Genomic DNA, 57,671 nt, shown 5'->3' on the forward strand with positions numbered 1-57,671 from the left:
GGGTTGAGGGCGCGGCGGAGGCGAGCTCGGAGGACGCCGCGGCTGCTGCCGCGGCGACCTCGTCGACGGTCGGAACGGCGGCGCGGCCCGTGTCGGAGGCGGCGTCGCCAGCGTGACCTGCGGGCGTGACGGTGTCGCCGCCGGGGCCCACGCTGCTGCTGCCGTTGCCGCTGCCGTCGGTACCGTTGCCGTCGGTGTCGTCGATACGGCCGCCGACGCCGTCCGAGTCGTCGGTGCGCGCCCTGGCGGGGATGGTGCGGTCGATCGTGCCAGTGCTGTGGTCGGTGTCGTGCATGGTGATGACTCCTCGGGGATGCGGATGCGGCTGGTGGAGATCGGGCGAGTGGCGGACCGGGCGGCGGACGGGCTCAGCGCGCGACGGCAGTGGTCTCCGCGGCCCGGTCGCGGATGACGAAGCCGAGGCCGGGTCGCTGCTCGACCTGCACCGGGCCCCCGGCGATGGTGACCGGCCCGGGCGGGTCGATGGCGCCGATCGCCACGAAGCCCGCGTCCTCGACGTCCTCGACCTCGGTGACCTGCGGGAGGGTGAGGGCGAGCTGACCGGAGAGGTCGGGGAGCAGGTGCGGGGCGAGCGTCAGCCCGGCGTCGTCGATGAGCGCGGCGATCGCGAGGAAGGGGGTGATGCCGCCGACGCGCACCACGTTCGGCTGCAGGACGTCGGCGACGCCACGGTCGACGAGGTCGCGGAACCGGTGGATCGTGTGCACGTTCTCGCCCAGAGCGATTGGGATGTCGGTCGCCTGACGCAGCCGTTCGTACCCCGCGGTGTCGTCGGAGCGCAGCGGCTCCTCGATCCACGCCGGGTCGACGACGCCGAGCCGTTCCAGGGACGAGACCGCTTGGTCGACGTCCCAGCGCTGGTTCGCATCGATCATGAGCCGGCGGTCCGGTCCGAGCAGTTCGCGCACCATCGTCACCCGGTCGACGTCCTCGGCGAGGTCGGGCTTGCCGACCTTGATCTTGACGGCGTCGTAGCCCGCCGCGATCCACCGTTCGACCTGCGCGGCGAGCGAGGCGGCGTCGAGGTGGAGGTTCACGCCGCTGCCGTACGCCCGGACCGTGTCGCGTCGACGGCCGAGGAGGTCGGGGAGACCGAGACCGGCCCGTCGCCCACGGAGGTCCCAGAGCGCGGTGTCGAGCCCGGCGAGCGCGATCGTGGTGATCCCGCCACCCCCGGCCTCGTGCAGATGCGCCCACAGCCGCGGCCACAGCGCTTCGGGGTCGGTCGTCGCTCCGAGGGCGGCGGCCGTGATGTCGTCGTCGAGCAGCGCCCGGACGGCCGTGGCCCCGATCGTCGGCGTCCACGTGAAGCCCGAGCCGGTCGCCCCCTCGTCATCGACGACGTCCACGCGGATGAGATGCAGCCACGGCGCCTCGGGCACCCAGGGGCGTGGCATGGCGAACCGGCCGAGCGAGGTGGTGATGGAGGCGATCCGGGTCATCGTCAGCGCCCTGCGGCCAGCGTCGCGTGCTCGGCGACGAGGTCGGCGCCGGTCGCGAGGAGTGCCTCCAGGCGGTCGGTCTGCTCGGGCGTCGGGTCGACGAAGGGCGACCGCACGGAACCGACCGGCAGACCGCCGAGCCGGACGCCGGCCTTGATGAGCGACACGGCGAAGCCGGGCGTCTCGTCGCGGAGAGCGACCAGCGGCCGGTAGAACTCGCGCAGCAGGCGCTCGCGCAGCGGCTCGTCGTGCTCGGTGTACGCGCGGTAGAACAGCGTCGCGAGCTCCGGCAGCATGGCGAAGACGGCCGAGGAGTAGAGCGGGATGCCGATGCCGCGGTAGGCGGCCTGCGTGAGCTCGGCGGTGAGGAGGCCGTTGAAGAAGGCGAAGTCACCGCGGCCCTCCTCGTGCACCGCCAGCACGATGTCCTGGGCCGCCGCGACGTCACCGACGCCGTCCTTGAAGCCGACGACCTGCGGGTTGCGGGCGAGATGGCGCATCGTCGCCGTCGTGTACCGGGCGTTGTTCCGGTGGTAGACGATCGCCGGGAGGCTCGTCGCCGAGAGGACGTCCTCGACGTACGCCTGCAGACCGGCCGCCGGCCCGGAGACGAGGTACGGCGGCATGAGGAGGATCGCGTCGGCTCCCGCCTCCTCGGCGGCCAGGGCGAGCTCCTTGGCGGTCGCCACGCCTCCTCCGGCGCCACCGATGACCGGGACGGCGCCGTCGACGACCTCGACGGTCCGCCGGACGACGCGGGCGGCCTCCGACGGCGACATCGCGTGCAGCTCGCCGGTGCCGCAGGCGGGGAACACCCCACCGGGCCGGTGTTCGAGTCGCGACTCGAGGTGGGTGCCGAGGAGCCCCAGGTCGACTTCGCCCGCGGCGTCGAAGGGGGTGATCGGGAAGTACAGGACGCCGTCGAAGGCGAGTGGTGCTGGCATGGTGGAGGTCCTCGTCATCGTGGGGCTGGGGCTGGAACAGGAGTGGTGGCCGGCCTGCCGGTGTCGGCGGCGAGCAGGTCGGTGAGCCGGGCCGCCTCGGCGGGGCTGAGTGCCGATCGCCAGTCGTGCTCCGGCCGCCACCCGAGGTGGGCGGTGGCCTTCGCGCTGCTGAAGGCGGCGGCTCGGTCGACGAGTCCGTCGGCGAATCCGGCGGTGCTCGGGACCTGTGCGGGCAGCAGGGTGGACAGGGGCGCGAGGGCCAGGGTGTCGTCGGCGCCGACGAAGTACACCTCGCCGGAGTGTCGGCCTTCGGCACGATCGATCCAGGCGGCGACGAACCGGCCGGCGTCACGCGCATCCACGTAGTTGTAGAGGGAGACGGCCGCGAGTGCGGGATCGGCGAGCCGGTCGACGATGGTGTGCCCCTGCTGCGTCGGCGCGCCCTCCCATTCCTCCGGGGAGACGACGAAGCACGGCCGGAACGCACCGGTCACGACGGCGTCGCCGTGGGCTCGGGCGAGCATCGCGACGGTCGACTCGATCGCGACCTTCGACAGTGCGTAGGCGTTCCACGGGGCGACCCGGTGCTCCTCGGTGATGGGGAGCGCCTCGGGCGTCCAACCGTGCGGGGCGCCGTAGCCGATGACGGTCGGGCTGCTCGCGGCCAGCAGCCTGGTCGCCCCGGCGGCGATCCCGGCGGTGAGGGCGGTGAAGGCGAGCGTCTGGTTGGTCGACAGGATGACGTGCTCCGGCGCGCTGAAGGGCACGGCGATCGCCGCCAGGTGCACGACGGCGTCGGGCCGCAGGGTGGCGAAGAGCTCATGGGTGGCGTCGTGGTCGAGGAGGTCGGCGGTCCGGCCCTCGACGCCGGGGAGTCCGGGGTCGGTCCGATCGACGGAGACGACCTCGTGGCCTGCTTCGGCGAGGGCGCTCGCGACGCTCCGCCCGAGTCGTCCTGCGCCGCCGGTGACGATGATGCGCATCGGTGTCCTCTCTGACCACGTCCGGGTCGACCAGGCCGACCGCACCAACCGGGAAACCGGTTTCTCGAAGTGAGCCTATAGGATGATTGAGGACGGCACCACCCGTGACGAGTTGAACGAGGACGTATGAGCAACCGGTTCCCCAGTGCTGGACCGACACCGACGATCTCCGACGTCGCCGAGCAAGCGGGCGTCTCGAAGGCCACCGTGTCGCGTGTGCTCAACGGCAAGGCGACCGTCGACGCGACGATCGCCGACCGCGTCCTCGCCGCGGTCGACGCCCTCGGCTACCGGCCGAGCATGCTGGCCCGAAGCCTGTCGCTCGGCCGCACGAACACCATCGGGGTCGTCGTGCCCGACCTCGAGAACCCGATGTTCCAGGAGATCCTGCGCGGGGTCACCCGGGCCGCGGCGACCGACGGCTACCGCGTCCTCGTGACCGACACCGAGGAGGACCCGGCCGACGAGGCTGCGGCGGCCCGCGAAGCCCGTCGTCGCTGCGACGCGATCGTCCTCTGCTCACCCCGCCTGGCCGAACCGGAGCTTCGAGCGCTGCTCGCCGAACTGCACCCGGTCGTGCTCGTCAACCGTGAGCTCGCCGACTCGCCCGTGCCGTCGGTGTCCATCGACTACGCCAGCGGCATGGAGCAGGTGCTCGCCGAGCTGCACGCACTCGGGCACCGGCGCATCCTGTACCTCGCCGGGCCCGCCGCGAGTCAGGGCGATCGCCTCCGACGGGTCGGCATCGCCCGCGCACGCTCGGACCACGACGACCTCTCGGTCGACATCGTGCCGGCCGGTTCCGCGCTGGTGGACGGCGCGGCGGTCGTCGACAGCGTGCTGCAGCACGACGCGACCGCCGTCGTCGCCTTCAACGACCTCGTCGCCCTCGGGCTCGTCTCGGCGCTCCGCGGTGCCGGTGTGTCCGTCCCCTCGGCGCTCAGTGTGGTCGGCTTCGACGACATCCCGTTCGCGGCGTTCGCGGTGCCGGCGCTCAGTACGGTGTCCGTCCCGCGACGCGAGCTCGGCGCCGAGGCGTGGACCAGACTGCGCGACACCATCGGCGGCGCGGAGGGTGGACACCCGCTCGTCTTCCGACCGCGGTTCGTCGCCCGGGAGAGCACCGCCGCCCGCCCGGCCGCGAGTCCACCGGTCTGGCACGGAACCGAGCAGCACCCCATCTCACCGGAGCTGACCGCCCGGCTCGGCGACCGCGAGGTCCTCGTCCTCCACGACGGCAGCGGCCTCGAACCGACCGACGCCCCGCGACCGTTCGCACACCCCGTCACCTCGCTCGACGGGACCGTCGTCACGGAATCCGCTCCCGACGACCACCCCCACCATGTCGGTCTCTCGATGGCCGTCGCCGACGTCGACGGCGTCTCCTACTGGGGCGGTCGCACCTACGTCGCCGGGCAGGGGTCGACGATGCTCGACAACCACGGTGTCCAGCGCGTCACCGAGACCGAGGTGGGCGCCGGTGTGCTGCGTCAGTCCCTCGACTGGGTCGGGCGCGACGGGACGACGCAGCTGCGGGAGTCGCGCACCACGGTCGTCGAGGAGTTCGCTGTGCCCGTACCCGGCGTCGGGAGCGGGAGGTCGGCGCTCCGCGTCGCGGTCTCCAGCGTCCTCCGTGCGACGGGATCGACGGTGACGATCGGGTCGCCGGCCACGAACGGCCGTGAGGGCGCCGGATACGGCGGATGGTTCTGGCGGTTGCCCGCAGACGCCCCCCGGTCCGTCCTCAGCGCGGACGGACCGGGGGAATCGACCGCGCACGGCTCGCGTGCGGCCTGGGTCGCCTTCGTCCTCGACGCCGACGGGAGCGCTGACACACAGACGGGCGACACCACCGAGCCCGCCCCGACGCCGCCTCGACGCCCCACCACGGTCCTGTTCCGACAGCCCGCAGCGAACGCCTTCCCCTGGTTCGTCCGTGCGGCCGAGTACCCGGGTATCGGCGTCTCGCTCGCCGCCACCAGCCGCACCACCATCACCGCCGACACCCCGCTCGTCACCGGTCTGGAGGCGGTCGTTGTCGACGGCGCTCTGGACGCGCAGCAGGCGGACGCCATCCACCGCGCGCTCCTCACCGCCGAGGAACGCAGCACCGAACCGCGCAGTATTGAACCGCGCAGCACAGGGAGTGACGCATGACCAGCACCGACCACGCCACCGCCACCACCGCCCCGACCGTCGTGGTCGTCGGGATCCACGGCCATGGCGCCAGTCACGTGGCGGCAGCCAGGGCGCTCGCCGCGACCGGCGCGATCCGCCTCGTCGGACTCGTCGATCGGACCTTCACCGAGGAGGACCGCGCTGCCGGGGACGCGCCGCTCCGCGACTCGCTCGAGGAGTGCTTCGCCGCCGGGCGGGTGGACCTGGTCATCCTCTCGACCCCGATCCACACGCACCTGGACCTCGCCGTCGCCGCCCTCGAGCACGGCGCCGACGTCCTGCTCGAGAAGCCCCCGGTGACCTCGAACGACGAACTCGACCGGCTGCAGGCCACCGCCGCCCGGACCGGCGGACTCGTGCAGGTCGGGTTCCAGAGTCTCGGATCGCACGCGATCGGCGAGGTCGCGGACGTCGTCGCCGGCGGGGAGATCGGGGCCGTGACAGCACTCGAGGCGAGAGGTACCTGGGTCCGCACCGTCGGCTACTGGACGCGTGCCGCGTGGTCGGGCAGGCGCACGCTCGACGGCACACCCGTCGTGGACGGCGTCGTCACCAACCCCTTCGCGCACGCGGTCCAGACCATGCTCCGACTCGGCGGCACGACCGACCGCGCGGCGATCGCCACCATCGACCTCGATCAGTACCGGGCGAACGACATCGAGGCCGATGACACCTCGGTCGTCCGCATCACCCCACAGCGCGGCCCGATCATGACCGCGGCGCTCACCCTGTGCGCACAGGAGACGACCGACCCGGTGGTCACGGTCCACGGAGAGCTCGGCTCGATCCGGTTCCACTACACACGCGACGAGGTCGAGCTGGTCGTCGACGGCGTCACCCTGCGACGCTGGACGACGGGCCGGACCGACCTGCTCCCCGACCTCCTCCGCGCGCGCGAGGCGGTCCGGGCTGGTGAGGATGCCGCACTCGTCAGCTCCCTGGCCGACGCGTCCGCCTTCACGGCCGTCCTCGACGCGGTCCGGTCGGCCCCAGCGCCACACCGCATCCCCGCTGATCTCGTCGAGTGGCTCGGGGCGGGCGACGAGCGCCGCCCCGTCATTCCGAGGATCGAGGAGTTCGTCGCGGAAGCGGCCGCCACCGGCAGCACTTTCGCCGAGCTCGGGACCGATTGGGCCCGGCGATGAACCACGAGCGGCCCGGTCCGGACGAGGACGACCGCCGTCGCAAACACGCCCGACTCGCGTCGCTCCTGGAGGCCCGCGGAGCAGGCACGATCGTGCTGCGGTCCGCCGCAGCGGTCTGCTGGTACCTCGACGGCTCGCGCGTCCACGTGAGCCTCGCGGCCGACCCGATCGTCGCGGTCGTTGTCTCGCCGGGCGACGCGTGGCTCGTCGCGACCTCCAACGAGGTGGACCGGCTGCAGGCCGAGGAGCTGCCCGACATCCGCGTTCGGACGGTGCCGTGGCACACGCCGATTGACGCGGTGCTGCCGAGTGGGGACGGGGTGCTGCAGGAGGCGGACGTCGCCGCCGAGCTGCGCGCCGCACGTGCGTCGCTCCTCCCGGCCGAACTCGCGCGCTTCCGTTCGCTCGGGCGGGAGACGACGTCGGCGCTCGAGACGCTCGTCGACGAGCTCGACCCCGCCCGGACGGAACGCGCGGTCGCTGCGGACCTCGCCGGGCGCCTCGTCGCAGCCGGGATCGACCCGCTCGTCCTCCTCGTCGCCGGGGAGGGCAGACTCGCCCACCGGCACCCGCTGCCGACCGAGGGGCGACTCGGTTCCCGGGCGATGCTCGTCGCCTGCGGCCGCCGCGACGGGCTCATCGTGAACCTCACGCGGTGGTTCGACGAGGGCGGCACCCCGGCGGAGCCGTTCGCCACGGACATGCAGCGCATCCGCGCCGTCGAACGCGCCTATCTCGACGCCACCGTGTCAGGTGCTTCGCTCGCCGACATCCTCCGCACGGGGAGTGCGGCGTACGCCGAGCAGGGCTTCGACGCCGACGAGTGGACGAGGCACCATCAGGGCGGTGCGGCCGGCTACGCGGGACGCGATCCGCGCGCCACGCCTGAGGCGACCGACGTCGTCCAGCTCTGGCAAGCCTTCGCCTGGAACCCGACCGCCCCCGGCGTGAAGGTCGAGGACACCGTCGTGGTCACGCCGGACGGTGTCGAGGTGCTGACGACGAGCACGGCCTCGACCCACCCGACCCCGTCCACCGTGGGAGGCTGAAGACATGACCCGGCACATCGTGATCGCACCGGACTCGTTCAAGGGCACGGCGACCGCCGCGGAGGTCGCCGAGGCGATCGCCGACGGGTGGCGGACCATTCGGCCCGACGATCTCCTGCACTCGCTCCCCATGGCCGACGGCGGCGAGGGCACGCTCGACGCCTTCGCGGCCGCCGTGCCCGGGGCGCGTCGGCACCCGATCACGGTCACCGGCCCGGTCGGCGACCCGGTGGACGCCGAGTGGCTCGAGCTGCCCGACGGTTCGGCGGTCGTGGAGCTCGCCCAGACGAGCGGGCTGACCCTGCTCGACCCCCTGCAGCCGTTCGCGGCGCACACCGTCGGCTTCGGTGAGGCCATCGCGGCCGCCCTGGACCACGGTGCGCGACGCCTCCTGCTCGCGATCGGCGGAAGCTCCAGCACGGACGGTGGAGCCGGGCTGCTCACCGCGCTCGGAGCGCGGCTGGTGGACGCCGACGGTGGACCGGTGGCGCCCGGCAACGCCGGACTCGCGACGCTCCGCGACATCGACACCGCCGGACTCCGCGCGCTGCCGCCGGACGGCGCGGTCATCCTCAGCGACGTCACCAACCCGCTGCTCGGCGACCGCGGTGCCGCTGCGGTCTTCGGCCCGCAGAAGGGCGCGACCACCGCGGACGTCGCGGTCCTCGACACCAACCTGGCCCGGTTCGTGAGCCGCGCTGCGGAGGTTTTCGGGACGGACCGTGCGGAACGCGCCGCGGCCGAACCCGGTGCCGGTGCCGCGGGCGGTGCGGGCTACGGCCTCCTGCTGTGGGGCGCCACCGCCACTTCGGGCGCGCGCGGTGTCGGCGAGGCGATCGCCCTCCCGGAAGCGGCCGCGACGGCGTCGATCGTGATCACGGGCGAGGGCCGCTTCGACGACCAGACGGCCGACGGCAAGGTCGCCTCCTGGGTCGCCGGGCTCGCGGCGGACCGGACCATGCTCGTCGCCGGGGCGATCCAGGCGCCCACTGAGGGGATCTTCCTCGCGGCGGCATCGCTCACGGCGCTGGCCGGCGGTGTCGAGGCGGCGATGGCCGAACCGCTCGTCCACCTGCGTGCGGCAGGGGCGGCACTGGCCACCCAGTACCGCCCCTGATCACCTCACCTGGCGGTGACGTACGTCATGCGGTGACGTCGATGAGGACCTTCCCGACCGTGTCGTCCTCGACGGCGGCGTGGGCCGCAGCCGTCTCAGCGAGCGGGAACACCGTCAGCGCCAGACCGTGGTCTTCGCCGACGGCGAGCGCGCCGTCCTCGATCGCGGCGGTGATGTCCTCAGCGGCGGCGTGGAGCGCGGCGTCGCCGACCGTGTAGAGCAGCATGAACTGGAGCCGCGTGTTGAGCCCCATGTGCGGACGGATGTCGAGCGTGACCTGGTCACCGCCGTTGTTGGCGTAGCTGACGACCGTGCCGCGCGGGGCGAGGACCGCCTGGTCGAGGGGGAGGTTCTGCGCGATCGCGACCTCCACGACGAGGTCGACGCCGTCGGGTGCCACCTCGCGGATCGCCGCGGCGGTGTCGCCCTCGCGGTAGTTCACGACGTGGTGTGCTCCCGCGGCGGTCGCGAGGCGGGCCTTCTCGTCGCTGCTGATGGTGGTGATGACCGTCGCGCCGGCCCAGCGGGCGAGCTGGATCGCGGCGTTGCCGACGGCGCCTGCACCACCCTGGACGAGGACCGTCCGGCCGTCGAGGGCACCGGGGGAGAGCCGGGCCGGGCCGTCCTGCGCGACGGTGAGGGCGCGATGCGCGGTCATCGCGGGGACACCGAGACTGGCGCCGAGTTCGAATGACGCGGCGTCGGGCAGGGGGACCACACGAGAGACGGGCTGCACCGTGAACTCCTGGGCCGTGCCCAGCGGGCTCTCGTGCGCGGCGAGGTACACCCAGACGCGGTCGCCGACGGCGAAGGTGGTCGTGGTCGCCGCGTCGCCGGCGGCCGGGCCGACCGCGTCGATCACGCCGGCGCCGTCGAGGTTCGGGACGACCTCGGGGAAGGGCATGCCACCCGAGGGGCCGCCGCCGCGCCTGGTCTTCCAGTCGGTCGGGTTGACGCCCGAGAACGCGAGCTTGACGCGGACCTCGCCGGGGCCGGGCTCGGGGAGCTCGCGCTCGACGAGGTGGAGGACGGACGGGTCACCGTTGGTGGAGTAGACGATCGATCGCATACCGGGGCCAACGTCTCCGCCGCGCGGAAGATTCCGCGGTGGCACTTCGACAGGCTCAGTGACCGGGAGGGGTTCGCTCAGTGACCGGGAGGGTTCGGCCCACCGACCGGGCAGGAGATACCCGTTCCCTGAGCTTGTCGAAGGGCCCCCGGGGTGACGTTGCGTCTCGGGAGGCTTCTGCGTGTGGCACTTCGACAGGCTCAGTGACCGGGAGGGTTCGGCTCACTGACCGGGAGGGGTCGGCTCAGAGACCGGGTGGGGTTCGCTCAGTGACCGAGGGAAGGGATGCCCGTTCCCTGAGCTTGTCGAAGGGCCACCGGGTGGCGTTGTATGTCGGGAGGCTCCGGTGTGTGGCACTTCGACAGGCTCAGTGACCGGCGCCCGAGACCGCCTCAGGCTCGGGCGGCGTACTGCTCCCGGGCGATCCCGGACGCGTCGGCAGCGACCGCGTTCGCCTGGTCGGCGCCGTCGCCGGCCCCCACCGCAGCCCACGCCGGGCGAGTGCCACTGAGTGCCCAAGCCGCCTGCACCGCGGCGCCGTCGGCGACGTACTCCCCGGGTGCCGGCACGACGACCGGCACGCCGAAGACCTCGCGAGCGATCGCCTGCACCGCCGGGTTCTGCGCCGCACCACCGATGAGGAGCACGCGCTCCGCCGTGACGCCCTGCGCGAGCACCGCGTCGAGGCCGTCGGCGAGTCCGCAGAGCAGCCCCTCGATCGCCGCTCGGGCGAGGCCCTCGCGCGTCGTCGACTCCAGGGTCATGCCGAAGAGGGTCGCCGTCGCGTCCGGCCGGTTCGGGGTGCGCTCGCCCTCGAAGTACGGCTGGAGCACGAGTCCACGTGCCCCGGCCGGGGCCTCGAGCGCGAGTCGACCGAGTTCCGTGTGGTCGACGCCGAGCAGCGCGGCCACCGCGTCGAGGATCCGGGCGGCGTTGAGTGTCGCGATGAGCGGCAGGAACGCGCCGTCGGCCGAGGCGAACCCGGCGACGGTGCCCGAGCTGTCGCGGACCACGGCCGGCGTCACGGCGAACACCGTCCCGCTCGTGCCGATCGACACGACGACGTCACCGGCCGTCGCGCCGAGCCCGAGGGCGGCTCCCGCGTTGTCGCCGGCGCCCGCCCCGATGACCGTGTCCGGCCCGATGAGGCCGCCGTCGACACCGGTCCCTGTGGACTCCTCCGGCGCGAGCACGCGCGGCAGGATCGCATCGTGGCCGAGCGCTGTGACGAGCAGCTCGCGGTCGTACTCGCCGTCGGTGGGGGACCAGTACCCGGTGCCGGAGGCGTCGGAGCGGTCGGTCGTCAGCTCGGCGAGGTCCGCGCCGAGCGGGCTCTCGTCGGCCGGACCGAAGCCGCGCAGACGCCACGTCAGCCAGTCGTGGGGGAGTGCGACGGCGGCGACCTCGGCGGCGTTCCCGGGTTCGGCGTCGCGCAGCCAGCGCAGCTTCGTGATCGTGAAGGAGGCGACGGGGACGCACCCGGTCCGCTGGGCGAGTTCCGCAGCGCCGAACTCGGCGATGAGGTCCGTCGCGGCCTGCGCGCTCCGGGTGTCGTTCCAGAGGAGTGCCGGACGGATGACGCGTCCATCGACGTCGAGCGCGACCATGCCGTGCTGCTGGGCCGCGACCGACACCGCGGCGACATCGGCCAACCCGCCGGCGGCGGCGGCCGCCTCCTGCAGCGCCTGCCACCACGCGGCCGGGTCGACCTCGGTGCCGGCGGGGTGCGCCGCGCGTCCTTCGCGGACGAGCGCTCCGGTCTCGGCGTCGCGGATGACGACCTTGCAGCTCTGGGTGGACGAATCGATGCCGGCGACGAGCGTCATCGCTCTCCCTGTTCTCGGTGGTTGGGCGGTCGGGTGACCGCCGGGTCTGCTGTGGGGTGGAACGCGGAACGGCGTTCCGCCCCCGATCCTCTCGGATCAGGAGACGGAACGCCAGGTTCGCGGGTGTCGGTTAGCGCGCACCCATGAGGTGGTCGACCGCCAGCTGCTGCAGGCGGACGAACCCGAAGCCCTTGCCGCCGAAGTAGGCGTCTGCGTCGAAGTCCTCGTACGACGAGCGGTCGGCGAGCAACTGCTCGACGGTCTCGCCGGGGTTGAGCGTCGGCTCGCGCAGCTCGGGCACGCGGGCGGCGGCCAGCGCCTCCTGCACCTCGGGGTCGGCGCGGAACGCCTCGGCGCGCTCCTTGAGCAGCAGGTACATGCGCATGTTGGCGGCTGCGGAGTCCCACACGCCCGTGATGTCCTCGGTGCGGCTCGGCTTGTAGTCGAAGTGACGCGGGCCGTCGTACGCGGGGCCGCCGTTCACGCCACCGTGCTCGAGGAGGTCGACGAGCGAGAACGCGTTCTGCAGGTCGCCGTGACCGAAGACGAGGTCCTGGTCGTACTTGATGCCCCGCTGGCCGTTGAGGTCGATGTGGTAGAGCTTGCCCTGGTAGAGCGCCTGGGCGATGCCGGCGGTGAAGTTGAGGCCCGCCATCTGCTCGTGGCCGACCTCGGGGTTGATGCCGACGAGCTCCGGGCGCTCGAGGGTCTCGATGAACGCCATCGCGTGGCCGAGGGTCGGGAGCAGGATGTCGCCGCGGGGCTCGTTGGGCTTCGGCTCGATCGCGAAGCGGATGTCGTAACCCTTGTCGGTCACGTAGTCACCGAGGAGGTTGACGGCCTCGCGGTAACGCTCGAGGGCCGCCTGCACGTCCTTCGCGGAGTCGTACTCGGCGCCCTCGCGGCCGCCCCACATGACGAAGGTCTTGGCGCCGAGTTCGGCGGCGAGGTCGAGGTTGCGGAGCACCTTGCGGAGGGCGAAGCGGCGGACGGCGCGGTCGTTCGAGGTGAAACCGCCGTCCTTGAAGACGGGCGCGCTGAACAGGTTGGTGGTCACCATCGGCACGATGACGCCGGTGTCGGCGAGCGCCTGCTTGAGACGGTCGATCTGCTTCTGGCGTTCGGCGTCGGTCGAACCGAAGGCGAAGAGGTCGTCGTCGTGGAAGGTGAGGCCGTAGGCGCCGAGCTCGTTCAGGCGGGTGACGGCCACGACCACGTCGAGGTCGGGGCGGGTGGGGCCACCGAACGGGTCGGTCCCGTTGTAGCCGATCGTCCAGAGGCCGAAGGAGAACCGATCGGCTTTGGTGGGGGTGAGGCTCATGCGTGCAGTCCTTCAACGTCGTTGGTGAGCGGATGATTTGTTGTTAACCACAACTTATAGTCGAGACTAGCAGATCGACGGCCGCACGTCACCGGTCGAGTGTCGCGAAATATTTCGTTAGCATGGGCAGAACTTCTCGCTGCAGAGACGGCCGTCCGGCCCGACGGAGAGGGATCGGAGGACTCGGATGGGCGACGACCTCGCGGTGCAGGCCGCCGGATCCGGCGGCGTCGGCGGGCGGGCCACCCTGTCGCGTATCGCCAGAGAGGCCTCCGTGTCGGTGTCGACCGCCTCGAAGGTGCTCAACGGTCGACCGGGGGTGTCGCCGGACACCCGGGAGATCGTCGAGCGACTGCTGGACCGCCACGGCTACAGTCGCCGCGGTGCCGAGCTCGCGCAGGGCTCGCTCATCGAGCTCGTCTTCGAGTACATCGACAGCTCCTGGTCGCTCGAGATCATCCGCGGTGTCGAGAAGGTCGCGCGCCAGCACGGCATGAGCGTCACCCTCACCGAGACGGGGGCCCGGCGGTCGACCGGCGAGGGCTGGGTCGAGAGCATCATCTCGCGGAAGCCGGTCGGGGTCATCCTGGTGTTCTCGGACATCGACCCGGCGTACCGGCGCCAGCTCCACACGCGCAACATCCCGGTCGTCGTGGTCGACCCGGCTGGGGACCCGGGCCCGGAGGTCGCCGCCATCGGCTCCACGAACTGGTCCGGTGGGATGGCCGCGACGCGCCACCTCATCGAGCTCGGTCACCGCAGGATCGGCCTGATCTCGGGCCCGCAGGACCTCATGTGCTCGCGGGCGCGGGTCTCGGGCTACCGGTCCGCGCTCGAGGAGGCCGGGATCCCGCTCGACGAGACGATCCTGCGGCGCGGTGAGTTCATCCCGGAGGCCGGACGCGTCCTGGCGCTCGAACTGCTGCAGCTCGAGGACCGGCCGACCGCGATCTTCGCCGGCAACGACATGCAGGCGTTCGGCGTCTACGAGGCGGCGCGCTCGCTCGGGATCTCGATCCCGGAGCAGCTGTCGGTCGTCGGGTACGACGACGTCCCGCCGGCCAAGTGGGTCGGTCCGGCCCTCACGACCATCCGGCAGCCGCTCATCGAGATGGCCGAGGAGGCCACCCGCCTGGTGCTGAAACTCCGGTCCGAGACGGTCGACAACATCCGCCTCGACCTCGCCACCTCCCTCGTCGTCCGGGGTTCGACCGCAGCCCCGCCCACCCCGTAGCCCGCGAACTGTCACTCGCCGCTCGTCCCGGCGGCGGGGACTATGTCGGAGTGACAGTTCGCGGGCAAGGGTGGGGGACGGGCGGGTGGGTGCGAAAAGTTTCCAATCGGGGATGGGGAAGTTGCGGGCAGACAGGCGGCGGGGCTAGCTTCAGGGCACCGCAGCGAAGCGATCCGGAACCCCGGGGCCGCAGCTGCGCGAGCAGCTCGGGAGCATTGCACATGGCGGGAAGCGGACGGCCGGAACTCCGGGTCGCGATGATCGGATACGGCTTCATGGGAGCCGCACACTCGCAGGCCTGGCGCACCGCACCGCGATTCTTCGACCTCGACGCGGAACCGGTCATGGCGACGATCGTCGGCCGCAACGCCGAGGCACTCGAGGCGGCCCGCGTGAAGTTCGGCTGGGAGTCGGCCTCGACGGACTGGCGGAGCGTCATCGCCGACCCGTCCATCGACATCGTCGACGTCTGCACGCCCGGGTCCTCGCACGTCGAGATCGCGATCGCCGCCCTCGAAGCCGGCAAGCACGTCCTCTGCGAGAAGCCGCTCGCCAACAGCGTCGAGGAGGCGGAGCTGATGGTCGCCGCAGCCGAGGCGGCGAGGGCCCGCGGCGTCCGCTCCATGGTCGGCTTCAGCTACCGTCGCGTGCCCGCCATCGGCTACGCCCGCCAGCTCATCTCAGAGGGAGCGCTCGGGGACGTCCGCCAGATCCGCGCGCTGTACCTCCAGGACTGGCTGAGCGACGCCGAGGGTCCGATGACCTGGCGCCTCGACAAGGACCAGGCCGGTTCCGGCTCGCTCGGCGACATCGGCGCGCACGCCATCGACCTCGTGCAGCACCTGACCGGTGCCCGACTCGACACCGTCAGCGGGACGCTCGCGACCTTCGTGACCGAGCGACCGCTCCTCGGCGAGACCATCGGCCTGAGCGGGACCGCCTCGGAGGAGCGCGGCGCGGTGACCGTCGACGACGCCGCCTGGTTCACCGCGAAGCTCACGGGCGGACTCGCGGACGGCGCCATCGGCGCCTTCGAAGCCACCCGCTACGCGACCGGCCGGAAGAACGCGCTCCGCATCGAGCTGAGCGGCTCCCGCGGAGCCATCGCCTTCGACCTCGAGCGGATGAACGAGCTCGAGGTGTACGACGCCACCGCTCCCGCCGGCAAGCAGGGCTTCACGCGCATCGTCGTCACCGAGCCGGAGCACCCGTACATGGCCGCCTGGTGGCCGACCGGCCACGGCATCGGCTACGAGCACCCGTTCTCGCACCAGGTGCGGGACCTCGTCCAGGCCATCACCGGCGGCACCGATCCCGAACCGTCCTTCGCCGAAGGCCTGCAGGTCCAGCGGGTCCTGCGCGCCGTCGAGTCGAGCGCCGCGAACGGCAGCGCCTGGACGCCCACCGACTGACCCGACCACATCGCACCATCAGCAGCAGCACCCACCAAGGAGAGAACGCAATGACGCTTCGTACTTCATCCCGCCGTCGGACCCGACTGGCCGCAGTCGCCCTCGGCGTCTCGGCCCTCATGCTCGGCGCGACCGCCTGCTCCAGCGGCGGTGGCGCCCCGAGTGGCAGCGCCACCCTCTGGGGCCTCACCGGCACCGACGAGGACACCGTCCTCGGCCCGTCGCTCAAGGAGTGGAACGGCGCCAACGCCGACGGCCAGGTCGCCGCGACCTACTTCCAGAACGACGCTTACAAGACCAAGATCCGCACGGCCGTCGGCGCGGGCAGCGCCCCGACCATCATCTACAGCTGGGCGGGCGGCACCCTGAACTCCTACGTGGACGCCGGCAAGGTCGCCGACATCACCTCGGAGACCGCGGACGCCAAGGGCAAGTTCCTCGAGTCCGTCTGGAACCAGGGCGTCATCGACGACAAGGTCTACGCGGTGCCGATGAACGCCACCACGCCGATCATGTTCTATTACAACAAGGACGTCCTGAAGGCCGCCGGCGTCGAGGTCCCGACGAACTTCGACGAGATCATCGACGCCATCCCCAAGCTCAAGGCCGCAGGCGTGGCCCCGTTCTCACTCGCCGGTGCCTCCAAGTGGCCGTCGCTCATGTGGGAGGAGTACCTCGTCGACCGCGTCGCCGGCCCCGAGGCCTTCAACAAGATCATGGCCGGTGAAGCCGACGCGTGGAGTGACCCCGGCATCATCGAGGCGAACGAGAAGATCCAGGAGCTCGTGAAGGCCGGCGCCTTCGTCGACGGCTACGCCTCGGTCACGGCCGACAGCAACGCCGACGTCGCCCTGCTCTACACGGGCAAGGCCGCGATGATGCTCCAGGGCGCCTGGGTCATGACGACCTTCAAGCAGCAGGCGGCCGAGTTCGCCGAGAAGGGGCTCGGCTACACGACCTTCCCCGCCGTCACCGGTGGCAAGGGCGACCCGTCGAACATCGTCGGCAACCCGTCCGGGTACTTCTCCATCTCCGCCTCGGCGACGAAGGAGCAGAAGGCCAGCGCGCTGAAGTACCTCACCGAGGGCGTCTTCGACAAGGGCTACATCGACCGCATGGTCGAGGCCGGTCAGGTGCCGCCGATCACGGGTATCGACGACCAGATCGCGGACGCCGGCGGCGACTTCGGCACGACCGTCTATGACCTCACGAAGAACGCCAAGAACTTCCAGATGTCGTGGGACCAGGCGCTCCCGCCCGCACAGGCGACCGCGTTGCTGACGAACCTCGACCAGCTGTTCAACCTGCAGATCACCCCGCAGGAGTTCTCCGACAACATGAACAAGACGATCGGACAGTGATCTCCCGATGACCGTCACCCGTCCATTGAACGGGGCCCGAGGGGCCGGTGCGGCAGCGATGCGTCGTCGCACCGGCCCCAGTGGCTGGATGGTCGCGCCGGCGCTGGGCTTCTTCCTCGTCTTCGCGATCATCCCGCTCATCGTCGCCCTGTACCTGAGCTTCACCCGCTGGGACGCGATCACCGACCCCGCGTGGGTCGGTCTCGACAACTGGGCATCCGTCCTCGTCGACCCGGTCGCGATCGACGCCCTCGTCCTGACCCTCAAGGTCATCGTGATCTCCTGGATCGTCCAGACCCCGATCAGCCTGCTGCTCGGGACCTGGACCGCCGGCAAGCAGCGCAACCGGGCCGTCCTCGGCGCGATCTTCTTCCTGCCGCTGCTGCTGTCGTCGGCGGCGACGGCCATCGCGTTCAAGGCGATCCTCGACCCGAACTTCGGCCTGTCGGCGTCGCTCGGCATCCCGTTCCTCAAGCAGGACTGGCTCGGCAACCAGCAGCTCGTGCTCTTCGTCGTGATCTTCATCATCGCGTGGCAGTTCGTGCCCTTCCACACGCTCCTGTTCCAGGGCGGCGTGCGGCAGATCCCGGCGTCACTCTACGAGGCGGCCGAGATCGACGGGGCCGGGACGGTCAAGCAGTTCTTCCACATCACGCTCCCGCAGCTGCGGTACACGCTCGTGACGTCGTCCACGCTCATGATCATCGGTTCGCTCACCTACTTCGACGTGATCTTCGTGCTCACCGGCGGCGTTCCGAGCGCCGGTACCCGCATCCTCCCGATCCTCATGTACGTGACGGGCTTCTCCGCGAGTCAGTTCGGGCAGGCGAGCGTCATGGCGATCATCCTGGCCGTCATCGGTCTCGCCATCGCCCTGCTGCTCACCAAGCTGAGCGGCTTCGCCAAGATGGACAGTCAGCAGGAGGGCCTCTGATGTCAGCGACGAACCCACTCACGAAGCCCGGCGCGCTCCCGACGGGCAGCCTCGACACGGTCAGCGTCTCGACCGCCGGGTCCAAGCGCGGACGCCCCGGCGAGCACGAGACGCGAGGCAAGCGCCCCCGCGGTGCCCGCCGCAAACCGAACATCCTCGGCGGGATCGGCGCCTGGATCTGGCTGCTCATCATCGTGCTGCCGATCTACTACATCGTCATCACGAGCGTGCGCCCGCAGGCCGGGTTCTTCTCGAGCAACCAGCTCATCCCGCCCACCGACCCGACCCTCGACGGTTACGCCCTCGTGCTGCAGAGCGACTTCTTCCTCTACCTCGGCAACAGCGTCATCATCACCGTCGCGAGCGTCGCCGTCACCGTGTTCGTCTGCCTCATGGCGTCGTACGCGATCGTGCGCACCAACTCCCGGTTCACGCGGGGAGCGTTCTCGTTCTTCCTGCTCGGACTCGCGATCCCGCTGCAGGCGACGATCATCCCGCTGTTCTACATGCTCAGCAAGGCGGGACTCTACGACACCCTCCTGGCGCTGATCCTGCCGTCGATCGGCTTCGCGGTGCCCGTCACCGTGCTCATCCTGTCGAACTTCATCCGCGACATCCCCAAGGAGTTGTTCGAATCGATGACCGTCGACGGGGCGTCGAGCTGGCGGACCCTCGTCTCGCTCGTCCTCCCGCTCGCCCGGCCGGCGATCGTCACCGTCGCGCTCTACAACGCGCTCAACGTGTGGAACGGATTCCTGTTCCCACTCGTGCTCACGCAGTCGCCGAGCAACCGGGTGCTGCCGTTGTCGCTGTGGACGTTCCAGGGCTCGTTCAGCGTGAACGTGCCGGCCGTGCTCGCCGCCGTGGTGTTGTCGACCCTGCCGATCTTCATCCTGTACCTGTTCGGCCGACGCCAGTTGATCAGTGGCATGACCGCCGGCTTCAGCAAGTAGTGCTGATCGCGAGCCGACCAATGACCGAACCATCCCCTGAGAGGAACACATGACTGACAAGCAGGCGCTCGTGGTGCGAGGCGGCTGGGACGGGCACATGCCCGTCGAGACGACCGCGGCCTTCATCCCCTTCCTGGAGGCGAACGGGTTCACCGTCCGCGTCGAGGACGGGACCACCGTCTACACAGACACCGACTACCTCGACACGGTCGACCTCATCGTGCAGATCAACACGATGAACACGATCGAGGCCGAGGAGTTCGCCGGCCTCCAGCGCGCCGTGCTCAACGGCACGGGCATGGCCGGCTGGCACGGCGGGATCGCGGACTCGTACCGCAACAACGCCGACTACCTCCACATGATCGGCGGCCAGTTCGCGCACCACGCCGGCAAGGACCCGGCCGAGCGCACGGGGGAGCAGTCCGACAACTACATCCCGTACACCGTGCACATCACCGAGTACGGCCGGTCGCACCCCATCACCGAGGGCATCGAGGACTTCGACCTCGTCACCGAGCAGTACTGGGTGCTGAGCGACGAGTACAACGACGTCCTCGCGACGACGACGCAGGAGGTGCGGCCCTGGGACGCATGGAACCGTCCCGTCACGGCGCCCGCCATCTGGACGCGGCAGTGGGGGAAGGGCAGGATCTTCGTGTCCGCTCCCGGCCACCGCATCGAGATCGTCGAGGACCCGAACGTCCGCACCATCATCGAAAGGGGCCTGCTGTGGGCAGCACGCTGAACGGGATCGTCGAGGACCGGTGCCGAAACGCCGGCCGCGCCATGATCGAAAGGGGCTTGCTGTGGGCAGCACGCTGAACGGGGCATCGGAGACCACCGGAGGGTCCGTCCTCCGGGTCGGCGTCATCGGCGTCGGCAACATCTCGAAGCAGTACTTCGCCGAGTTCCCGAAGCTGCCGAACCTCGAGCTCGTCGTCGTCGCGGACCTCGACCTCGCCCGCGCCGCTGAGGTCGCCGCCGAACAGGGCGTGCGGTCGTCGAGCGTCGACGAGCTGCTCGCCGACCCCGAGGTCGACGTCGTCCTGAACCTCACCATCCCGGCCGCGCACGCCGAGGTCGCGCTCCGAGCCCTCCAGGCCGGCAAGCACGTCTACGGGGAGAAGCCGCTCGCACTGTCGACCGCCGAGGCGCGACCGGTGCTCGAGCTCGCGGCGGCGAAGGGCCTCCGCGTCGGCAGCGCGCCGGACACCGTCCTCGGGTCGGGCGTCCAGACGGCGCTCGCCGTGCTCGACAGCGGCGCCATCGGTCGGCCGATCGCCGCGGCGGTCGCCTGGAGCGCCCCGGGACACGAGCTGTGGCACCCGGCCCCCGCGTTCTACTACCAGCCGGGTGGCGGGCCGCTCCTCGACATGGGGCCGTACTACCTGACGAGCCTCGTGTCGTTCTTCGGTCCCGTCGTGCGGGTGTCGGGGGCGGTCGCTCGGTCGGATCGCGAGCGGTCGGTCGCGACCGGCGCGCTGGCCGGGACGCCGATCCCGGTGCACGAGGAGGTCGACACGCACGTCACCGCGATCCTCGAGCACGCGAACGGGGTGGTCTCGACCGTGACGGTCTCGTTCGAGGTGTGGGCGAGCCGCGTGCCGCTCTTCGAGGTCTACGGGACGGGCGGGACGGTCGCCGTGCCCGACCCGAACCGGTTCTCGGACCCGGTGGAAATCGCGACGGCCGACGACCGCACCTGGCGTGCCGTCCCCGACAGCGCCGGCTTCGTCGATGCCGGGCGCGGCGTGGGCCTGTCGGACCTGGCCGAGGCGATCGAGCAGGACCGACCGCATCGGGCCTCGGGCGACCTCGCGTTCCACGTGTTGGAGATCATGGAGGCGATCATCGTCGCCGGTCGTGAGCACCGCGTCGTGGAACTGACCAGTACCGTCCCCCGCCCGGCACCGGTGCTGCAGCCCGCGACCGTCGCCTGAGTTCCTCCCCTGCCCGCGAACTGTCACTCGGCGCTGGTCCGGGCGGCTGGAACTGTGCCGAAGTGACAGTTCGCGGGCAAGGGTGGGACCGGTCGGTGTGCGAGGATGGCCTGATCCGAGGACACATTTGGGGGAATGATGTCGTTCACACGAGCACACCGACGTCCGGTCGTCACCGCCCTGGCGATCGCAGGAGCACTGGCGTTGGCCGGATGCTCGGGCGGCGCGGGAGCATCGACGCCCGTAACGACCGAGACCGAGACCGCGACCACGACGGCCACGCCGACACCGTCGCCGACGCCCACCGGTCCCGACCTCGCCGATCCCGCGTCCTGGATCGTGTCGTTCACCGGGCTCGGCCCGATCGAGGTCGGCGCGCCGATCGAAGGCACGGCGTCGTTCATGACCGCCTTCACCGTGGCGACGCAGGAGGCCTGCCCGTGGGTGACCGCCTACGCCGCCGATGGGCTGCCGTCCGTCTGGCTCCCCGATCCGCAGAGCACCGGGGTCGTGAACCAGATCGTCCTGCAGGCGTGGGGCGGGCCCGCGTCTGCGGCGGTCGCAGCCTCGCCGACGACCGCTGAGGGCGTGGGCGTCGGATCGACCCTCGAGGAACTCCGGGCCGCCTACCCGGCGCTCACCGAGCAGCAGGGCAAGTACGCCTTCTTCTACGCCGTCACCGACGACGCCGGACACTGGATCAACTTCTCGGTGACCGACGACCTCGTCGACGGCATCGTGGTCCGCGACCAAGCGAAGATCGACAGCGAGTACTGCGGCTGATCCGCCTCAGCGGGCGACCGGGACGACCCGGACGTCCCTGAGCGCGCCGTCTTCAACCCGAGCGGTCATCATCGTGCACTCCGGTTGACGACGGCGGTCCGTCGGCGAGCCGGGGTTGAGCAGGCGCAGACCAGCTGGCGAGACCGAGTCCCACGGGATGTGGCTGTGTCCGAAGACGAGGACGTCGGTGTCGGGGAAGGCCTCGTCGGCCCGTCGCTCGCGACCGGTCGCCGCCCCCGTCTCATGGACGACGTCGAACCGCAGCCCGTCGACCTCGAAACGCGCGACCTCGGGGAGACGCGCGCGGAGTCCGGGGCCGTCGTTGTTGCCGAAGACACCGACCAGGCGGGCGGCCCGGGCCTCGAGGGCGTCGAGGGTCGCCTCGTCGACCCAGTCACCCGCGTGGACGACGACGTCCGCTGCGTCGACGGCAGCCCAGACCGCGTCCGGCAGAACCTTCGCCCGCTTCGGCAGGTGGGTGTCGGCGAGGAGGAGCAGCGAGGTCGGCATGTTCCCACGGAAGCGGATCGCGCCGACGCCGTCAACCGGGTGGTGGTCCCGCGCCCGTCGACCTGCTCGGCGACCGGGCCGCGGACCGCCGTTCACGGACACTCCCGCAGGAGGGGCGACTAGGGTGATCCCATGCCCGCAACCGACCTTCGTTTCTCCGGGAGGATCGCCGGCTACGGCACCACGGGCGGCGTCCGCATCGTCCTCGGGCTCTGGTCCACCTCCCCGTTCGGCTCCTTCGCCGACGCGATGATCGAGGACTCCCGCGGCAAACGCCTGCTGCTCGCGCCGACGCAGGAGATCGCCGACTTCATCTCCTCCACGTACACCTTCGACGACGTCGAGATCGGCACCGTCGGCTGGACGCGTCTGCCGACGGGGCTCCGCTTCGTGGGCGGTCCGCTCGACACGACCCTCCGGATCGGTGGGAGCTCTCCGCTCGGCCGGGCGCTGCGGGTCGTCCCCAAGCCGGTGGCCGTGAACCCTGTCTGGCTGCAGACCATCGACCCCCTCGCCCGCGTGCTCCAACCCGGCGCCCGGACGGCGGGCTCCGCCGGCAACGGTCGACGCGAGTACTACGGCGTGACCGGCGCTCGCCGCATCACCGCCGCCACCGCGAGCTGGTCCGGTGCGGACCTCGGCACCCTCGCCAGACTCGACCCGCCCGTGCGCTTCGGCTTCGGCTCCGCGCCGGCCGACCCGCACCTCGTCGACATCGTCACCACGGTCCGCCAGCGCGCGTGAGCTGCTCCGGGGTCGCGCAGCTCACCATGTAGCCCGTGTCGGCGTCGCGGCAGGAGATCCGCGCGGTGGCAGGACGCTCCTCAGCCGGACGTCCTGCTGCCGAGCCGACCTCCTGCTGCCGCACCATTGGGTGTTCAGCCCCGGCGGACCATCCAGACGTCGACCTCGTCCTCGCGTTCGAGCGTGAAGCCGTGGCGCTCGTAGAGGCGGCGGGCCGGGCTGCCCTGCAGCACGTTGAGACGGAACGGGCGCGGGTCGCCGTCGTCGGCCAGGAGCCGCGCGAGCACCGCGGTGCCGAGGCCCGCGCCCTGGTGTTCGGGTGCGAGGTAGAAGTGCTCGAACCACCGCTCGTCGGGTTCCGGACGGAGGGCGACCAGCCCGGCCGTGATGCCCTCGACCTCGATCACCGCGGTGTGCTCCGGGCGATATCCGTCGAGGAAGCGACGGCGCACGCGGGTCTCGTCGTAGCGACCGAGGCGCTCGAGGTCGGGCCGCATGACGACGGCGCGCAGCTCGGCCATCCAGGTCGAGTCGTCGATGGTGGCGGGGCGGAGTGTCCAGGCGGCGGGCATCCGTCCAGTCAACCATCCACGGCCGGAAGCGGGTGAACCGGCACATGCCCGGATAGGGAACACTGGAGGGATCGAGCAGAGGGTGTGCGTGTGAGCGAGTCGACAGCGGTCGGGGCGGGTCCGGCGGGCGGATCCGGTATGGGCAGCGGACTCGACTCGGTGCGCCGTCGCAACCTCGGCCGGATCGTCGAGCTCGTGCACCAGGGCGGCGTGCAGTCGCGGTCGGCGCTCACGAGGGCGACCGGACTCAACCGGTCGACGGTCGCCGCGCTCGTCACGGAACTCGCCTCGATCGGCATCGTCACGGAGTCGGTCCCGGTGGGCGGGCAGGGAGTCGGCCGGCCGTCGCCACTCGTCTCGGCCGGCCCACGAGCCGTCGCCTTCGCGGCGAACCCGGAACTCGACGCGATCACGGTGGCGGCCGTGCGACTGGGCGGCGAGGTCCTCGAGCGCGTGCGTCGCGAGGTCGACACGACACCGACGGCGGCCGAGGCGACGGCGATCATCGCGGAGCTGGTCGCGGAACTCGCCGGCCGCCTGCCCGACGAGGCGCGCGGTGGCGGTGGGATCGGCCTCGCGATCCCCGGTCTCGTCCGGGACGCCGACGGGGTCGTCCGGCTCGCACCGCACCTCGGGTGGGTCGACGAGCCACTCGTCGAACGGCTGCGTGCCGCGACCGGTCGTGCGGTGTTCGCGGCCAACGACGCGAGTCTCGGCGCTCGGGCGGAGCGGACCTTCGGGGCTGGACGCGGCATCGACGACCTCGTCTACCTGAACGGTGGCGCGAGCGGTATCGGTGGTGGCATCATCGCCGGTGGCCGACCCGTCGGTGGTGCGCGCGGGTACGCGGGGGAGTTCGGTCACACCTCGGCGACGGCCGCCGGCAACGCACTCGAAGACGCCGTCCGACGCAGTGAGCTGCTCCATGTCGCCGGCCTCGCCGCCGGGGACGACGCGGTCCTCGAAGCGGCGCTCGCCGAGGGCATCGCGGCCGATCCGGCGGGGGCGATGCGGGAGGAGGTCGTGCGGCAGGCCAGGACGCTCGGACGGGCGCTCGCCGGGACGGTGAACATCCTCGACCCCGAACTCGTCGTCCTCGGTGGGCATCTCGGGATCGTGCTCGAACTGGCGCCGGAGGAGTTGCACGACGCGGTCCGTGAGCGGGCGCTCGTCCCGCCGTTCGAGGACGTCACGATCGTGCGTGCGGCACTCGGCCAGGACCTCCTGCTCATCGGTGCCGCGGAACTCGCCTTCGATCGACTCATCGCGGACCCCGCCGCCTGGTGATCGTCGCCCTGGGTGCTGTCGGCCTGGTGGTCAGCGCGGTGCGCTGACGCGAGACGTACTCACCCGGCGTCGGCGCGGTGCGCTGACGCGAGCTCGCCCGAATCGGCGTGGGCGCGGGGCGTGGACTCGGGCGCAGGTCTCCGGAGGGGCGCGCTCACGCGTGTGACCCGCGCTCGTGTCAGCGCACCGCGCTGGCACCACCACCACACACCGCCACCACCACCAGGGGTCAGAAGGCCGGGCGACCCGTCGACTTCCGCACGATGAGCTCCGGCTCGATCGTGCCGCGGTACCCGACGGCGTCGACTTCGAGGTTGCCGAGCAACCGCGCGACACAGCGACGCCCCAGCTCGTCGAAGTCCTGCCGCACCGTCGTGAGCGGCGGCCAGAAGTGCGGTGCCTCCGGGATGTCGTCGAACCCCACGATCGACACGTCGCGCGGCACGTCGTACCCCTCGTCGCGGATCGCGTGGATGAGGCCGAGCGCCATCTGGTCGTTCGACGAGAAGATCGCCGTGAAGTCGCGCACCCGCATGAGTTCGATCCCGGCGCGATAGCCGAAGTCTGCGGTCCAGTCACCGAGGATCGGCGCGGTCGTCGGCACGTCCTGCGCACTCATCTCGGCGAGGAACCCGTGCATGCGCGCCTCCGCCTCGATCCAGTCCTGCGGCCCCGCGAGGTGGTAGATGTTCCGATGCCCGAGCTCGATGAGGTGCCGCGTCGCCAAGCGTCCACCGGCGACCTGGTCGACACCGATCGAGTGGTCGTCGAGGTCGCCGCCGGACTGCACCGCGATGAACGGCACCCGCACCTGCAACTCCTCGATCGCCCGGAACACCCGGACCTGCGGTGCGATGACCACGATGCCGTCGACCGACTGCGCGAGCAGATGCTCGACGGCGGCGACGATCGACGCGTCCGAGACGTCGGGCAGGTTCGCCGTGCTGACGAGGTACCCGGCGTCCTTGCTCGCGTTCTCGATCGCCTGGATCATGCTCGCCGGACCGTACTGCGACCGCTGGCTCGCGAGCACGCCGATGGTCCGCGACCGACTCGTCACGAGCGCCCTGGCCGCCCGGTTCGGACGGTAGTTGACCTCGTCCATGACGGCGAGGACCCGGTCGCGGGTGGAGTCGCGGATGCTCGGGTGGTTGTTGAGCACTCGTGAGACCGTCTGGTGGGAGACCCCGGCCAGGCGCGCGACATCACGGATATTGGGGGCTCGCCCCCGTTCGGCGTCGTCGCTCACGGATTCCTCGGACCTCGATGTGCACGGTCACATTTCGTGCTGCACCCATTATGCACACGCGTCAGGCCCCCGACGGATCGGGTCCCCCAGGGTGCGTGGAGCCACGGAGGGGTCCGCGACGGTACCGTTGGGGGATGGATACCGAAAGCGTCGCCCGCGTCATCGAAGCCACCGACTTCTCGGGCGTCGTGCTCGTCAAGCGCGGTGAGGAGACGCTCTTCGAGGCCGCCCGCGGCCTGGCCTCGCGGGAGCGCGACGAGCCCATCATGCTCGACACCCGCTTCGACACGGCGTCCATCACGAAGCTCTTCACCGCCGCCGCCGTGCTCCAGCAGGTCGACGCCGGACACATCGACCTCGACGAGTCGATCCACGAGTACGTCGACCTCGACGGCACCACCATCCGCCGCGACGTCCAGCTGCTCCACCTGCTCACCCACACCTCCGGCATCGCCGACGACGCCGACGAGACCGCCGGCGAGAGCTACGACGACCTCTGGGCCGAGCGCCCGGCCTCGTCGATCCGCGAGACCGCCGACCTCCTGCCGCTCTTCGCCGACAAGGAGCCGCTCGCGGCCCCCGGCGAAGAGGCGAACTACGTCAACGCGGGCTACGTGCTGCTCGGGCTCGCGCTCGAGGGCGTGACGGGGCTGCCCTACCGCCAGCTCATCGAGCAGCAGGTGTTCGCGCTGCTCGGCATGGACAACTCGGGCTTCGTCGACCGCCGGACGGGCGAGCCCGGCCTGGCCGAGGGCGGCGACGTCGACGACGACGGCGTCTGGCACTCGAACGCCGACGCCTTCCCGCCGCTCGGCGGCCCGGACGCCGGTGCGCAGTCCACCGCGGCCGACCTCATCACCTTCCTGCGCGCGGCACGCGACGCGAAGATCCTCACCGCCGAGCTGACCGAGGAGTTCACCTCCCCGCAGATCGAGGTCGACGAGGAGATCTCCTACGGCTTCGGCTTCGAGTTCGACGTCGACGAGGACGGCCAGGTGCGATCGATGTACCTCGACGGTGTCAACCCCGGCGCGAGCGGCATCGTGCGCACCTACTTCGGCCCGACCGCCGCCGACGCCATCGACGTCGTCGTGCTGTCGAACTCCGAGGACGGCGCGTGGGACGTCATCCGCGCGATCGACGCCGAACTCTAGGCGCCCACTGGGATCTGCCGGGCACATCCCCGGGTTCCGGCCATACCGATCGAGGCGTATTCGCGCCCCCGGCACGTGCCCGCGCGGGCCCACTGAGAGCGCGACCATGCCCCGACAGTCGCCGGTTATGAAAATGAGACCCATCCCGACTTGACATCAGGTGGAGGTCTGGGGCTATCGTGTGACACACAATGTGAACGGTCACATTCGGAGTGACGAGGAAGTCGACGTGGGAACGAAGCGCAATGGAGCGAGCAGGTCGGCGATGAGCCGCCTCCCGATCCACGGCACCGATCGATCCGACCACAGCTCCCTCTCGGCCCGGCTCTCCGCCGGCCACCTCTCCCTGCACCCTCGCCGGCACTTCGACGAGGCGTCCGCACCCGCACCCGCACCCGCGAACGCCACGTAGCCGACGAGCGGCCTCGATGAGCTGGACACATCGAAGCCGACAGACCTGCGCATGACAATGACGTCCAAGCAACTCCCTAGGGAAGGAACCACACAGTGAAGAAGAGAATGCTCCTCGCCACGCTGGCCGCAGGCACGATGGTCGTGTCGCTCGCCGGCTGCTCCGGCGGCGCAAGCGGCGGATCGGGCGGCGGCGAAGGCGACGGCAAGCTCGTCGGCGTCGCGATGCCCACCAAGAGCTCCGAGCGCTGGATCCAGGACGGCAACGCCGTCAAGGAGCAGCTGGAGAAGGAGGGCTTCAAGGTCGACCTGCAGTACGCCGAGGACGACATCCCGACCCAGGTCTCGCAGATCGAGAACATGATCACCAAGGGCGCCTCCGTCCTGATCATCGCCTCGATCGACGGCACCACGCTCACCAGCGTGCTGCAGGAGGCCAAGGACGGCGACATCCCCGTCATCGCCTACGACCGCCTGATCCGCGACAGCGAGAACGTCGACTACTACGCGTCGTTCGACAACTACAAGGTCGGCGTGCAGCAGGCCAACTCGGTCCTCAACGGCCTCGGCCTCGTCGACCTCGAGGGCAAGCCCACCGAGGGCGCACCCGCCGGTCCGTTCAACATCGAGATGTTCGCCGGCTCGCCCGACGACAACAACGCCACGTTCTTCTGGGACGGCGCTCAGGACACCCTGAAGCCGTTCATCGACGCGGGCACCCTCAAGGTCGCCAGCGGCCAGACCTCCTTCGAGCAGGCTGCAACGCTCCGTTGGGACGGTGAGACCGCGCAGAAGCGTATGGAGAACATCCTCACGTCGACCTACTCCGACGGCAGCAAGGTCAACGCGGTCCTGTCGCCCTACGACGGCATCTCGCGAGGCATCATCTCGGCGCTGACCGACGCCGGCTACTCGGTGGGCGACGGCTGGCCCGTCATCTCCGGCCAGGACGCCGAGCTCGACTCGGTCAAGGCCATCGAGTCCGGCGAGCAGTACGCGACCATCTTCAAGGACACCCGCCAGCTGGCGAGCGAAGCCGTCAAGATGGCCGTCGCCGTGCTGAACGGTGAGAAGCCCGAGGTCAACAACACCGAGGACTACGACAACGGCAAGAAGGTCGTCCCGTCCTTCCTCCTCGAGTCGCAGATCGTCGTCAAGGACAACATCCAGGAGGTCCTCGTGGACTCCGGTTACTGGACCGAAGACGAGATCAAGGGCTAGTCAGTCCTGCAACACCCCTTTCGACAGGCTCAGGGAACGGAATCACTTCCGATCCCTGAGCCTGTCGGAGGGCCCGGTTCAACGACGATCACCTGTAAGGAGACACGGTGTCAGGCGAGACCACGAGCATCCTCGAGATGCGCAACATCATCAAGACCTTCCCCGGCGTCAAGGCCCTCTCGAACGTCACGCTCGATGTGCAGCGCGGTACCGTGCACGCCATCTGCGGTGAGAACGGCGCCGGCAAGTCGACGCTCATGAAGGTGTTGTCCGGCGTCTACCCGTTCGGCACCTACGAGGGCGACATCGTCTTCGAGGGCGAGACGATGGAGTTCAAGGACATCCGCGACTCGGAGTCCAAGGGCATCGTCATCATCCACCAGGAGCTGGCCCTCAGCCCCTACCTCTCCATCGCGGAGAACATCTTCCTCAACAACGAGCTGAAGGGGCCGCTCGGCCTCATCGACTGGAACCGCACCAACCAGGAGGCGGCAGCACTGCTCGCCCGGGTCGGCCTGCGGGAGAACCCGACGACCAAGATCCTCGAGATCGGCGTCGGCAAGCAGCAGCTCGTCGAGATCGCGAAGGCCCTCTCGAAGCGCGTGAAGCTCCTCATCCTCGACGAGCCGACGGCCGCGCTGAACGACGAGGACTCCGACCACCTGCTCGACCTGATCCTGCACCTCAAGGAGCAGGGGATCACGTCGATCATCATCAGCCACAAGCTCAACGAGATCAAGAAGGTCGCCGACACCGTCACGGTCATCCGCGACGGCAAGACGATCGAGACGATCGTGAAGAACGACGTCACCGAAGAGCGCATCATCAAGGACATGGTCGGCCGCGACCTCGAGCACCGCTACCCGGACCACACGCCGAACATCGGCGAGGAGATCCTGCGCGTCGAGGACTGGACCGCCCACCACCCGCAGGACCCGACCCGCGTGATGGTGGACGCCGTCAACCTCAACGTCCGCGCCGGTGAGATCGTCGGCATCGCCGGCCTCATGGGCGCCGGGCGCACCGAGTTCGCGATGAGCCTGTTCGGACAGTCGTACGGCAGCCGCATCAGCGGCAAGGTCTTCAAGAACGGCACCGAGATCCGCACCCGCACGGTGTCGGAGGCGATCGACAACGGCCTCGCGTACGCCACCGAGGACCGCAAGTACTACGGCCTCAACCTCATCGAGGACATCAAGCGGAACATCTCGATGGCCTCGCTGAAGAAGCTCGAACGCGGCGGACTCGTCAACGACAACGAGGAGTACAAGGTCGCCGAGGAGTACCGGAAGAGCATGAACATCAAGGCTCCGAACGTGCTCGCGAAGACCGGGAAGCTCTCGGGCGGCAACCAGCAGAAGGTCGTCCTCTCGAAGTGGATCTACTCCGACCCCGACGTCCTCATCCTCGATGAGCCCACCCGTGGCATCGACGTCGGTGCGAAGTACGAGATCTACACGATCATCAACCGCCTCGCCGCCGAGGGGAAGGGCGTCATCGTCATCTCCTCCGAGCTCCCCGAGCTCATCGGCATCTGCGACCGCATCTACGCCCTCAGTGAGGGCCGCATCACCGGCGAACTGCCGATCGAGGAAGCGAACCCCGAAGCGCTCCTCAAACTCATGACCATGGAGAAGCCCCGCTGACGCGGGCGCGGACGGATCGAAGGAGAACCGCAATGTCCGATCTGGACACCAAACCCACCGTCCCGGCAGGCGACGGCACCGCCGCCGGCGGCCTCGTCAACCCGGCCACCAACCGCTTCACGAGCTGGCTGACCCACATCCTCAGCGACCTCGGCAAGAACGGCATCTTCATCGCCCTCCTGCTCGTCGTCGTGTTCTTCGCCGTCATCACCGACGGCATCCTGCTGCGGCCGCAGAACATCTCCAACCTGATCGTGCAGAACGGGTACATCCTCGTCCTCGCGATCGGCATGGTGATGGTCATCATCGCCGGCCACATCGACCTGTCGGTCGGTTCCGTCGCGGCCTTCGTCGGTGCGGTGTCCGGTGTGTTCGCCGTGCAGATGCAGATGCCGTGGTGGATCGCGATCATCCTGTCGCTCGCCATCGGCGCGCTCGTCGGTGTCTGGCAGGGCTTCTGGATCGCCTACGTCGGGATCCCGGCGTTCATCGTGACGCTGGCCGGCATGCTCATCTTCCGCGGCCTCGCGCTCGTGGTGCTCGGCAACGCCAACATCGGTTCCTTCCCGGCGGAGTACCGCGCGCTCGGCAACGGCTTCCTGAACGACGTGTTCGGTGACTTCCCGATCGACCCGCTCACGCTCGGGATCGGCGTCATCGCCGTCGTCGGCCTCGTCGTGCAGCAGGTCCGCACGCGCCTCGGCCGTCAGAAGTACGGCCAGGACACCGAGCCGTTCCCGTGGTTCGTCGCCAAGCTCGTCCTCATCATCGCGGGCATCGGCTTCTTCGTGTACGCCCTCGCCGCGTACAAGGGCATCCCGGTCACGCTCATCGTGCTGGCCGTCCTCGTGCTCGTCTACGGCATCGTCATGAACCGCTCGGTCTTCGGCCGCCACATCTACGCGATCGGTGGCAACCGTCACGCCGCGGAGCTGTCCGGCATCAAGACCCGCAAGGTCGACTTCTTCCTGTTCGTCAACATGGGCTTCCTCGCGGCGCTCGCGGGCCTCATCTTCACGGCCCGCCTGAACCTCGCCGGTCCGAAGGCCGGTGACGGCTTCGAGCTCGAGGCGATCTCCGCGGCCTTCATCGGTGGAGCCGCGGTGCAGGGTGGCGTCGGTACCATCGGCGGCGCGATCATCGGTGGTCTCATCATCGGTGTGCTGAACAACGGTATGTCGATCATCGGCCTCGGCATCGAGTGGCAGCAGGCCGTCAAGGGCCTCGTGCTGCTGCTGGCCGTCGCGTTCGACGTCTACAACAAGCGCCGCAGCGGCGGACGCTGATCCCGAGGTCCGCGACAGCGGAACCCGGATCGATCCGACGCATGGACATCCACCACGGAGGCGAGAGCACCGGCGACCTGGCCGGTGCCCTCGCCTCCGTGCGTGGTGGCGAGGCGACCGCTGAGCGCGAGTCCTCGTCGGTCCCGCCGGCGCTCGCGATCCTGCGGGACGGCACGCCGCTGCTCGAGGTGCCCGTCGGCACGGTGCACGCCGTGCTCGGCCCGGTCTCCACGCTCCGGCACCTGATCGCGCGGTTGTCCGGGACGTCCACCGCACCGCGCGGCGCGGCCAGGGCGTCCGGCTCCGAGACGGTGCTCGTCGACGGCAGGCCGGCGCGGCTGTCGTCCCGGGCCGCGTCGAGCGCCTCCGGGGTGGCCGTCGTCACGGCCGGGCAGGCCATCAGCTGGTCGCAGACCATCGGTGAGAACGTCCTGCTCGGGTCCGAGCGTGCGGCGGGCCTGCGGGAGACGGTCATGCGGCTCCTCCGAGGACCCTCCGGCGACCGGTCGTCCGTGGGGCAGAGCGATGCCGCGCGGATCCACCGTGCCCTGAGTATCGTCGGGCTCGACCGGTCACCCGCGGACTCCGCCGGTGCCCTGTCGGTCGTGGAGCGTCGGCTCGTGGAGCTGGCCCGGGCGGTCGCCGCTGAGGCGTCGCTCATCGTGATCGACGACAGCGGCCCCGCCCTTCGAGCGGACGAGGTCGAGCGCTGGCGGCAGGCGATGGTCGAGGTGGCCCGAGCTCCTCGAACCGCTGCCCCTGCACCCGGCATCCTGCTCGCGACCGGGGCCGTCACCGGGCTCGCGCGGGTCGCATCGACGGCGACCGTGCTCGCCGTCGGGGGTGTCCCGTCGCCCTCGATCGACCTGTCGGCCGTGGACGGTGAACGCGAGGTGCTCGAAGCCTTGGCCGCCGGGCTGGGCGGCGTCGACGCGTTCCATCCGGTTGCCGGCGGATCATCGACGTCGGACGGTGCCGCGGTGGTCGCGTCATCGGTGACGGCTGCCGGCCTCACCGTCGAACACTGGACCGCGAGCCACCCGGCGGACCCTGAACGGATCGTCGTCGACGACCTATCCTTCGCCTGTGCGCCGGGGGAGGTGCTCGGGCTGTTCGGTCCGCCGGACTCCGGTGCGGGGGAGGTGCTGCTGAGCGTCTTCGGTCGGTCGTACGGCGCACGGACCCGTGGTTCGGTAGCGCTCGACGGTGCGGTGGTCGACGTCTCGACGACGGACCTGGCGCGCGCCGCGGGGGTGCTGTACACGACGGAGCACCCGATCCGCTTCGACCTCTCCTTCCTCGGCGGGGTGCCGTCGAGCGTCTCCCCGGACGCCCTCACGAGGATGGTCAGGCTCGGTGTGGCCGACCCGCGCCGCGACTACCGGGCGACCACCGTGCCGAGCGGCCTGGTCGCCGCACTCCCCGGCGTGCACCGCGGGCCGGACGCCGACCAGTTCACCGAGTCGCTCCGGATCATCGCGGACACGGGGGCGCGCGCCGTGCTGCTCGCCGAACCGTTCGGTCGGGCGGGCGCCCCCGGCTCCGAGGACGGACGTCGGCGGGCTGAGCGGTGCGCACTGATCCGTTCGCTCGCGGCGTCCGGCCGGGCGGTCGTCGTCTCGAGCGAGGACCCGGCGGCGCTCGCGGCCGTCTGCGACCGGGTCGTCGCCGTCCGCGCGGGCCGGATCGTGGGGACCGTCGGCGCTGCTGACGCGCCGGATTCCGAGCCGCTCGACGCACGCGCCGTCATCGAGGCGATGGGCGGTCTCGCATGAGTCGCGATCGCATCGTCCTGTCCATGGCCACGGCAATATACAACGTTGTACACTGGAGCGCGGCCCAGCCCTGATCCACCCGGCCGAGCAGCCGCCCCCACCCGCTTGCACCACAGCATCGCGAATCAACCGAGCACCAGATCGACGAAGGAGTCCCACCGGTGAACACCGAGCAGAACCCGGCCGCCAGCGCCCCCGAGCAGGCGACAGCCACGCACGCCGAGACCTATACGATCGGCGTCGACTTCGGCACGCTGTCCGGCCGAGCCGTCGTCGTGCGAGTGTCCGACGGTGCCGAACTCGGGTCGGCGGTGCTCGACTACCCGCACGCCGTCATGGACCGTGAGCTCGCCTCGACCGGCGCCGCGCTGCCGCCCGACTGGGCGCTGCAGGTGCCGGCCGACTACGTCGCCGTCATGCAGTCCGCTGTGCCGCGCGCCGTCGAGGCCGCCGGGATCGACCCCGCCGCCGTCATCGGCATCGGCACCGACTTCACCGCCTGCACGATGGTCCCCGTCATCGCCGACGGGACACCGCTCAACGAGCTGCCCGAGTACGCCGACCGCCCGCACGCCTACGTGAAGCTGTGGAAGCACCACTCCGCGCAGCCGCAGGCAGACCGCATCAACGAGCTCGCCGCCGAGCGGGGCGAGTCCTGGCTGCCGCGCTACGGCGGCCTCATCTCGAGCGAGTGGGAGTTCGCCAAGGGCCTCCAGCTCCTCGAGGAGGACCCCGAACTGTACGAGCGCATGGACCACTGGGTCGAGGCGGCAGACTGGATCATCTGGCAGCTGACCGGCACCTACGTCCGCAACGCCTGCACCGCCGGCTACAAGGGCATCTACCAGGACGGCGCCTACCCGAGCCACGAGTTCCTCGCCGCGCTCAACCCCGCCTTCGAGCGCTTCGCCGACGACAAGGTCGCACACGAGATCGGAGAACTGGGCGCCGCCGCCGGCACCCTGTCGGCCGAAGCCGCTGGGTGGACCGGTCTCCGCGAGGGCATCGCGGTCGCGGTCGGGAACGTCGACGCGCACGTCGCAGCACCCGCGGCGCAGGCCGTCTCGCCCGGCCAGATGGTCGCGATCATGGGCACCTCCACCTGCCACGTCATGAACGGTGACGTCCTCCGCGAGGTCCCCGGCATGTGCGGCGTCGTCGACGGCGGCATCATCGCCGGCCTCTACGGCTACGAGGCCGGGCAGTCGGGCGTCGGCGACATCTTCGCCTGGTACGTCGCGAACCAGGTCCCCGCCCGGTACACCGAAGAGGCTGCGGCGCGTGGTGTCAGCATCCACGAGTACCTCACCTCGCTCATCCAGGACCAGCCCGTCGGCGCGCACGGGCTCGTCGCCCTCGACTGGCACTCGGGCAACCGCTCGGTCCTCGTCGACCACGAGCTCTCCGGCACCGTCCTCGGCCTGACGCTCACGACCCGCACCGAGGAGGTCTACCGCGCATTGTTCGAGGCGACCGCGTTCGGCACCCGGAAGATCGTCGAGACGTTCAACGCCTCGGGGGTGCCCGTCACCGAGTTCATCGTCGCCGGCGGTCTGCAGCGGAACCCCTTCCTCATGCAGACGTACTCCGACATCCTGCGCCTGCCGATCTCCATCACGGCGAGCGACCAGGGCCCCGCACTCGGCTCGGCCATCCACGCCGCCGTCGCCGCCGGGGCCTACCCGGACGTCCCGGCCGCCAGTGCCGCCATGGGCAAGGTGAACCGCGCCGTCTACACGCCGAACGAGGCCGCGGCCGACGCGTACGACCTGCTCTACGCGGAGTACGCGACGCTCCACGACTACTTCGGTCGTGGCGCCAACGACGTCATGAAGCGCCTGAAGCGCATCCGCCGAGCCGCCCTCGGTGGCGGCGTCGACAGCCTGCCGACCGACACCGAGACCACCGCCCTCGAAGGAGCAACCGCGTGAACACCTACTCACCCGAGATCGAGGTCGCGATCGCGCGCGTCCGGTCCGACGTCGCCAGGCTGCACGGCGAGCTCGTCCGGTACGGGCTCGTCATCTGGACCGGCGGCAACGTCTCCGGACGGGTGCCGGGAGCCGACCTCTTCGTCATCAAGCCCTCCGGCGTCGACTACGACGACCTCGCACCCGAGAACATGATCCTCTGCGACCTCCACGGCAACGTCATCCCGGGCACGCCCGGTGCTGAGCGGTCGCCGTCGAGCGACACCGCGGCACACGCATACGTCTACCGGCATATGCCCGAGGTCGGCGGCGTCGTGCACACCCACTCCACCTACGCGGTGGCCTGGGCGGCACGCGCCGAGCCCATCCCGTGCGTCATCACGGCGATGGCCGACGAGTTCGGCGGGGAGGTCCCGATCGGTCCGTTCTCGATCATCGGCGACGACTCGATCGGACGCGGCATCGTCGAGACGCTGACCGGTCACCGGTCGCGCGCCGTACTCATGCAGAACCACGGTCCGTTCACGATCGGGAAGGACGCCCGCGACGCCGTGAAGGCCGCGGTCATGGTCGAGGACGTCGCCCGCACCGTGCACATCTCGCGTCAGCTCGGCGAGCCGAAGCCCATTCCGACCGAGGCGATCGACGCCCTGTTCGACCGCTACCAGAACGTCTACGGCCAGGCGCCGCAGGGCGCGCTCTAGCCAGAACGACCTCCGGTCCGATCCCGGTCCCTGACACCCTCCCGGTCCCTGAGCTTGTCGAAGGGCCACCCCACCACGGTCCCGCCCTTCGACAGGCTCAGGGACCGAAACGACCTCAAGAAAGAACCCACCAATGCCGAAGCCCACCACCACGCTCGACCACTACACCGTCTGGTTCCTCACCGGCAGCCAGAACCTGTACGGCGAGGAGACCCTCCGTCAGGTCGCCGAGCAGTCCCAGGCCATCGCCGCCGAGCTCGGCGCTGCCGCCGACGTCCCCGTGCGGATCGAGTGGAAGCCCGTCCTCAAGGACTCCGAGTCGATCCGTCGGGCCATGCTCGACGCGAACGCCGACGACAGCGTCATCGGTCTCGTCACCTGGATGCACACCTTCAGCCCGGCCAAGATGTGGATCGCCGGCCTCGACGCGCTGCAGAAGCCGCTGCTCCACCTCCACACGCAGGCGAACGTCGAGCTGCCGTGGTCGGAGATCGACTTCGACTTCATGAACCTCAACCAGGCCGCGCACGGCGACCGCGAGTTCGGGTACATCCAGACGCGTCTGGGCGTCGCCCGCAAGACGGTCGTCGGCCACGTCTCCGACCCGCGCGTCCAGCGTGAGGTCGGCACCTGGCAGCGCGCCGCCGCGGGTTGGGCGGCCACGCACGAACTCAAGCTCGCACGCTTCGGCGACAACATGCGTTACGTCGCCGTCACCGAAGGTGACAAGACCGAGGCCGAGCTGCGCTTCGGTGTGCAGGTCAACACGTGGAGCGTCAACGAGCTGGCCGAGGCCGTGCACGCGTCGACGGACGCTGACATCGACGCCCTCGTCGCCGAGTACGAGGAGCTGTACGACGTCGTCCCCGAGCTGCGGAAGGGTGGCGAGCGGCACGCGTCGCTCCGCTACGGCGCCGCGATCGAGCTGGGCCTGCGCTCCTTCCTCGAGGCCGGCGACTTCGCCGCGTTCACGACGAGCTTCGAGGACCTCGGCGAGCTGCGTCAGCTGCCGGGCCTCGCCGTCCAGCGCCTCATGGCCGACGGCTACGGCTTCGGTGCGGAGGGCGACTGGAAGACCGCCGTCCTCGTGCGCGCCGCGTCCGTCATGGGTGCCGGCCTCCCCGGTGGCGCCTCGCTCATGGAGGACTACACGTACCACATGGAGCCCGGCAACGAGCTCATCCTCGGTGCGCACATGCTCGAGGTCAGCCCGACGCTCTCCTCGGCTCGTGCCACCCTCGAGGTGCACCCGCTCGGCATCGGCGGCAAGGAGGACCCGGTGCGCCTCGTCTTCACGGCCGACTCCGGCCCCGCCGTCGTCGTCGCGATGAGCGACATGCGCGACCGCTTCCGGCTGACGGCGAACGTCGTCGAGGTCGTCCAGCCCATCGAGGCCCTGCCGAAGCTGCCCGTCGGGCGCGCCGTATGGAAGCCGGCTCCGGACTTCGCGACCTCGGCCGCTGCCTGGCTGACCGCCGGTGCCGCGCACCACACCGTCATGTCGACCGCCGTCGGGGTCGAGGTGTTCGCCGACTTCGCGGAGATCGCCAAGACCGAGCTCCTCGTGATCGACGAGTCGACCACCACGCGCGACTTCCAGCGCGAGGTGCGCTGGAACAACGCGTACTACCGCCTCGCCCAGGGGTTCTAGCCCCGGGACGATCCGACCGAGACGGCCTCCTGCCAACCAGCGGGAGGCCGTCTTGCGTCGTGGTGTCGTCGATCGTGCTGTGCGACGTCGGCGCTTGCTAGCCTGGGGCGACGCGCCGGGGGTGGCGCGCTGAACGACGGGGGTCGACCGATGACGGACGTGTTCACGCAGACGGAGCAGCAGGAGCCGGGCGATGAGGGGACGGCCGAGCCGACGAGGCTCGGGTGGAAGCTCGCGATCGGTGGGACCGTCCTCGTCGCCGGTGTCGGAGCGGTCCTCGCGATCGTCGCAGCGACCGGCGGGTTCACCGCCGCCGACCCAGCAGCCGCCGAGCGGGCGATGGAACGGTGCATCGCGGAGCGGGCGAGCACCATCATCGACGCCGGCGACCGCACCCCGGCCGAGGCCGCCGCCGAAGGATGTGCGCTCGATGCCGAGTCGGACACCTTCCTCGACGAGTACGGCGACTGACCCGGGTCGGTTCGGGCGCGTTCGGGCGCGCTACCGGAGCCCGATGATCGTGCCGACGACGAACAGCCCGAGCGCGCTCCACATGAGGATGTCGTCGATGCTCATCCGGACGCTGAGGCGCCGACCACGGGTGCTGACGCGCCCGGCCGCCGCGGTCGAGGCCGACTCGTCCGCCTTGGCGCTTCGCCGGTCACCTCGGGTCTCCCGCCACCGGGCCCAGCGTTCGACGCGGTCGTCCACGGCGTCGACAGCGGCGGCGATGTCCTGCCAATCGTCGACCTTCGTCGTGACGAGGTCGTCGCTGGTCACGAGCAGGAGCCAGTCGTCGACGATCTCCACGTCGAAGCCGCGCACGTGGTCGAGCAGTCGCGCCATCACGTCGGGCGTGAACAGGTAGAGGGCATCGGCCTCGTAGCCGACCGGGCAGTAGAGGTGGAAGTGTCGGTCGAAGCCGCCCTCGAGGCTGAGCCGCTGCGTATCGGCCGGGGCGCCGGCGCCAGTCATCCCTCGGCGGCGGCCGTCCTGGGCGCGGAGCAGGATGTGGGGGAGGGCGACGGGCATCCGGAGCGCGCAGTAGCCGCCGAAGGGGGCCGCGAGGTTCTTGCGGTTGCCCATGACCTCGTAGTTGGCGATCTCGATGCCACGCGGCTCCCGGCTCCGGAGGACTCGATGGAGGTTCACCGACCCGCGGCTCCGCCAGGGCATGTCGCGCTGGAGGGCGATGGGACCGACGCGGTAGTCGAACCCGTTGGCCTCGGCGAAGGTGGCGAGGCGGAGGTGTGTGCGTCGCATGGTCCTACGCGACCAGACCCTGATCGTCATGCGGACGAGGATCACGGCGAGGAGGATCATGACCACCACGAGCGTGCCCATGCCGAAGGCGATCCCTCCCGCGTTCCTGGCGCCTTGAGCGTAGGCGAACAGGCCGACCAGGCCGAAGAAGAAGATGCCGAACAGTCCACCGATCGCGCCGAGGGTGGTGGTGAGCCGTCGGATTCGCCCGATGCGATCGCGGGCGCCGGGGTCCTCCCCGACGAAGGCTCGCCACTGCTCTCGAACCTCGTGACGGGGAAGCGGCCGGGTGAGCGCACTCGTGTCGAGTGGTTCGGGAAGCGCCTGCACGCCCTCCAGCCTAGTTCCGCGTCGAGGCGCGGCCCGCTCAGTCGGGGGCGTCCGTCGGTGCCTCGTATCCGACCGGCAGCTCGGGGACGGTGCTCGAGCCAGTGTGGAGCGCGGTGACCGCGAGGAGCATCGGTACCGGTGCTTCCGCAGGGCGACCCGCGTCGTCGGTGACGTCGGGGACGAGCGCGATCGTCAGCCGGTCGGTCGTGACCGGTTCGAACACGTGCACCCTCGAGACGCCGACGGAACCGGCTTCGACGAGCGTGCGGCCGTCCGGTGTGCGGACCTCGTGGCGGTCGATGAGCTGTCCGGCGGTGAGGTTTTCGTGCAGCCGGAGGTGATCGAAGGTGACCGGCTCCGCGAACGTGACGGTGGCCGTCGACCCGTCGGTGGTCAGCGTTCCCGGGATCGGCTGTGCGAAGCGTCGGTCGCGCTCCGCGGCCCAGGCGGTCACGCGTTCCACATCGGCGTCGGGGAGGAGCCCACGGGTGTCGGGTGGGAGGTTGAGGAGCAGGTTCGCGCCGAGTCCGACGGACCGGTAGAAGATCGCGAGCAGATGCTCCACCGACTTCGGCTCGTCGTCCGGGTGCCAGAACCAGCCGCGACGGATCGAGACGTCGCACTCGGGCGGCAGGTAGAGGGCCTCCTCGAAGCGGCTGGTGACGACGGTGTAGTTGCTGAAGTCGGTGTGGTCGACGACGTACCGCACCGGGTCTTCGGCGAGACCGTTCTCGTTACCCACCCAGCGGATCGTCGGGGCGCCCATGTTGAACACCATGGCCTGCGGCTGAAGCCGTTCGATGATCGCGGAGATGCCGGGCCAGTCGTAGGTGTACCCCTCGGACCCGGCGCCGTCGAACCACAGCTCGACGAGCTCGCCGTAGTTCGTGCACAGTTCGGTGAGCTGCCGGGCGTACACCTCGGCGTAGCGCGCCTCGTCGGCGTACTCGGGGGCGTGGCGATCCCAGGGCGAGAGGTACAGCCCCAGTCCGAGGCCCGCCTCGCGACAGGCTGCAGCGAGCTCGGCCACGACGTCGCCGTGGCTGTCCTGCCACGGTGAGGATGCGACGCTGTAGTCGGTCGTCGAGGTCGGCCAGAGACAGAACCCGTCGTGATGCTTCGCGGTGAGGATGACGTATCCGGCGCCGATCGAGGCCGCGACGCGCACCCACTGCCGCACATCGAGGTCGCTCGGATCGAAGCTCGCGGCGGGCAGGGTGCCGTCGCTCCATTCCTTGCCGGCGAAGGTGTTGACGCCGAAGTGGAAGAACACGCCGAACCCGTTCTGTTGCCAGCGCAACTGGCCCTCGGTGGGGACGGGACGGTGCTGGTGGTGGTGCGGCTGTCGACTCACTTGACTCCTCCTGCTGCGACGCCTCGGTGGAACCATCGTTGCAGCACGATGAACACCACGAGGACCGGGACGACGGCGATGATGGATCCGGCCATCACGACCCTGGGGTCGAACCCGAACGACGACGCCGAGAGTCGTGCGAGTCCGAGCGACACGGTGAACGACGACTCGCTCCGCAGGACGAGGAGCGGCCAGAGGAAGTCGTCCCACGCGGTGATGAACGAGTTGACGACGACGACGAGCATCGCGCCGATGGACGACGGCAGGAACAGGGCGGTGAACCGCTGCCACTCCGACGCTCCGTCGAGGAACGCGGCGTCCTCGATCTCGTCGGGCACCGCCGTGAACGCGGCCCGCATGATGAGGACGTTCATCGCGGAGACGGCACCGGGGAGCCACGCGCCGACGAGGGTGTCGAGCAGGCCGAGCTCCTGGGTCATGAGGAAGAGCGACACCATGATCGACTCGAAGGGCACGACCATCGACACGATCAGCACGGTGAAGGTGACCCGCCGCCCGCGCCAGCCGCGTCGGGAGAGCATGTACCCGGCGGCGGTCGGCAGCACCACCTGGGAGGCGATGGTGAGCGCGCAGACGATCGCGCTGTTCGTCAGGTAGGCGTCCATCGGGATCTGCCGGAAGATCGTGACGTAGGCGTCGAGCGTCGGCGACTGGGGGAACAGGGTGGCGTCGCGCCCGAAGAGTGCTTCGCCGGAGCCCTTGAGCGACGACAGGAACTGCCACAGCAACGGGCCGACGGAGATGAGGAGCACGAGGAGCAGGAGCGCGTACCGCACCGGTGTCGTCCTCGACCAGCGCCGACGCCGACGCCGCAGGAGCGGCCGCGCGGGCGGCTGCTCGATGTGCGCGCTCATGCGTCCCGCTCCCCGCCGAAGCGCTGAGCCAGCACGGCGAACACGGCGGTGAGCGCGAAGAGCGCCACGCTCGCGGCTGCACCGTAGCCCGCGTTGCCGGTGATCGGGTCGAGCGCTGCGTCGCGGATGAAGAACGGGAGTGTCCGTGCCTCGCCTCCCGGACCACCGGTGGCGCCGCCGAGCAGGTAGACCTCGCTGAACACGCGGAGCGACCCGATGCCGGCGAGGAGCCCGACGAGGAGCATCGTGAGGCGGGTGCCCGGCACCGTGATGGTGAGGAACCGTCGCGTCGGGCCGGCGCCGTCGAGCTCGGCCGCCTCGTACAGCTCACGGGGGATGTTCGAGAGCGCCGCCAGGTAGAAGATCAGGTACCACCCGAGCCCACGCCACACCGTGAGGGCGATGGCGCTGAGCAGGATGAGTGACCCCTCGGAGAGGAACGGCACCGCCTGCTGGATGAGACCGACCCGCTGGAGCACCGTGTTCACGGGCCCCTGTTCACCGAGGAGGTTCTGCCAGACCAGTCCGACCGCGACGACGGACGCCACGATCGGAGCCGCGTAGGCGGAGCGGAAGAACCCCATCCCGGGGAGCCGGGTGTGGACGAGCTGCGCGAGCAGTAGCGGGAGGACGACCAGCAACGGGACGGCGATGATCGCGTACAGGACGCTGTTGCCGGTCGCGGACCAGAACGCGGGGTCCTGCAGGATCGAGCGGTAGTTGTCGAGGCCGACGAACGCTCCACCCATGCCGAGCGGGGACGTGTCGGTGAACGACAGCGCGATGGTCCCGACGAAGGGCCCGACGCTCCAGATCGTGATCATGAGCAGCGCGGGTGCGCACCACAGCAACGGCACCCAGGGCGGTCGATAACGCGCCGCTCCGTTGAGGTGGATCGCGGTCGTCATCGAGCGTCTGCTCCGATGACCCGGTTGGCCGCGTCCTGCGCGGCCTGGAGTGCCTCACGCGGCGCCTTCTTCCCGGTGAGCGCCAGCTGGAGCTCGGCGTTGACCGCGTTCGCCACTGCGTCGCTCCACTGCACGATGGTGACGATCTCTGCTTCGTCGGCGAGGTCGACGGCGAGACGGTTCGCCTCGTCGATGGGGGCGGTACCGGTGATGTCCGTGAGCTTCGGGATGCCGAGCGACTCGGTGGTGCTCGGGAAGTTCTGGATGCGTGGGTCGCTGATGAAGCGGTTCTGCTGCTCGGCGTCGAGGAGGAATCGCGCGAAGGCGATGGCGGTGGCCGGGTTGGTGCTCGTGCTCGGGACACCGATGGTCTGCACTTCGGCGATCGCCGTGCCGCGGCGGTCGAGGAGGGACGAGACGCCCACGTGCTCGTAGACGCCCGGGTTGCCCTCCTGCACGTACCGGAGCGACGAGGCGTTCGGTGAGCCCCAGACGGTTGCACCCTGGGTGAACAGGGCGGTGGGCTCGTCGTCGGACGCGATCGAGTCCTTCGGGATGCCGCCGGCCAGCGCGAGTCGCGTCATGCGCTCGGTCCACTCCTGCACGGCCGGATCGTCGGCGAAGACGAACGCCGAACCGTCGTCGGCGATGACCTCGGCCTCCTGCAGCTGCCACTCGAGCGGGAGTCGCAGACCGAGACTCGCGGAGAAGGCACTGAACTCGCCGTTCGACCGTTCGGCGACCTGATCGGCCGCGTCGAAGAGTTCCTCGAAGGTGGTCGGCGGCTGCTCCGAGTCGAGTCCGGCTCGCTGCATGAGCTCGGTGTTGTACGTCTGGAGGCCGATGAGGCCCCAGTACCAGGGGAGCACGTAGTGGTGGTCGTCGCCCGGGAGGACCAGGCTGTCCCACAGGCTCGGGATGAAGTCGTCGCCGATGCCCGGTGACGCGGCGTCGAGGTCGGCGAGGAAGCCCTGTTCGCGGAGCCCGCCGGCGGTGGCGAGCGGCATGTTCACGACGTCTGCCAGCGAGCACGCCTGCGCGTCCGCGACGAGCCGGGTGGCGAAGCTGCCGTCGCCAGGGTCGTCCTCCCAGGTGACGGTCGTGCCGGGGTAGGTGGCCTCGAACTCCTCGATGAGTTCGGTGAAGTACTCGGAGAACGAGGCCTTCAGCGCGGTGGTCTGGAAGGTGATCTCACCGGACGGCGTCGCGTCGACCGGCGTGCCAGCGGCGAACTCGTCTGCGATCGCGCAGCGACCGACGCGCTCGCCCCCGGCGTCGCCCGTGCACGCGGAGAGCACGGCCAGCGTGGCGGCTGCAGCGGCGATCGACAGGGTTCGTTGGTGCTTCATGGGGGCTCTCCTCGTCCGCGGACGGGTTCGTCAGCCGTCCTTGCATATCGAGGATAGGCATGAGGTATGTGATATGCAAGCCCTGTGTACAAAAGCCTCATGAGGGCTGCTTGTGGAGTGCGCTCAGCCGTCCAATCGACGGAACCCCACGGTCATGGCCGGATATCGGTGGCCCATGGCCGGGAATCCCTCGGCAGGGTTCGCGGCACCCGTCAGAATGAGGGCATGACCGAACAACGCGCCGTCCTCGATGCCACCGTCAGCTTCCTGAACGGCGGCGGTCTCGCCGTCGAGGACTTCCGTCTCGACCTGCCGCCCGCCATCGCGCAGGCGAAGGGGAAGGCGCAGCAGCAGGAGGTCGGTCGGCTGCTCGTCACGCACCTCGGTCTCGCGATGGTCGGCGAGATCCGCATCACCAAGCTCGAGATCGTGCGCGAGCAGCACAAGGGCTCCCGCGGGATCCTGGCGGCGGCAGCGGCAGCCGGGCTCGAGATCCCGGACACCGCAGCGCAGGCGGACGCCGTGCGCCCCCGTCCGGAGGGCGCGCTCGTCGAACTCAGCCACCCGATCCGTGCCGGCCTCCGCACCTACCCGGGATTGCCGGAACCCGTGATCCGTCCGTTCCTCACCCGTGAGGACTCTCGCCCGAAGTACGCCGAGGGCACCGAGTTCGCGATGGACATCATCGAGATGGTCGGCAACACCGGCACCTACCTCGACAGCCCGTACCACCGCTACGCCGGCGGCGGCGACCTCGCGAGCCTGACGCTCGAGCAGCTCGTCGACCTCCCGGCCGAGGTGTTCCACCTCCAGGACTCGGCGGAACGCGGTATCGGCGCGAACGTCTTCCTCGAGCGCGACCTGCGCGGGACCGCCGTCCTCCTGCACACCGGGTGGGACCGCCACTTCGCGACCGAGGCCTACACGAAGGACGCTCCCTACCTCGCCGAGGACGGGGTGCGGTACCTCGTCGAGCAGGGCGTGGTGCTGGTCGGCATCGACTCCATCAACATCGACGACACCGAGCCGGGATCCGGTGGCGCGCGTCCGGCCCACTCGCTGCTCCTCGAAGCCGGGATCCAGGTGGTCGAGCACCTCACCGGCCTCGAGCAGCTCCCCGCGAGCGGCGCCGCCTTCACCGCGACGCCGCCACTCGTCGAGGACTTCGCGACCTTCCCCGTCCGTGCCTTCGCGCGACTGCCCTAGGCGCGGTCCGAAGGCCGTCCTCGCGGTGCCGTGGGCGCGCTGAGGACGGTCCCGATCACTCCTCGATCTCGGCCCGGAGCAGTGCCGCATCGGTGTGCTGCTCCAAGCGCTCGTGCGCGTCCGCGAGCTCGGCCGTGACCGTCGTCCAGTCGGACGAGCCGGCAGGGAGGCGTCCGCGAGCCGAACGGAACAGGTCGACGGAACCGGCGTGGTCGTCGACGGCGACCCGGGACCTCGCCGCGAACACCTCGGCCACCGCCGCGCCGTTCTCGTCGCCGGCGGCCACGAACCCCGCGGCGGCGAGCCGAGCGGTCGCCGTCGCGTCGTCGGCGCGTCCGAGTGCACCGAGCGAGCGGGCCTCCGAATCGGTGATGTCGGCCACGAGCCACGCCGCCTCGTGCGCCGAGGCGATGTCGCGAGCCTCCGAGTAGAGCGGCAGCCCGGTGTCGTCGCCGAAGGCCGCCCGTGCGCTCGCCGCACGCTGGAGTGCCTGGACGAGGAGCTGCGGGTCGCCCAGACGGCGAGCGGCGGCGAGTGCCTGGTCGATGACCTCGATCGCGTCGTCGTCCTCGAACTGGACGAGGAGCGTGCTCAACCCGAAGCCGGTGCGGATGACCACCTGGTCGTTCCCGACGGATGCGGCGTCGTCGATCGCGGCGCGCCACACGCCGTACGCCATGCCGTGTTCGCCGATCATGCGCGCGGCCTCGCCCATGTTGGCGAGCAGGTCCGCGAGCTCGCCCGGCGCGGCGTGCTCGCGCTTCGCCTGGTAGACCTCGTCGTAGTGCTCGAGCGCCGTGGCGGCATCGCCCGCGAACTGGAGGTACCGCGCGAGTTGGAGCGTGAGCGAGTCGAGGTCGGCGTACTCCGCCCGCTTCGCGTGGGTGATCGCGAGCTGCATGCGGGCCGCGGCCTCGCGATCACGGTCGGCGTCGCTCAGGAGGGCTGCCGAGAGGGAGCACGCCTGGATGATGCCGAGTCGGTTGCCGAGGACGGTCTGGAGCGCGACGAGTTCGTCGGCGAGCGCGACCCCCTCGGCGAAGGCCCCGGCCCCGCCGAGCATGCGGGTGCGGAGCGTCAGTGCGGGGAGGCGGACCGACGCCCGCTGCCCGGGCTCGAGGAGTGGGTCGAGGAGCTCTGCCGCCTCCTCGATCCGGCCGGTCACGGCGAAGAGGTGCGCGTGCAGGAGACGGGCCGGCGGGCCTGCCTCGCCCGGGTCGTCGATCGCGGCGGCGAGCACGGCCTCACCGGCGAGCCGGTCGGCGATCCCCATGAACCGTTCCGCGGACTCCTGCTCGGTCTGCGCTCCCGCGAGCTCGAACGCATGGCGTGCGGTGACGACGAGCGTGTGGATGAGCCGGTCCGCGTCGACGGGGACGAGACGGGCGTCGTCGAGCTCGGCGAGCAGGAGGGTGAGCCGGTCCTCGGTCGCCGTGCCGAGGAGGGCCACGCCGAAGCGGGCCTCGACGTCGGCGACCGCGATGCGTCCTGCTGCACGGAGCGCCGTGTCGCGGTCGGCCCAGGCCGCCCCCGCACGGTCGTCGTCACCCTCGATGACCGCTGCCTGCGCGATCGCGCCGAGGAGCCCGGCGCGGAGGTTCTCGTCGGGATCCGCGTCGTCCGCGAGGAGCGCGAGGCCCTGCTCGGCGGCGACGATCGCACCGCGTGGGTCGGCGCTCTGCAGGAGTGCGGAGGTCCGTTCACGCCACTCGGCGGCCGTGGTCGCCGGTTCCGGCTCGGCGACCGGGGCTGCGAACCCCTCGACCGACAGTGGGAGGTCCCAGTGCTCCGTCGCGAGTGCCCGCGCGGCCTCGAGTCGCTCAGTGCGGAAGCCGTTGCCGTTGCGTTCGTCGAAGGCACGGGTCAGGTGCTCGGCGGCTGCCCAGGCGCGCGCCGCGACCGCGGTGACGGTCCAGTCGGCGGCGTCGGTCGACTCGGTGCCGAGGTACCGGGCGAGGTCCGGGGCGTCGGCACCGCGGACGGGCAGATCGCCGTGACCGGCTCGGGCGACGGCATCCAGCAGGACGCCGACCGCGATGAGCCCGTCGGCGTGCCCGGACAGGTTGATGGGGTCGTTGACGAGGGTCGGCAGGTGGCGCTCGAGCATCGCCAGGCCGCGCGCCTCGTTGCCCGTGACGGCGCAGAACACGAGGTGGTCGGCGATGATACTGAATCCGTCGGCGTTGGAACGGGCGACCCGGTAGCTGCGCTGGTGCGCCGCCTTGGCATCGTCGAACCGGCCGGTGCGGAGGTAGGGGAGGAGCGCCTGTGCCTCGCTCGTCTCCGGCTCCTCGCCACAGCTCATGCGGTTCTCGAACATCTCGTCGTAGATCCGGATCGCGTCGTCGTCGTGCCCGCGGAGCTGGTGGAACCAGGCGTCCTCATTGCGCACGCACGCTTCGCAGTGGCTGTAGCGGTCGTCCTCGATGGTCGAGCGGTGTTCCAGGAACGCGGCGGCCTCGTCGAGGCGACCGGTCACCGTCGCGATGTGGAACTGCGACTGCACCACGCCGCTCATCGTGGCGCCCGCTGCCGCATACCGCGCGCGCATGTCCTCGTGCATGGCCTCGATCTGCGCGAGCGAGAAGGTCGGGTTCGTCGACAACCGGCCGGCCATCCACTTGTACTGGAACAGCAGGTCGCAGCCGTCGACCGTGATCGGGAAGCGCTCCGGGTCTGCGTCGTGCTTGCCGACGCACCAGCCGAAGGAGCTGAACATGGTGTCGGTGTCGCCCGTCATGTGCGCCGACTGGGTCAACCGCATGCGCGTCGCGTACGCGGCCTCCTCGTCGCCGGCGGCCTCAGCTCGCCGGAGTGCCTCGTCGAGCAGGGCGCGCTCGGCGGGACCACACGGCAGGGTGTCGGCCTCCTCGAGGAGGTCCTGGACGCTCGCGTCGGGGTCGATGTCGTTCACAGGGGTGGCGGTGGTGTCGGTCATCGGAGTTCCTTGTCGTCGAGACCGACACTGAGGCCGATCAGGTCGGTCATGGCTGCGTCGAGCATGCGGCGGTCGCGTGCTTCGAGGGGGCGGTGCCCGGCGAGGAGCGCCTGGACGTAGAGCAGTTGGATGCTGCGCTCGAACACGAGGTCGTCATCGAGGGTCGCCAAGCGGCGGACGAGCGCCGCGTTCCAGTTGAGGCAGAGCCGGGCTGCGGTGTCGGCCTCAATGCCTCCCGGGCCGGCGTCGGCGAGGAAGGAGTCGACGGCCCCGACGACCTGCGACCAGATACCCGGCGCGACCGAGGCGGCCCGGTGCCGCTCGAGCCGTCGGAGCACGGACGGGTCGGCGACGTACAGCGCGGCGAGGTCGTCCGGCCGGTACCGGCGCACCGAGACCCGGCACTCGACCTCGGCGAGCACGCGGCTGGCGCGGTCCTCGAGTGCCGTCGTCGCGGCGAGGTCGTCCAGGTGCGGCGGCTCGAGGTTGTCGAGCTCGTCGGCGACCGTCACCCGTTCGACCCGAACGCCGTCGATCAACTGGGGCAGTCGCTCCAGGATCTCCTGGTCGTACACGTACCCGCCGTTGACGATCGGTGAGGCCGGATCGACGACCGCGGCGATCTGACGGAACTCGTCGCGGGATGCCGTGTACCGGATGATGCCGGTCTGCGACAGATGTTCGTCGATGGTCATCGTGCCGGCGGAGGTCTCGATCGGGAGCCACCGGACGACGGCGCTCGCGAGGTCGTCGTCGTGAGCGGCGATCGCCTTGATGCCGAGCTGGTGGACGCCGATGAACTCCTGGAGTCGGTGCGGCCGCTGGCGGGCGAGGTCGAGGATCCACCGTCGCAGGGTTGCTCCGATGGCCTCGCGGGTGAACTCCAATGCGTCGTCCTGCACGAGCTGCTCGCGCGACGCCGTCGGACGGAGCCCCGTCGTGTCGACGATGCAGCGGACGAAGAACGCCCACTCGGGCAGCAGGTCGTCGATCTGTTCGCTCAGCAGCATGCCGCCGAGGTAGACCCGGCTCGCCTGCCGGGCGCCCGGCGGAGGCGGCGAGGGGAGGACGAAGGCGGTGCCGCGGGTGCCGGTGCCGGGGACCACGATCTCGACGGCGTCGAACGGGCGCGTCCCGAGGAGGTCCTCCCCGAACGCCAGGAGTGCCTCGCGAGTGGTCGCCTCAGCCGTCCGGAACACCGGGTCGACGTTGATGCGCACCGGGTGGTCGGGTGCGGAGGGATCGACCACCTCGACGTCCAGGTCGAGGAACCGTCCGAAGGTCGTGGCGAGGCCGAGCACCGTGCCGTGTCCGAGCAGACTGCCGTCGTGCAGCGGACCGTCGATGCGCGGGTCGAGGACGACCTCCGAGCCGATCGGCATGGCGGCGGTCGTGGCGTCGTCGAGTTCGCGGATCGTGAACGTGCCGTCGGCGTCGCCGATCCACTCGATGGCCGGACCGCCACGAGCCGATCGGCTGCGGACGGTGATGGTGTCGGCGACCATGAAGCAGCTCAGCAGCCCGATGCCGAACCGGCCGAGGTAGTCGCCGCGCTGGAGCTCGTCGAGGTCGCCGCGCTTGGAGCTGCGGCCGACCGTCGCCAGCAGCTCGGCGGCTTCGTCGCGGGTGAGCCCGACACCGTCGTCGCGGAATCGGAACGGCGAGCCCGCCTCCGAGCCGGACGGTGGCACGTGCGGGGTGATGAGGAGTCTGCCGGGAGGCGCCGTCGGGTCGTCGGCGCGACGGGCTGCGACGGCGTCGCGTCCGTTCTGCAGGAGCTCACGGAGGTAGACGCGCGGTCCCGAGTAGATGTGGCGGCTGAGCAGGTCGACGACTCCGCGGAGATCGACCTGGAACGGCAGCGGGGCTCGGGAGTGGTCTGGCATGGCTCTCTTCCGTCGGCGGCTACGGGGCCTGCATCGGGGGTACATGCAGGGTGGATCGGGCTCCAGGCAGGCGGACCGCGACCGGTTCGTCTGCAGCCGGATCAGCCTAGCGAACGTCGTGAAACGGATGCTGGGCGGTCGCCTGGGAGTCGTCGAGACGACCGCGCTCCCCAGGGCCTGTGGAGCGAGGTCGACGCCGATCGGTCGTCCGGGGGTGTCGCGAAAACGCGTCCCCGGCTGCTAGCCTTGACGCCGCTTCTCGAATCGATTCGACATCGATTCGGACCACCCCTCCCATCCCCCCCCCGCACCTCGCTAGGAATCCGTTCACCAGTGCACACCGCAGGAATCACCGTCGTCCACCCCGGGGACTCGCTCTCGGGCAGGCAGCGCCTCGTCTACATCCTCGTGCTCGGCGCGCTCACCGCGCTCGGGCCGTTCACCATCGACCTCTACCTGCCGGCGTTCCCGATCCTCGAACAGGACCTCGACGTCCCGGTCAGCCTCATCCAGCTCACCCTCACCGGGACCACGATCGGCTTCGCAGTGGGCCAGCTCTTCATGGGGCCCTGGAGTGACAAGGTCGGCAGGCGTCTCCCGCTCATCCTCGCGACGAGCATCCACATCCTGGCCTCGGTCGGCGCCGCGTTCGCGCCCGACATCGGGTGGCTCATGGTGTTCCGCGTGCTGCAGGGTGCTGGCGCGGCGGCCGGTGGTGTCGTCGCGATGGCGATGGTCCGCGACCTCTTCGGCGGGAAACCGCTCGTGCGGATGCTGTCGCGACTCGCGCTCGTGAACGGGCTCGCGCCGATCGCCGCCCCCGTCATCGGGTCGCAGCTCCTCCTCGTCCTCGACTGGCGCGGCCTCTTCGTGTTCCTCGCCGCCTACGGGCTGTTCGTCGTCATCGCGGTGTCGCTCTGGATCGTCGAGACCCTGCCGCCTGCGCGGCGTCGCGACGCCGGACACAGCACCGTCCGCGACCGCTACCGCTCGGTGTTCAGCGACCGCGTGTTCGTCGGTGTCGCCCTCATCGGTGGCATGAGCTTCTCCGGCCTGTTCGCCTACCTCTCGAGCTCGTCGTTCCTCTTCCAGGAGGTCTACGACTTCGACGCACAGGAGTACGGCCTCCTGTTCGCGGTGAACTCGCTCGGCATCGTCGCCGGCGTGCAGATCTCGTCGCGCCTCATGCGCTGGTACGGGCCGCAGTGGATCCTCGCCTGCACGACGATCGTGCAGCTCATCTCCGCGGTCACGATCGTCGCGCTGACGATGGCCGACGTCGGGCTGTTCGGTGTGCTGGTGCCGCTGTTCTTCTTCATCCTGTCGTGCGGCTTCGGCTTCCCGGCGGTGCAGGTGCTCGCACTCGCGAACCACGGGCACGAGGCCGGGACGGCGGCGTCGCTCCTCGGGGCGCTCAACTTCGGGCTCGCGGGACTCATCTCGCCGATCGTCGGCGTGCTCGGGATCGGTACCGCGATCCCCATGGGTGCGGTGATGGCCGCGACCTCGGTCGTGTCGGTGTGCGCGCTCTGGTTCATCGTGCAACCGAAGAAGGTCCCGGCCCTCGCCGGCTGACCTGGTGGGCTCGCGCCAGCGCGGTGCGCTGACGTGAGCGCGGGCCTGTGGCGTGAGCGCGGGTCTCCGGAGCGGCGCGCTCAGGGCTGCGACCCGCGGTCACGCCGGTTCGGGCTCACTCGGGTGGCCGCACCGCGCTGACGCCGGTTCGGGGCGGTTCGGGCCAGCGCACCGCGCTGACACCGGCTCGGGCCGGGCCGGGCGAGCGGGTCCCGGTCAGGCGGAGGGGTCCAAGCCGTCGACGTACGTCCAGGCGCCGGTGTCCTTCGAGAACCGACTCCGTTCGTGCTGGCTCCCCGCCGAGCCCCGCACGCCGGGAACCTTGTGGTGCGCGACGAACTCGACCATCCCCTCGGTGTCGAGCAGGCCCCCGCGGGAGGTCTCGACGATGTCGAGCCGGTACCAGCGGAGCGAGCCGTCCAGCTCGAGCGACGCCGGCCTGGTCGACGGATGCCAGGTGCGCAGCAGGTACGCCGCGTCACCGACCGCGAAGGCCGAGAACCGCGACCGCATGAGCGCCTCCGCGGTCGCAGCCGCCGAATCACCTCGGTGCAGGCGCCCGCAGCAGGCACCGTACGTCTCACCGGACAGGCAGGGGCACCGCGCGTCGTCGGCGAGGAGAGCGGTTCGGGCGTCAGGGGTCACCGCTCCAGTATCGCCCGCCGGGCCCGCCGGTCCTGCTGGTCGGACGTTGGCCGTACTGCCCGCCGGCGCGAGTCCGGCGGTGCATCGACGCGGCGATCAGGGCGTCATCCTCCTGGCGCAAGCCCACGCGTGAGACATGCCCGACACGGCATGATGGGACGATGACGGCACCCGACGACCACGACGACCCAGCAGCTGCACCGGCTCCCGAGGTGCACGAGGCGGTCTCGCCCGCGCTCGACGAGTCCGGTGCACTCGCGATGGATCCGGACCCGGCGTCGATCCGGCCCGATCCGAAGCTCGCCGCGAAGGTCTCCCGGCGGTGGCCGTTGATCAGCGGCGCGATCGCCGTGGTCCTCGTCCTCCTGCTCGGCGTGCTGCTCTTCCAGCGCGGTCCGAACGCCCCGTTCGGGTTCGACGAGGAGTGGATGCAGGAGGTCCTCGAGGAACGCTCGCCGTGGCTCGTCCAGGCTGCGCTCGTGATGAACTGGCTCGGCGGCGGGGTCGTCGCGATCTTCGTCGTACCGCTGCTCGGGATCGCCGTCCTCCTGCTGTTGCGTCGGCCGTGGGCCGCACTGTACTTCGCGATCGTCTCCGCCCTGAGTGCAGGAGCGGTGCAGATCATCAAGAACATCGTCGGTCGATCGCGGCCCGAGGACATCCTCGTCCACGCGGACTTCGGTTCGTTCCCGTCCGGGCACAGCGCGAACGCGGCGACCATCGCCGTCGCGTTCGGGATCATCTTCCCGCGGGTCTGGGTGTGGTTGATCGGTGTCGCCTACACGCTGCTGATGATGCTGTCGAGGACCTATCTCGGCGCCCACTGGGTGAGCGACACGATCGGTGGGCTGCTGCTCGGTGCCGGTGTCGCGCTCATCATCGCCGTGCCGTTGCTGCACCGCATGTCGACCGAACCGAAGAAACGGGTCCCGCTCACTGACGGCTGATCGAGCGGACGCCCGTCGCTCGATGCCGGTCGTCCAGCGCTCGTCGTTCGTGTTCGGTCCTGACGCCAGCGCGGTGCGCTGACCCCAGACCGCTCGGATGGGCGTGAGCGCGGGTCCACCGCGCGGGCGCGCCCCTCCGGAGGCCCGCGCTCACGCCAGAGACCCGCGCTCACGTCAGCGCACCGCGCTGGCGGCCACGACACCCCGTGCCGGCGGAGCGGTAGTCTGCTGACAGCCGGGAGCCGGCCGGGGGAGGAGACGCGTGTCGATCACGATGCACGACGTCGCCGCACGCGCGGGCGTCTCGATCAAGACCGTCTCGAACGTCGTCAACGACTACCCGCACGTGAGCGATGCGACCCGCTCCAAGGTCGAGCGCGCGATCGCCGAGCTCGGCTACCGCCCCAACCTCTCGGCCCGGAGTCTCCGCTCCGGCCGGTCCGGCGTGATCAGCCTCATCATCCCCGACCTCCGCAACGCCTACTTCGCGGAGCTCGCCGACGCGGTCATGCGTCAGGCTCGTGCGCGCGGGCTCTCGGTGCTCATCGAGCAGGTCGCCGGCGGTCGCGACGTCGAGCTCGAGATCCTCCGTGGGCCGCGCATGCAGCTCGTCGACGGCATCCTCTACAGCCCGCTCAGCCTCGACCGCGACGACAGCGCGCTCCTCCCGGACGGGCCCATGGTGATCCTCGGAGAGCAACTGTTCGACGGCGACCGCGACCACGTGACGATGGCCAACGTCGACGGAGCCCGCGCGGCGACCGAACACCTGCTCGCGCAGGGTAGACGCCGCATCGTCGCACTCGGCACCGACCCGCACGACACCCTGGGGCCGGCCGCCCTCCGTCTCCAGGGGTATCGCGAGGCGCTCGAAGCCGCGGGCATCCCGGCCGATCCCGCCTACGTCAGCACCGTCGTCAGCTGGCACCGCAGCGACGGGGCGAACGCGATGCGCGAGGTCATCGCCGCGGGCCTGCCGTTCGACGGCGTCGTCGCCTTCAACGATGCGATGGCCCTCGGTGCCATGCGCGTCCTCCAGGACGCCGGGCTCCGCATCCCCGACGACGTCGCGATCATCGGCTTCGACGACCTGGACGAGACGCGCTACGCCCTCCCCACCCTGTCGACGGTCGACATCGGCCGGGAGGAGATCGCCGAGCGCGCCGTCGAGCTCCTGATCGAGCGGATCGCCGCACCCGGGCAGCCGGAGGCACCGCGCGCGATCGTCAGCGGCTTCCGCGTCGTCCCGAGGGAGTCCACCGGCTCCGTGATCGCCCACACTCCCGGATCCAGGGCCGCTCCTTCAACGTTGTAGAGTGCGTACAGGGCGGCCGGGCATGCCGCCGCCGAGGAGGATCATGGCGACCACCCTGCACGACGTGGCGAAGCTCGCCGGGGTGTCCGCCAAGACCGTCTCGAACGTCGTCAACGACTACCCGCACATCAAGCAGACGACCAAGGAGCGGGTGCTCGCGGCGATCGCCGAGCTCGGCTACCGCCCGAACCTCTCCGCGCGTGGGCTCCGCTCCGGCCGGTCCGGCGTCATCAGCCTGATCATCCCCGACCTCCGGAACTCCTACTTCGCCGAGCTCGCCGACGCCGTCATGCACGCCGCCGACCAGCTCGGCCTGTCGGTGCTGATCGAGCTGAGCGGCGGCGACCGGGCACGCGAGGCCGAGCTGTTGCGCGGCGCACGACTCCGCGCGGTCGACGGTGTCCTCTACAGCGCGCTCCACCTCGGCGACGAGGACCTCGCCGTCGTGGAGGAGGTCACCATCCCGATGGTGCTCCTCGGTGAGCGCATGTTCAACGCCCCGAACGACCACGTGACGATGCGCAACACCGAGGGAGCGCGTGCTGCGACGGAGCATCTGATCGGGCTCGGTCGGACGCGGATCGTCGCCTTCGGAGCGCACCGCGCCGACATCGTCGGTTCGGCCAGTCTGCGTCTCGCCGGGTATCGAGCCGCGCTGGAGGCCGCCGGCATGGTGTTCGATCCGGCGCTCGTCCGCGAGGTCCCGATCTGGGGTCGCTTCGACGGAGCGGTCGCGATGCGCGCGATGCTCGACGAGGGTGTCGTGTTCGACGGCATCGTCGCGTTCAACGACGCCCTGGCGCTCGGGGCCATGCGCGTCCTGAGTGAACGAGGCGTCGCCATGCCCGACGAGGTCGCGATCATCGGCTTCGACGACATCGACGAGGGTCGCTACTCCCTGCCGTCGCTGTCGACGATCGCACCGGGGCGGGAGCAGATCGCGAGGACCGCCGTGTCGCTGCTCGTCGAGCGGATCGCCGGCGGCGTCGAAGACGTGCCACCCCGTCGGGTCTACGCCGACTTCGAACTGGTGCGACGTGAGTCGACCGCGTCCTCGCCCGTCGGCGCCGGATCTCCACCTCAAGACGAGTCTTGACAGCTGCCGATCGGCACACGAGACTGCTTCTACAACGTTTACCTTCAACGTTGTAGAAACCTGGACGACGACGTCCCCGGAGAGGACCCAATGACCACCGCACGCATCGCCATCGACCCGAACGTCACGGTCGCCCCCGTCAACCGCCGGATCTTCGGCTCGTTCGTGGAGCACCTGGGCCGCTGCGTCTACGACGGCATCTACGAGCCGGGCCACCCCACCGCCGACGCCGACGGTTTCCGCGGTGATGTGGTCGACCTCGTCACGGAGCTCGGCACGAGCACCATCCGCTACCCCGGTGGCAACTTCGTCTCCGGCTACCGCTGGGAGGACGGCGTCGGGCCGCGCGAGCACCGCCCCGTGCGCCGCGACCTGGCCTGGCACTCGCTCGAGACCAATCAGGTCGGCGTCGACGAGTTCGCCAAGTGGTGCAAGCTCACCGGCAGCGAGATGATGATGGCCGTCAACCTCGGCACACGCGGGGTGCTCGAAGCGCTCGACCTCCTCGAATACACGAACCACCCGAGCGGCACGGCGCTGTCCGACCAGCGGATCGCGAACGGCGCACCCGAGCCCTACGGCATCAGCATGTGGTGTCTCGGCAACGAGATGGACGGGCCGTGGCAGGTCGGCGCGATGTCGGCCGACGACTACGGCAAGCTGGCCGCCCGCACTGCGTCGGCGATGAAGATGGTCGACCCGAGGCTCGAACTCGTCGTCTGCGGTTCGTCGAGTTCCTCGATGCCGACCTTCGGCGACTGGGAGCGCACCGTCCTCGAGCACAGCTTCGACTCGGTGGACTACATCTCCTGCCACGCGTACTACCAGGAGCGCGACGGCGACCTCGGGTCGTTCCTCGCGTCGTCCCTCAACATGGAGTACTTCATCCGCACGGTCGTCGCGGCCGCCGACCACGTCCAGCACAAGCGTCACTCCGACAAGCAGATCCAGCTCTCGTTCGACGAGTGGAACGTCTGGTACCTCGACGAGTGGAACGCGATCGAGGGCACGATCGAGGAGTGGGCCTACGCGCCCCGCCTCATCGAGGACGTCTACTCGGTCGCCGATGCGGTCGTGTTCGGCAACCTGCTGATGACGCTCCTCAAGCACAGCGACCGCGTCGGTTCCGCGAGCCTCGCGCAGCTCGTGAACGTCATCGCCCCGATCATGACCGAGCCGGGCGGTGGCGCCTGGCGGCAGACGACGTTCTTCCCGTTCTCGGTCACCAGCCGGCTCGCGTCGGGTGTCGTGATCGCGCCGCGCATCGAGGTCGGCAGCTACACCACGAAGGTCCACGGTGACGCACCGCTCGTCGACTCGGTCGCGACGTACGACGCCGAGGCCGGGACCGCGGCCGTGTTCCTCGTGAACCGTCACCAGGACGAGGCGATCACGGTGACCGTCGACGTCTCGGCGCTCGGCGTCGGTTCGATCGTCGAGGCGAACGGCATCCACGACGAGGACGTCTACGCGAAGAACACGATCGACGACCGCGAGCGCGTCGGTCTCGTCGCGAACGAGAGCGCGTCGCTCGCCGACGGCACCCTCACGATCACGCTCCCGCCCGTGTCGTGGACGGCGGTCGCACTCGGCGCCTGAGTCGGGAAGCGGGCTGCGGGCTGCGAGGAGGGGTCTCGACGTTCGCAACTCAGGACGATCGCGGCGGGTCTGCCGCGCTCGCGGTGTTCGCCGAACGGCGCGCCGGACCCGTCCTGAGTTATGCACGTATCGGCGTCCGCGGTGGGTGGGGGAATCACACCCACCGCCGACGTCGTGCGGCCCTACAATCGGCACATGACGGCACGGGGCTCCTACGCGAAAGGCGTTGCGCGCCGGGAGGAGATCCTGCGCGTCGCGCTCGCGGTGTTCGCGCGCGAGGGGTACCGCGGCACGTCGCTCCGTGAGGTCGCGCGTGAGGTCGGCGTCAGCCTGCCGGGGCTCATGCACTACTTCGAATCCAAGGAGCACCTGTTCGCGGCGATCCTGCGGGAGCGCGACGCCGTCGACTACGAGGAGTTCGCCGCGGCCGGCTCGCAGGACGCGATCGAGGGTCTGGTCGCCGTCATGCGGCACAACAGCGATGTCCCGGGCCTCGTCGAGCTGTACCTGACGATGGCGGCGGCCGCCGGAG

The 57,671-nt window shown here is 70.4% G+C and carries 48 protein-coding genes and 1 pseudogene (1 of these 49 running past the window's edge); 31 read left to right on the top strand and 18 right to left on the bottom strand.

Annotated features, from left to right (window positions below):
• The 4 genes and pseudogenes from IFU11_RS15115 to IFU11_RS15130 all read right to left on the bottom strand — a co-directional run.
• A pseudogene (locus tag IFU11_RS15115) lies at nt 1–295 on the bottom strand (hypothetical protein); the annotation flags it as partial.
• Nucleotides 296–368: 73 nt separating this feature from the next.
• Nucleotides 369–1,463, bottom strand: coding sequence for a mandelate racemase/muconate lactonizing enzyme family protein (locus IFU11_RS15120; RefSeq protein ID WP_192019466.1), 1,095 nt, complete (start codon nt 1,461–1,463; stop codon nt 369–371).
• A 2-nt stretch (nt 1,464–1,465) separates the two neighbouring features.
• On the bottom strand, nt 1,466–2,407 hold the full coding sequence (locus IFU11_RS15125; RefSeq protein WP_192019467.1) for a 5-dehydro-4-deoxyglucarate dehydratase: 942 nt from the start codon (nt 2,405–2,407) through the stop codon (nt 1,466–1,468).
• A 14-nt stretch (nt 2,408–2,421) separates the two neighbouring features.
• Complete coding sequence (locus IFU11_RS15130; protein WP_192019468.1) at nt 2,422–3,390, bottom strand: NAD-dependent epimerase/dehydratase family protein; 969 nt, start codon at nt 3,388–3,390, stop codon at nt 2,422–2,424.
• A gap of 126 nt (nt 3,391–3,516) precedes the next feature.
• Between IFU11_RS15130 and IFU11_RS15135 the strand changes: the two genes are divergently transcribed.
• The 4 genes from IFU11_RS15135 to IFU11_RS15150 are packed head-to-tail and all read left to right on the top strand — an operon-like array spanning nt 3,517 to nt 8,879.
• A complete protein-coding gene (locus IFU11_RS15135) occupies nt 3,517–5,547 on the top strand; it encodes a DUF6807 family protein (RefSeq protein ID WP_192019469.1) in 2,031 nt (676 codons plus the stop codon).
• Nucleotides 5,544–6,713: a Gfo/Idh/MocA family protein gene (locus tag IFU11_RS15140; protein WP_192019470.1), complete on the top strand. Its 1,170-nt coding sequence runs from the start codon at nt 5,544–5,546 to the stop codon at nt 6,711–6,713. The genes IFU11_RS15135 and IFU11_RS15140 overlap by 4 nt, the downstream gene beginning before the upstream one ends.
• Nucleotides 6,710–7,762, top strand: coding sequence for a M24 family metallopeptidase (locus IFU11_RS15145; RefSeq protein WP_199862330.1), 1,053 nt, complete (start codon nt 6,710–6,712; stop codon nt 7,760–7,762). The genes IFU11_RS15140 and IFU11_RS15145 overlap by 4 nt, the downstream gene beginning before the upstream one ends.
• Nucleotides 7,763–7,766: 4 nt before the next feature.
• Nucleotides 7,767–8,879 (top strand): glycerate kinase, encoded by a 1,113-nt coding sequence (locus tag IFU11_RS15150; protein WP_192019471.1) that lies wholly within the window; start codon nt 7,767–7,769, stop codon nt 8,877–8,879.
• Nucleotides 8,880–8,904: 25 nt separating this feature from the next.
• Here the strand turns inward: IFU11_RS15150 and IFU11_RS15155 are convergent, their stop codons facing one another.
• From IFU11_RS15155 to xylA, 3 genes are all read right to left on the bottom strand, one after another.
• Nucleotides 8,905–9,948: an NADPH:quinone reductase gene (locus IFU11_RS15155; RefSeq protein ID WP_192019472.1), complete on the bottom strand. Its 1,044-nt coding sequence runs from the start codon at nt 9,946–9,948 to the stop codon at nt 8,905–8,907.
• 392 nt (nt 9,949–10,340) lie between these two features.
• Nucleotides 10,341–11,774, bottom strand: a complete 1,434-nt coding sequence (gene xylB, locus IFU11_RS15160; RefSeq protein ID WP_192019473.1) for a xylulokinase — start codon at nt 11,772–11,774, stop codon at nt 10,341–10,343.
• A 130-nt stretch (nt 11,775–11,904) separates the two neighbouring features.
• A complete protein-coding gene (gene xylA, locus IFU11_RS15165; protein WP_192019474.1) occupies nt 11,905–13,095 on the bottom strand; it encodes a xylose isomerase in 1,191 nt (396 codons plus the stop codon).
• Nucleotides 13,096–13,282: 187 nt separating this feature from the next.
• Here xylA and IFU11_RS15170 point away from each other — a divergent pair, with 187 nt between their 5' ends.
• The 8 genes from IFU11_RS15170 (at nt 13,283) to IFU11_RS15205 (ending at nt 21,712) form a co-directional block, all read left to right on the top strand.
• Nucleotides 13,283–14,329 (top strand): LacI family DNA-binding transcriptional regulator, encoded by a 1,047-nt coding sequence (locus IFU11_RS15170; RefSeq protein WP_192019475.1) that lies wholly within the window; start codon nt 13,283–13,285, stop codon nt 14,327–14,329.
• 221 nt (nt 14,330–14,550) lie between these two features.
• Nucleotides 14,551–15,741: a Gfo/Idh/MocA family protein gene (locus IFU11_RS15175; protein WP_244631835.1), complete on the top strand. Its 1,191-nt coding sequence runs from the start codon at nt 14,551–14,553 to the stop codon at nt 15,739–15,741.
• A 50-nt stretch (nt 15,742–15,791) separates the two neighbouring features.
• Nucleotides 15,792–17,102: an extracellular solute-binding protein gene (locus tag IFU11_RS15180; RefSeq protein ID WP_192019476.1), complete on the top strand. Its 1,311-nt coding sequence runs from the start codon at nt 15,792–15,794 to the stop codon at nt 17,100–17,102.
• Nucleotides 17,103–17,109: 7 nt separating this feature from the next.
• Nucleotides 17,110–18,036 carry a carbohydrate ABC transporter permease gene (locus tag IFU11_RS15185; RefSeq protein ID WP_071258845.1) on the top strand — a complete coding sequence of 309 codons (927 nt, stop codon included), beginning with the start codon at nt 17,110–17,112 and terminating at the stop codon, nt 18,034–18,036.
• On the top strand, nt 18,036–18,989 hold the full coding sequence (locus tag IFU11_RS15190; protein ID WP_079706768.1) for a carbohydrate ABC transporter permease: 954 nt from the start codon (nt 18,036–18,038) through the stop codon (nt 18,987–18,989). The genes IFU11_RS15185 and IFU11_RS15190 overlap by 1 nt, the downstream gene beginning before the upstream one ends.
• Before the next feature lie 49 nt (nt 18,990–19,038).
• Complete coding sequence (locus IFU11_RS15195; protein WP_192019477.1) at nt 19,039–19,734, top strand: ThuA domain-containing protein; 696 nt, start codon at nt 19,039–19,041, stop codon at nt 19,732–19,734.
• 61 nt (nt 19,735–19,795) lie between these two features.
• Complete coding sequence (locus tag IFU11_RS15200) at nt 19,796–20,929, top strand: Gfo/Idh/MocA family protein (protein ID WP_371742794.1); 1,134 nt, start codon at nt 19,796–19,798, stop codon at nt 20,927–20,929.
• Nucleotides 20,930–21,067: 138 nt separating this feature from the next.
• Nucleotides 21,068–21,712, top strand: a complete 645-nt coding sequence (locus IFU11_RS15205) for a hypothetical protein (RefSeq protein WP_192019478.1) — start codon at nt 21,068–21,070, stop codon at nt 21,710–21,712.
• A gap of 6 nt (nt 21,713–21,718) precedes the next feature.
• Here IFU11_RS15205 and IFU11_RS15210 read toward each other — a convergent pair whose 3' ends face one another.
• Nucleotides 21,719–22,222, bottom strand: coding sequence for a metallophosphoesterase family protein (locus tag IFU11_RS15210; protein WP_192019479.1), 504 nt, complete (start codon nt 22,220–22,222; stop codon nt 21,719–21,721).
• A 132-nt stretch (nt 22,223–22,354) separates the two neighbouring features.
• Between IFU11_RS15210 and IFU11_RS15215 the strand changes: the two genes are divergently transcribed.
• Entirely contained in the window at nt 22,355–22,966 is a 612-nt protein-coding gene (locus IFU11_RS15215; RefSeq protein ID WP_192019480.1) for a hypothetical protein, read from the top strand.
• Nucleotides 22,967–23,100: 134 nt separating this feature from the next.
• Here IFU11_RS15215 and IFU11_RS15220 read toward each other — a convergent pair whose 3' ends face one another.
• Complete coding sequence (locus tag IFU11_RS15220) at nt 23,101–23,538, bottom strand: GNAT family N-acetyltransferase (protein ID WP_192019481.1); 438 nt, start codon at nt 23,536–23,538, stop codon at nt 23,101–23,103.
• 90 nt (nt 23,539–23,628) lie between these two features.
• Here IFU11_RS15220 and IFU11_RS15225 point away from each other — a divergent pair, with 90 nt between their 5' ends.
• A complete protein-coding gene (locus tag IFU11_RS15225; protein ID WP_371742795.1) occupies nt 23,629–24,825 on the top strand; it encodes an ROK family protein in 1,197 nt (398 codons plus the stop codon).
• A 229-nt stretch (nt 24,826–25,054) separates the two neighbouring features.
• Here the strand turns inward: IFU11_RS15225 and IFU11_RS15230 are convergent, their stop codons facing one another.
• Entirely contained in the window at nt 25,055–26,074 is a 1,020-nt protein-coding gene (locus IFU11_RS15230) for a LacI family DNA-binding transcriptional regulator (RefSeq protein ID WP_064294998.1), read from the bottom strand.
• Between the two features lie 134 nt (nt 26,075–26,208).
• Here IFU11_RS15230 and IFU11_RS15235 point away from each other — a divergent pair, with 134 nt between their 5' ends.
• The 10 genes from IFU11_RS15235 to IFU11_RS15280 all read left to right on the top strand — a co-directional run bounded on the left by IFU11_RS15235 (nt 26,209) and on the right by IFU11_RS15280 (nt 38,324).
• Nucleotides 26,209–27,228, top strand: a complete 1,020-nt coding sequence (locus tag IFU11_RS15235) for a serine hydrolase domain-containing protein (RefSeq protein ID WP_192019482.1) — start codon at nt 26,209–26,211, stop codon at nt 27,226–27,228.
• A gap of 265 nt (nt 27,229–27,493) precedes the next feature.
• Nucleotides 27,494–27,640, top strand: coding sequence for a hypothetical protein (locus tag IFU11_RS15240; protein ID WP_192019483.1), 147 nt, complete (start codon nt 27,494–27,496; stop codon nt 27,638–27,640).
• Between the two features lie 107 nt (nt 27,641–27,747).
• Nucleotides 27,748–28,860, top strand: a complete 1,113-nt coding sequence (gene chvE / locus IFU11_RS15245) for a multiple monosaccharide ABC transporter substrate-binding protein (RefSeq protein WP_079706775.1) — start codon at nt 27,748–27,750, stop codon at nt 28,858–28,860.
• A gap of 137 nt (nt 28,861–28,997) precedes the next feature.
• On the top strand, nt 28,998–30,506 hold the full coding sequence (gene mmsA, locus IFU11_RS15250) for a multiple monosaccharide ABC transporter ATP-binding protein (protein WP_064295024.1): 1,509 nt from the start codon (nt 28,998–29,000) through the stop codon (nt 30,504–30,506).
• A 32-nt stretch (nt 30,507–30,538) separates the two neighbouring features.
• Nucleotides 30,539–31,792 carry a multiple monosaccharide ABC transporter permease gene (gene mmsB / locus IFU11_RS15255; protein WP_085512640.1) on the top strand — a complete coding sequence of 418 codons (1,254 nt, stop codon included), beginning with the start codon at nt 30,539–30,541 and terminating at the stop codon, nt 31,790–31,792.
• A gap of 41 nt (nt 31,793–31,833) precedes the next feature.
• Nucleotides 31,834–33,567: a hypothetical protein gene (locus IFU11_RS15260; protein WP_192019484.1), complete on the top strand. Its 1,734-nt coding sequence runs from the start codon at nt 31,834–31,836 to the stop codon at nt 33,565–33,567.
• 233 nt (nt 33,568–33,800) lie between these two features.
• Nucleotides 33,801–35,498 (top strand): ribulokinase, encoded by a 1,698-nt coding sequence (araB, locus tag IFU11_RS15265; RefSeq protein WP_370581971.1) that lies wholly within the window; start codon nt 33,801–33,803, stop codon nt 35,496–35,498.
• Nucleotides 35,495–36,202, top strand: coding sequence for an L-ribulose-5-phosphate 4-epimerase (locus IFU11_RS15270; protein WP_192019486.1), 708 nt, complete (start codon nt 35,495–35,497; stop codon nt 36,200–36,202). Before araB ends, IFU11_RS15270 begins: the two co-directional genes overlap by 4 nt.
• A gap of 133 nt (nt 36,203–36,335) precedes the next feature.
• On the top strand, nt 36,336–37,853 hold the full coding sequence (araA, locus tag IFU11_RS15275; RefSeq protein WP_137243847.1) for an L-arabinose isomerase: 1,518 nt from the start codon (nt 36,336–36,338) through the stop codon (nt 37,851–37,853).
• Nucleotides 37,854–38,003: 150 nt separating this feature from the next.
• A complete protein-coding gene (locus tag IFU11_RS15280; RefSeq protein ID WP_191941723.1) occupies nt 38,004–38,324 on the top strand; it encodes a hypothetical protein in 321 nt (106 codons plus the stop codon).
• Between the two features lie 30 nt (nt 38,325–38,354).
• Here the strand turns inward: IFU11_RS15280 and IFU11_RS15285 are convergent, their stop codons facing one another.
• The 5 genes from IFU11_RS15285 to IFU11_RS15305 are packed head-to-tail and all read right to left on the bottom strand — an operon-like array spanning nt 38,355 to nt 43,932.
• Nucleotides 38,355–39,446: a hypothetical protein gene (locus IFU11_RS15285; protein WP_192019487.1), complete on the bottom strand. Its 1,092-nt coding sequence runs from the start codon at nt 39,444–39,446 to the stop codon at nt 38,355–38,357.
• Nucleotides 39,447–39,483: 37 nt separating this feature from the next.
• Entirely contained in the window at nt 39,484–40,800 is a 1,317-nt protein-coding gene (locus IFU11_RS15290) for an alpha-L-fucosidase (protein ID WP_371742796.1), read from the bottom strand.
• A complete protein-coding gene (locus IFU11_RS15295; RefSeq protein WP_192019489.1) occupies nt 40,797–41,675 on the bottom strand; it encodes a carbohydrate ABC transporter permease in 879 nt (292 codons plus the stop codon). Before IFU11_RS15295 ends, IFU11_RS15290 begins: the two co-directional genes overlap by 4 nt.
• The gene (locus IFU11_RS15300; RefSeq protein WP_124769977.1) at nt 41,672–42,583 is read right to left on the bottom strand and encodes a carbohydrate ABC transporter permease; all 912 of its coding nucleotides are present in this window, start codon (nt 42,581–42,583) and stop codon (nt 41,672–41,674) included. Before IFU11_RS15300 ends, IFU11_RS15295 begins: the two co-directional genes overlap by 4 nt.
• Nucleotides 42,580–43,932 carry an extracellular solute-binding protein gene (locus IFU11_RS15305; RefSeq protein WP_191941719.1) on the bottom strand — a complete coding sequence of 451 codons (1,353 nt, stop codon included), beginning with the start codon at nt 43,930–43,932 and terminating at the stop codon, nt 42,580–42,582. The genes IFU11_RS15300 and IFU11_RS15305 overlap by 4 nt, the downstream gene beginning before the upstream one ends.
• A 225-nt stretch (nt 43,933–44,157) precedes the next feature.
• Between IFU11_RS15305 and IFU11_RS15310 the strand changes: the two genes are divergently transcribed.
• Nucleotides 44,158–45,138, top strand: a complete 981-nt coding sequence (locus IFU11_RS15310) for a cyclase family protein (RefSeq protein WP_192019490.1) — start codon at nt 44,158–44,160, stop codon at nt 45,136–45,138.
• A gap of 55 nt (nt 45,139–45,193) precedes the next feature.
• Here the strand turns inward: IFU11_RS15310 and IFU11_RS15315 are convergent, their stop codons facing one another.
• A complete protein-coding gene (locus IFU11_RS15315) occupies nt 45,194–48,076 on the bottom strand; it encodes a hypothetical protein (RefSeq protein ID WP_192019491.1) in 2,883 nt (960 codons plus the stop codon).
• Entirely contained in the window at nt 48,073–49,962 is a 1,890-nt protein-coding gene (locus IFU11_RS15320; RefSeq protein ID WP_192019492.1) for an HSP90 family protein, read from the bottom strand. Before IFU11_RS15320 ends, IFU11_RS15315 begins: the two co-directional genes overlap by 4 nt.
• 333 nt (nt 49,963–50,295) lie before the next feature.
• Between IFU11_RS15320 and IFU11_RS15325 the strand changes: the two genes are divergently transcribed.
• Nucleotides 50,296–51,537 (top strand): multidrug effflux MFS transporter, encoded by a 1,242-nt coding sequence (locus IFU11_RS15325; protein ID WP_205858686.1) that lies wholly within the window; start codon nt 50,296–50,298, stop codon nt 51,535–51,537.
• Nucleotides 51,538–51,753: 216 nt separating this feature from the next.
• Here IFU11_RS15325 and IFU11_RS15330 read toward each other — a convergent pair whose 3' ends face one another.
• Nucleotides 51,754–52,182, bottom strand: a complete 429-nt coding sequence (locus tag IFU11_RS15330) for a YchJ family protein (protein WP_192019493.1) — start codon at nt 52,180–52,182, stop codon at nt 51,754–51,756.
• Nucleotides 52,183–52,343: 161 nt separating this feature from the next.
• On the opposite strand from IFU11_RS15330, the gene IFU11_RS15335 reads away from it, so the two are divergent.
• From IFU11_RS15335 to IFU11_RS15355, 5 genes are all read left to right on the top strand, one after another.
• A complete protein-coding gene (locus tag IFU11_RS15335) occupies nt 52,344–53,129 on the top strand; it encodes a phosphatase PAP2 family protein (RefSeq protein WP_228501947.1) in 786 nt (261 codons plus the stop codon).
• 262 nt (nt 53,130–53,391) lie between these two features.
• Nucleotides 53,392–54,444, top strand: a complete 1,053-nt coding sequence (locus IFU11_RS15340; RefSeq protein WP_159879813.1) for a LacI family DNA-binding transcriptional regulator — start codon at nt 53,392–53,394, stop codon at nt 54,442–54,444.
• A gap of 43 nt (nt 54,445–54,487) precedes the next feature.
• Nucleotides 54,488–55,540 (top strand): LacI family DNA-binding transcriptional regulator, encoded by a 1,053-nt coding sequence (locus tag IFU11_RS15345; protein ID WP_192019494.1) that lies wholly within the window; start codon nt 54,488–54,490, stop codon nt 55,538–55,540.
• 90 nt (nt 55,541–55,630) lie between these two features.
• Complete coding sequence (gene arfA, locus IFU11_RS15350) at nt 55,631–57,139, top strand: arabinosylfuranosidase ArfA (RefSeq protein ID WP_192019495.1); 1,509 nt, start codon at nt 55,631–55,633, stop codon at nt 57,137–57,139.
• A 195-nt stretch (nt 57,140–57,334) separates the two neighbouring features.
• Nucleotides 57,335–57,671, top strand: the 5' portion of a protein-coding gene (locus IFU11_RS15355; RefSeq protein ID WP_137243780.1) for a TetR/AcrR family transcriptional regulator. The gene runs 257 nt beyond the window's last position; the window shows 337 of its 594 coding nt (coding positions 1–337); its start codon is at nt 57,335–57,337; its stop codon lies beyond the right edge, outside the window.

Origin of the sequence: Plantibacter sp. CFBP 8804, assembly GCF_014841225.1 — a bacterium.
GTDB lineage: Bacteria > Actinomycetota > Actinomycetes > Actinomycetales > Microbacteriaceae > Plantibacter > Plantibacter auratus.

Bases quoted from the DNA above. Each gene is read 5' to 3' on its own strand.
- IFU11_RS15120 (WP_192019466.1), bottom strand. From the start codon at position 1,463: ATGACCCGGATCGCCTCCATCACCACCTCGCTCGGCCGGTTCGCCATG.
- IFU11_RS15125 (WP_192019467.1), bottom strand. From the start codon at position 2,407: ATGCCAGCACCACTCGCCTTCGACGGCGTCCTGTACTTCCCGATCACC.
- IFU11_RS15130 (WP_192019468.1), bottom strand. From the start codon at position 3,390: ATGCGCATCATCGTCACCGGCGGCGCAGGACGACTCGGGCGGAGCGTC.
- IFU11_RS15135 (WP_192019469.1), top strand. From the start codon at position 3,517: ATGAGCAACCGGTTCCCCAGTGCTGGACCGACACCGACGATCTCCGAC.
- IFU11_RS15140 (WP_192019470.1), top strand. From the start codon at position 5,544: ATGACCAGCACCGACCACGCCACCGCCACCACCGCCCCGACCGTCGTG.
- IFU11_RS15145 (WP_199862330.1), top strand. From the start codon at position 6,710: ATGAACCACGAGCGGCCCGGTCCGGACGAGGACGACCGCCGTCGCAAA.
- IFU11_RS15150 (WP_192019471.1), top strand. From the start codon at position 7,767: ATGACCCGGCACATCGTGATCGCACCGGACTCGTTCAAGGGCACGGCG.
- IFU11_RS15155 (WP_192019472.1), bottom strand. From the start codon at position 9,948: ATGCGATCGATCGTCTACTCCACCAACGGTGACCCGTCCGTCCTCCAC.
- xylB (WP_192019473.1), bottom strand. From the start codon at position 11,774: ATGACGCTCGTCGCCGGCATCGATTCGTCCACCCAGAGCTGCAAGGTC.
- xylA (WP_192019474.1), bottom strand. From the start codon at position 13,095: ATGAGCCTCACCCCCACCAAAGCCGATCGGTTCTCCTTCGGCCTCTGG.
- IFU11_RS15170 (WP_192019475.1), top strand. From the start codon at position 13,283: ATGGGCGACGACCTCGCGGTGCAGGCCGCCGGATCCGGCGGCGTCGGC.
- IFU11_RS15175 (WP_244631835.1), top strand. From the start codon at position 14,551: ATGGCGGGAAGCGGACGGCCGGAACTCCGGGTCGCGATGATCGGATAC.
- IFU11_RS15180 (WP_192019476.1), top strand. From the start codon at position 15,792: ATGACGCTTCGTACTTCATCCCGCCGTCGGACCCGACTGGCCGCAGTC.
- IFU11_RS15185 (WP_071258845.1), top strand. From the start codon at position 17,110: ATGACCGTCACCCGTCCATTGAACGGGGCCCGAGGGGCCGGTGCGGCA.
- IFU11_RS15190 (WP_079706768.1), top strand. From the start codon at position 18,036: ATGTCAGCGACGAACCCACTCACGAAGCCCGGCGCGCTCCCGACGGGC.
- IFU11_RS15195 (WP_192019477.1), top strand. From the start codon at position 19,039: ATGACTGACAAGCAGGCGCTCGTGGTGCGAGGCGGCTGGGACGGGCAC.
- IFU11_RS15205 (WP_192019478.1), top strand. From the start codon at position 21,068: ATGTCGTTCACACGAGCACACCGACGTCCGGTCGTCACCGCCCTGGCG.
- IFU11_RS15210 (WP_192019479.1), bottom strand. From the start codon at position 22,222: ATGCCGACCTCGCTGCTCCTCCTCGCCGACACCCACCTGCCGAAGCGG.
- IFU11_RS15215 (WP_192019480.1), top strand. From the start codon at position 22,355: ATGCCCGCAACCGACCTTCGTTTCTCCGGGAGGATCGCCGGCTACGGC.
- IFU11_RS15220 (WP_192019481.1), bottom strand. From the start codon at position 23,538: ATGCCCGCCGCCTGGACACTCCGCCCCGCCACCATCGACGACTCGACC.
- IFU11_RS15235 (WP_192019482.1), top strand. From the start codon at position 26,209: ATGGATACCGAAAGCGTCGCCCGCGTCATCGAAGCCACCGACTTCTCG.
- IFU11_RS15240 (WP_192019483.1), top strand. From the start codon at position 27,494: ATGAGCCGCCTCCCGATCCACGGCACCGATCGATCCGACCACAGCTCC.
- chvE (WP_079706775.1), top strand. From the start codon at position 27,748: ATGCTCCTCGCCACGCTGGCCGCAGGCACGATGGTCGTGTCGCTCGCC.
- mmsA (WP_064295024.1), top strand. From the start codon at position 28,998: ATGCGCAACATCATCAAGACCTTCCCCGGCGTCAAGGCCCTCTCGAAC.
- mmsB (WP_085512640.1), top strand. From the start codon at position 30,539: ATGTCCGATCTGGACACCAAACCCACCGTCCCGGCAGGCGACGGCACC.
- IFU11_RS15260 (WP_192019484.1), top strand. From the start codon at position 31,834: ATGGACATCCACCACGGAGGCGAGAGCACCGGCGACCTGGCCGGTGCC.
- araA (WP_137243847.1), top strand. From the start codon at position 36,336: ATGCCGAAGCCCACCACCACGCTCGACCACTACACCGTCTGGTTCCTC.
- IFU11_RS15280 (WP_191941723.1), top strand. From the start codon at position 38,004: ATGACGGACGTGTTCACGCAGACGGAGCAGCAGGAGCCGGGCGATGAG.
- IFU11_RS15295 (WP_192019489.1), bottom strand. From the start codon at position 41,675: ATGAGCGCGCACATCGAGCAGCCGCCCGCGCGGCCGCTCCTGCGGCGT.
- IFU11_RS15300 (WP_124769977.1), bottom strand. From the start codon at position 42,583: ATGACGACCGCGATCCACCTCAACGGAGCGGCGCGTTATCGACCGCCC.
- IFU11_RS15305 (WP_191941719.1), bottom strand. From the start codon at position 43,932: ATGAAGCACCAACGAACCCTGTCGATCGCCGCTGCAGCCGCCACGCTG.
- IFU11_RS15310 (WP_192019490.1), top strand. From the start codon at position 44,158: ATGACCGAACAACGCGCCGTCCTCGATGCCACCGTCAGCTTCCTGAAC.
- IFU11_RS15315 (WP_192019491.1), bottom strand. From the start codon at position 48,076: ATGACCGACACCACCGCCACCCCTGTGAACGACATCGACCCCGACGCG.
- IFU11_RS15320 (WP_192019492.1), bottom strand. From the start codon at position 49,962: ATGCCAGACCACTCCCGAGCCCCGCTGCCGTTCCAGGTCGATCTCCGC.
- IFU11_RS15335 (WP_228501947.1), top strand. From the start codon at position 52,344: ATGACGGCACCCGACGACCACGACGACCCAGCAGCTGCACCGGCTCCC.
- IFU11_RS15345 (WP_192019494.1), top strand. From the start codon at position 54,488: ATGGCGACCACCCTGCACGACGTGGCGAAGCTCGCCGGGGTGTCCGCC.
- arfA (WP_192019495.1), top strand. From the start codon at position 55,631: ATGACCACCGCACGCATCGCCATCGACCCGAACGTCACGGTCGCCCCC.